Source organism: Bacteroides gallinaceum, from assembly GCF_030373775.1.
Lineage (GTDB): Bacteria > Bacteroidota > Bacteroidia > Bacteroidales > Bacteroidaceae > Phocaeicola > Phocaeicola excrementipullorum.
The window spans coordinates 1-56840 of the sequence record NZ_JAUDEN010000016.1; the positions used below are offsets into that span (position 1 = coordinate 1).

The following is a 56840-nucleotide window of genomic DNA, read 5'->3' on the forward strand; positions in this document are numbered from 1 at the left end:
GATCATTAATTTTGCACACTTACTTAAAACAAAGATGTTACATCTTTCATTTCTTATGCAGCACTACCAGCACCACTTCACTCGGAGTGAACAAACGGATATCCTTGCGTGATGTCCCCAGTCCGTTGCTGATGATTATCGGGATGCCCCGACTGTTGTGCTTCATCCCGGTGAGAAAGCGGTTGCCATATTTCGAAAAATGGGCAGGCGTCCATCGCTTGAACAGACTGATCTGACCTCCATGCGTATGCCCGGCCAAGGCTAAATCGGTGTTCGAAACATCTGTATCTTCTACGTAATCGGGTGTGTGGGTCAGCATCACGACAAAGTCCTCTGGCTTGAGCGACAACGTAGGAGAAACCCCGTTCCGCCCCAAATCAAACGGATTGCGGATGCCGCAAAGCAGAATAAATTCCTTCCCCTTCCACAAAGTATCCACTTTATGCTCCAGCAGACACACCCCGGCATGTGCCATCGCCCTGCGTACCAGCGTATCCGACTCTCCCCTTTCATGATTGCCCATTACGGCATACGTCCCGTAACGGGTATGCACACGTGCCAGCGCTGAAAACAGTTCTTCCATATTGCCGCCGTTTCTTCCGCGATAATCCCCTCCCAGCAGCAAGACATCGGCATCAGTTGCCTGCAATGCACGGATAGCTCCACCCAGCCGCCCGGAAGTAAAACGGCTTTCGTAATGAAAATCCGTTGCAAAAGCCATCCGGAATCCGTCGAACGAATCGGGCAGTTGCTCGCTATAAAAGTCATACCGCTGGATACGTCCCACACCTTTATATTTCGAAAGGGAGGCCGTGGCGCACGAAGAAAGGCAGGCAGCCACCAAAAGCAGGAAAAAGAAATTCTTAAACAATCGTTTCATCATCATTTGTCCGTTATCAGCCGAATGCCTGCCAAACTCCGGCCACGCTCCCGGAAGAGCAGTGCCACCTCGCTAAAAAAAATATGCCCTCCTGGAAAATCCGGCAGAGCCTTTCATAAAGTTTATCTTCAGCTTAGAGATGTGTATCTTTAAGCTAAAAATCTGTATCTTCAGACTGAAGATTTATATCTCTAGGCTGGGGATGCAGATTCCTGCAAAAAATCAGTCGTCTTTTCTCCTGGCCCGAGCCTTTTCTTCCCGCCTCTTGAGCGGCAAACAGCAACCATACGCAATTTGTTAAAATACAGGACTAAGGTAGTCCAATTATTTTGAATATGTCCGCAATTGACAAAATTTAGCTAACTTTGCTTCAACAATAAAAGCATACGAATGGAAACAGTTCAGACAAATTCTTTTAAGGCATGGGTGCTGGCCGCACGTCCCAAAACGCTGACGGCTGCAACCATCCCCGTCATGGCAGGATGTGCATTGGCATACATATACGGACATTTCCAAATTCTTCCGGCAACGCTTTGCCTTCTGTTCGCCTTCCTGATGCAGATAGATTCAAACCTTATCAATGACTTGTTCGATTTTTTGAAAGGGAGCGACCGTGAAGACCGTTTGGGACCGGAGCGTGCCTGTGCGCAAGGATGGATTACGATAAAGGCCATGAAAGTGGGAATCGCTGTTACAACCGGACTGGCTGCAATCACGGGCTTATGCCTCTTGTATTTCGGAGGATGGGAAATGATTCCTGTAGGCATCGCCTGCCTCCTGTTTGCATTCCTCTACACCACCGGACCCTATCCGCTCGCCTATCATGGATGGGGCGATGTTTTAGTCTTGGTGTTTTTCGGCTTCGTCCCCGTAGGATGCACATACTATGTAATGGCACACAACTGGAACATGAGCGTGACAATGGCTTCACTGGCCTGCGGACTGGTTATCGACACGCTGCTGATGGTGAACAACTTCCGCGACCGGAAACAGGACGCTGTCAGCGGGAAACGGACGCTTGTAGTACGCTTCGGCGCACGTGCGGGACTGATTCTGTACTTTCTTTTGGGCCTGCTTGCGTGCTGGTGCTGCTTCTATTTCATTCTGCTCGGAAAGCTGTTTGCCGTCGTTCTGCCGCAAATATACCTGCTGCTACATATCCTGACCACTGTAAAGATGGCGAAAATCAATCACGGAAAAGAGCTGAACCGCATTTTGGGAGAAACATCCAGAAACATGTTCATCTTCGGCCTCCTTCTGGCATTGGGATTAATCTTATGACTATGATACGGCAAGTCAGACTTCAGGATGCTGCCCAGATAGCAGCCATCTACAACGGATATGTGAACGAAACAACCGTAACCTTCGAGCTGGATCCGGTAAGCGACACAGACATGCGTGAACGGATCCGCAAGATTGCCGCGCACTACCCTTATCTGGTGTATGAACAAGAAAATCGGATAATCGGATACTGCTATGTCCATGGATGGAAAGAAAAAGCCGCATACAGCCACACGGCAGAAACTACCGTCTATCTGCACCCTTCATTCAAACGCCAGGGCATCGGAAGCGCCCTCATGAAAGCACTGATAGAAGCTTGCGCCAAGCAAGGATACCACACGTTGATTGCCTGCATCACAGAAGGTAACGGTGAAAGCATCGCCCTGCACGAAAAGCTGGGATTCAAACAGGCGTCGCACTTCCACGAAGTAGGATGCAAATTCGGACGCTGGCTTGGAGTTGTTGACTATGAACTGACGCTCTGAGTCCAAAGCAAAAGCCGGTCATTCGTCGATACGAATCAGCAGATTCGCAAGAATGGCTGTAAGTCCGCCCGTCGTAATGCCTGATGAAAAGATGTTACGCACCGTTTCGGGCAATTGTCCCAAGATTTCCGGAACAAGCTCCACGCTCAATCCGAATGCAAAGCTCAAAGCCATGACCAAAGTGGCTTTACGGTCGATCTTCTGTGAAGAAATAATGCGGATTCCGGCCGCAGCCACAGTTCCGAACATCAGCAGCGTAGCTCCTCCCAACACAGGTTCCGGCATTAAAGAGAAAACCAGCCCGACAGCCGGAAACAATCCCAGCAGAATGAGAAAGCCGGCAATAAAGTATCCGACATAGCGGCTTGCAACGCCGGTCAGCTGAATCATGCCGTTGTTTTGCGCAAAAATCGAATTCGGAAAAGAATTGAACATGCCTGCCAGCATCGAATTGAAGCCGTCGGCAAGAATGCCGCCGGACGCACGCTTGACAAACGTTTCTCCTTCGACAGGCTCTCCGGAAATAAGCGAATTGGCGGTTATATCACCGTATGCTTCAATCGCCGTAATCAAATAAACCAGCCCCAGCCCAATGACAGCAGAAAGGTCAAACGAAATGCCATAGCGGAAAGGCATCGGGACATTGAAACCTCCGTAACTCTGGACAGAAGAAAAATCCACCATTCCCAAAACCCATGCAAGCACATATCCCACAACCAGACCGATAACGATTGAACTCATGCGGAGGTAACGGTTGGAACTTCTGTTGAAAAAGATGATGAGCACCAGCACCAGCGCAGCCAGCCCTACATGACGGAAAGAGCCGAAACTGCCGTCTGCCTGAGCCGCAGCACCTCCCCCGCATGCCGTAATCCCCACCCGAATCAGGCTCATCCCAATCAAAGTGACAACTATGCCTGACACCAGAGGAGTAATGACTCTACGCGTATAGCGCAAGACACGGCTGATAAGCATCTCTACAGTTGAAGCAGCTATGCAGGCACCGAAAACGGCACTCAACCCTCCGGTCAATCCCGCCGATATAATCGGTCCGATGAAAGAGAAGCTAGTCCCTTGAATGCATAAAAGCCCGCAGCCAATCGGCCCCAGACGACGGCACTGGATGAACGTGGAAACTCCTGAGGCAAATAATGCCATCGAAACGAGAAATCCGGTCGTTTCCAAATCGAGTTTCAGAGCACCGGCAATGATCAGCGGCGGTGTGATGATTGCCACAAATATAGCCAGCAAATGCTGGAAAGCTGCAAAAAGCGTATCCTTCAAAGGCGGGCGGTCGTTTAACCCATAAATCAGTCCCGCACGCTGCACACCCGACTGCTCTTTTTCCATAAAATCAATCTCTCAAACTGATTTGACAATTGTCCAGACTTTCGATCACGGCCAGCGACTCCACATGAACACCTTGCTCACGCAAGCTGTCGCCTCCGTGCTGGAAAGCCTTCTCAATAAGAAAGCCCATGCCAACAAGTTCTGCTCCCGCCTGACGCACAAGATCGATAACTCCTTTAGCCGCATTTCCGTTAGCCAGAAAGTCATCGATAAACAAAACCTTGTCACCGGGACAAAGATAGTCTTTGCTGACACATACTGTATACGTTGTACCCTTCGTGAAAGAATAGACACTGGTCGTCAGCATATTTTCCATCGTGCTCGGCTTCTTCTTCTTTGCGAAGACTACAGGAAGCTCCAAAAGATATCCCACCATGATAGCAGGCGCAATGCCGCTTGCTTCAATCGTCATCACTTTATTGAAATCGGCACCAGCAAAACGACGTACAAACTCAACTGCCATCGATTTCATCAGTATCGGATCCATCTGATGATTTATAAAGTTATCAACCTTAAGGATACCGCCTTCAAAACACTTCCCGTCCCGCAAAATTCGTTCTTTCAATGCTTTCATATCTCAAACCGAGAAAAAATATAATTTAAGAAAGGGGCAAAGTTACAAGTTTTTTCGCGAAAAGGACAAGCGAAGCAAACAAAAAAAAACGACGGTTGCCGGAAAAGGAAACAAGAATCATCGCGCTCCATACAAAAGAGCGATTCCTGTCCCGGCATACCGCCGCATATGGCTTTAACCGCCGATATCACTTCTTGAGCTTAGCCCGCACCACTTCAAAAATAGCCGGAAGCAAAGAGATGAAGATGATTGCTACAAGCAACAGCTTAAGATTTTTCTGAACAAAAGGCAGATCACCGAAGAAATAGCCTGCATACGTAAAAAGACATACCCAAGCCAAAGCACCAACCACATTATAGATCATGAAATAATAGTAGTGCATTTTCCCCATGCCTGCAACAAAAGGAGCAAAAGTACGGACAATAGGCACGAAGCGGGCCAATATAATGGTTTTCCCTCCATACTTCTTAAAAAACTCATGAGTCTTGTCTAGATGGCTCTTCTTGAAAATCTTTGATTTAGGATTGCTGAACAGCTTCTGACCAAAATAGTGACCGATCATATAGTTGCATGAATCGCCTAAGAATGCAGCGGCAAAAACGATGAGAGTCAATATATGGACATCAAGAGGCATATCGGGCTGGGCACAGATTGCACCACAGACAAAGAGCAAAGAATCACCGGGAAGAAACGGGGTGACAACCAAACCAGTTTCACAAAAGATTATCAGAAAAAGTATCGCATACGTCCAAAGATGATAGTCTTGAACAACAGCAATCATATGCTGGTCTATATGCAGAATAAAATCTATAATTACATCCATGAGAAATAAACGGTTTAGAAAAAAGAGGACGAGAAAAACTCATTTTTCATCGCCCTCATTTTTCAAATAACAGCTTTTGCCGTGTTAAAATTATGAATATGAAATAGAAAAATAAAATTTCTTATTGCAAGGTTTTAATCCAGTCAAGAGCTTGTTTTGCCGTAGCATTTTCCGGATCAATAGCCAAATTCTTGTTCCAGTAAATCTTCGACTGTTCAAAATCCTTTATCTGAATATAATAGTAAGCCAAGTAGCTCTGACATTCAATCAGCAAAGATTTTGAAGCATTCGGATTTGCTTCCAGAATAGACAGAGCCTTTTCGTAGTACGGCTTGGCCAGTCCTTGAGTCGTTTCCGGGTCAAGCATCGCATTGGTACGTGCACGCCAGAAGTAACCCAGGTAATTGTCGGGAACACGCTCGGACACCTGAGCAAATATCGTATCCGCCTCAAACAGATAAGCCTTCTTCTGGATCGTATCTACAGCAGCAATTACCTGATCAGTCTTTGAAGAATCAACCGATGCAACCATAGAACCGGCAGCCATATAGTTCAAACGTCCCAGCAAGAACAAATCCGTAACTTCTTCTTTTCCTTTCAATCCGTCCAGATAAACCATGAACCAACGGATAGCTTCAGGATAATTCTGTACCTTTTCATTTGCTTCAGAAGCTTCTTTTGCTATTTCCGGATGTTCTTTATCCTTGTCTGCCTTCATGGCCTTGTCAAATTCAGCCATAGCAAGGTCATTGTCGCCATGAGCCACATACAGGCGGGCACGATACAAGAAGTCGAGATATACGTAGTCAGGATTGTTCGGATCCTCAAAGAATTTGTCGGCTGCGGCCAATCCTTCATCATACGATTTAAGTTCACTCAAATTATACATTCTAAGACGCTTCAGCAAATGGCTGTTCGGGTCAACTTCTATACCCTTGTTGGCCATGTCAAGCGACTGATCGTAATTCTTGTTCAAATAAAGCAGCATGGCATAGCGTCCATAGTCAGACTTTTCGGGTTGTCCCTTCTGCATGAACTCATCGTAAGCCTGCTTAGCCTGGCTGTAATTCCCCATCTGGTAGTATGCGACAGCCAGTTCGCGATCTACGTTAATTTCTTCAGGATGCTTAGCTTTCAGCTCCAGCAATTTGTCCACCGACAACTGCGGATTAACGCCTATATATGCACGCGCATATTTGTAATAAGCTTCAAAACAGTCAGCATCAAACAGGATTGCCTGCTCATAATAACCGCAAGCTGTTCCTACATTCTTTTCAGCCAAGGCAACATCACCTGCAAACATGCAAGTAGTAGCAGACTTTGAGTCTACTTTCATTGCACGATCGGCATACTCTTTAGCCTCGGCATTTTTTCCTTCCTTCAAATAAGCATTTCCGATTGCAACGAGCAATGAAATATTTTTCTTGTTTTTTCCTTTTGCCAATTCATCAAAGCTTTCAGCAGCCGCATCAGGATTATTCTTGATGGTTGCAGCAATCTGCTCAACTTGTTTTGACAATTCAGGAGAAAGCGGTTCCTGCGCATACATGGAAACAGAGAACAGGAAACTGCAGCAAAGCACTCCAAAAACTTTATTTTTCATAATCATATTCTACGTAATTAATTAAAATTCATCTTTAACATTTACCAAACGGACCGGTTGGGTTGCCGGAACAAGCCCCGATTTCAGAATGATACGCTGGCCTCTGTCCTTAGTCAGAAAAGTCATCAATCCGGTAGGCAAACCATTTCTCGGGTCATTTACCAGAATAAAGACATCATGCGTCAGCGGATATTGCCTCAAAGCCAAATAAGCCTGATAAGGCTTGAAGCTGTTCGCCACCGTAGCATGTCCAGAATAACTTACAGCCATAACTCTTACAGATTCGTTGAAAGAAAGTCGAGTTGAATCGCTGACATTCCCGATCCAATTGGCACCGATAACTCCCATCGCACCCGGTGTTTTCGACACATAGTCTATCACCTCCTCATTGGATTTCAAAGCAGTCAGCGTAGAAGCCAGTTTCTGACCCTCGCAGATAGAATCGATAGCATAATGGATAAGTCCGGAGTTTGGATTGTCAAATACGACTTGCAGCTTCCCCAACTTAGACTGGGGATACAGTTCTTTCCACTCAGTAATTTTCCCCGTCAGGATATTACGGAATTGTCCCACTGTAAGCAAGGAGTCCGTATTTGCCGGATTTGTTATCAAAGCAATACCGCTGACGGCCATACGGATTGACTCCGGAAAAAATTTGCGTGCATGAAAAGAAGCGAGTTCGTTTTCTGTCAATCTACGGTTGGCGATAACAAGCCGCACACTGTCTTTAAGCAACAGATTGATGGCTTCAACTTCGCTGCAATAGATTGGAGTAACATTAGCTTCGGGGGTCAACGCCCGATAAACCTGAAGTTCCTCTTCCATGATAGGCTTGAACGATTCATCGACAGCTATCTTGATATCTCCCGAATACATTGTTTCTCCGTCTGTCTTTTTCTGTCCTCCGCAAGAAGCGAGCAGCAGAGAAAGAGCACAACACAAAAAGAACACTCTTTTCATACACGCAAACTGAATGATAAATTATTGCAATTTAAACTGAATCGGCAAAGTATAGTAAACCGGCACGTTACGTCCGTTCTGCTTTCCAGGAATCCACTTCGGCAATGTGCTTACCACGCGGATAGCTTCCTTGTCGCAATACGGGTCGAGTGAACGGAGCACGGTGATGTCTTTAACTTCACCTGTAGCTGATACGACGAAGCGCAAGATTACACGTCCCTGAATACCGTTTTCCTGAGCGATTGTCGGATAGCGCAAGTTCTTTGCGATATACTTCAACAGTTCGGCAGGACCACCAGGATACTGGGGCATCTGTTCTACCATCGTATACGGCTTTTCTTCTTCAACCGGTGCCTGAGTAATGACTTCCTGCAAGTCGGCAATATCCTTACCGTTCAATTCATCGTTACCTTTCACATCGGCGATAGAGATCTGAACCTTAGACTCAGTCAATTCATCCTGACTTTTCAGCTCATCATCTTCATTTACTTCCTCATCCTTCTTGATGACAGGAGCAGTAAACTTGATGGTACTCTTCAAAGCAGGAGGAGGAGCAATCTGCTCAACAGGCTTTACCAGCTCTTCCTGTTTTACCTCAGGTTCTTCCAACTGAGAGAGCTGAGTTACTTCAACATTCACTTCCTTCTGTTCCGGAATAGCCATCCGGATCAGGCGCGGAAGATAAAAGCCCACAAGTGCCACAACAAGCACGATAATAACGGCAGCCAACTGACGGCGGCCCAAATCGCGGCGCATCTTGTACGCTCCATAAGCTTTGTTCTTATCTTTGAAAATGAGTTCACACCATTCCAAAGAAGTTAAATCTATTTTTGACATATCTGTTCTTTATTAGGTGTTACACATTTCAACTTACAGCGTTTGCACTCAGCTGTCCCTTAGAAGTATAGTTGTCGATCAAGAACTGGTCACCTTCTGTAATGTCTACAATCACATACTTACCGATACTGCATATTTGCATTTCGTCAAGTGCATCAATCAGGTTTCTGTAAGTAGACTTGTCGGTAGCCTTAATGATGACAGTCGGCGTATTCTTGCCGGCTTTCACATCGGCAACCTGTTCCTTATACTGCTCTTCCGTAATTTCCAGATTAGCCTTCTTCTGCTTCAACTCTTCCACTTTCTTTACAGCGTCATAGTTCTTGCGCAGCAAGATTGCACGCAGTCCGTCAGCAGTATAAGTCGTTTCTTTCAGAGAAGTGTAATCCTTATAGTTCGGCTCGCCTTCGTAATAATAAAGTTTGTTGTCCGCATCAAGCAGCAGCGTAAGAGCCTGTGAAGCCTTCACCTTATTCTGCTGTTCTTCGGTGATGTCCTTATCATTGGAAGGCATACTGATTTCCATTGTTTGAGGCTTGCTCAAAGAGGTACACAACATGAAGAAAGTAATCAGAAGCATGTTCATGTCCACCATCGGCGTAAAGTCCACGCGGACAGCCATTTTCTTCTGCTTAGAACCTTTTCCTTTCTTGCTCCCTCCATTATCTTGTATTTCTGCCATATCTAATCCCTTTCTTTAATTGTCAGACACTTGTTTCAACGAAGTAATCAGATTGTATCTGTTTTCCTTCAAATCCTGGAGGGAATTCATAACAGTCTTGATAACTGAATAAGGAGTATTCTGGTCTGCCTTGATGGCAATACGCAAGTCACGGTTCGTTGCGCGAGCATTGCGGATCCAAACCTTAAACTGATTATCAACACTATCACAAGGAATTCCATAATTCTTCAGCACTTTATCCTGTTCTTCACCGGGAAGCGCGAGGAACTGCTTCATATTCTTCATCGGAACGCCGAATGTCTGGAAGACGGAGAATTTCTTCACCTCTTCCGGAGTAAAGGTCAGGCCATATTCCTTTCCTACGGCTTCCAATGTATTTGCCATATCCTGCTGTTTGTCAAGACTCATGAAAATCTTGCCTTCAGGATCGACAAGAATCGACAAGATGTTCGTTTCCGGAATTTTAATTTCGGAAACTGAGGCCGGAGTTACCACCTGTACTGGCTCTTTCTTGATGAAGTTACCTGTCAACATGAAGAAAGTAAGCAGCAGCACCGTGACGTCACTCATGGCCGTCATGTCGATAAACATCGATTTTTTCTTAATTTGCGCTCTACTCATAATTGACTGATTTAAAAATTAGTTGTTTGTCACCACTGGTCCGTGAGGGAAACCATCCTCCGGAACAATTATTTATGAGTAGCGTTAAATGTCTGTACGATAGAGAAGCCTACTTCGTCAAGGCTGTAAGTCAGTTTATCAATCTTGTTAGTAAAATAGTTGTAAGAGATAACGGCCAAAGCACCAGTCAAGATACCGAATGCAGTGTTGATCAAGGCCTCAGAAATACCTGTTGACAATGCAACTGAGTCAGTACCACCACCAGCAGACAGAGCGGCAAATGAACGGATCATACCGATAACGGTACCGAGCAATCCCATCAAAGTACCCAATGTTGTAATGGTACCGATGATCGGCAAGTTCTGCTGCAACATCGGCAATTCCAATGCAGTAGCTTCTTCCAATGATTTCTGGATAGCCAGCACCTTCTGATCCTTGTCAAGTTCTGAGTTCTGTTCCATTTCACGATAAGTCTGCAGAGTAGCACCTACAACGTTTGCTACAGAACCGCGCTGCTTGTCGCACAATGCCTGAGCGGCTTCCATATCACCTTTAGCCAAAGCGTCCTTGATCTGAGCAACGAATTTAACCAATTTGCCGCGGCCAAAAGCTGCACGGATTGTGAAATAACGTTCAACGCTCAAAGCCAATACAGTCAGCAACAGAGTCTGGATTACCGGAACGACTACACCACCTTTATAGATAGTACCCAGCATGTTGCCCGGCAGCGGATGGTTGTTCGGGTCGTTGTTCATGAAGTTTGAAGGATCGCCCAACACGAACTTGTAAATACACAATGCCACGATAAAGCATGCGATAATCACCAAACCTGCAGCTTCAATACCTTTGAAACCTTGTTTTTGCTTGTTGTTAGTTTTTTTAGTTTCCATAAGATTAATTGTTTATTGTTTAAAAAATTAGTGAATTTCCAACTCTCTCCGGAAAAAGAAAAGGCACAGCAGCCCACAACAAAGATTTTTTAACAAAGGCAAGCACGCCCGACAAGTGAACGACGATGTTTTTCATAGCATTTCTATTCATCTGCACGGTTCTCGCCACACGTTCCCCTTCCTTTCTGCTCGTGTTCCAGCTACCTGCGGGTTGTCCTTTCACCTCTGCCAAGGGAACGACCGCCTTTGAAACAGGCAAAAATAGTATTAGGGTCATCAAAAACTTCATTGTTAAAGCTGTTATTTTTCTATTTCCGCACAAAGAAAAGGCAATTTTACGACATATCAAAATGAAAAGATGTTATTTTGGCTTATCAAACTTGAATATTATTCCAATCGCACAAAAAACGACGTTTTTTCCATTCTTTACGGCATAAAATTACATTTTTACATGCAAAACGCCCAAGCTTTCCACAAAACTAAGAAAACTTGGGCGATAAACAAAACAGAACGACCAAAAATTATCAGAATATTTTCAGCCGCCTTAACAGAAGCCTGTTTAATTTTTCAAATAAGGTAATATCCTATCAGATTAAAAAAAGGAGAATGAACGATAAAATCATTCGGCCGGAGTTTCGGTCAACGGGATATCCGGAATCACTTCCTCATCCCAGCCGGCAATCTCTTGCCCCACCAGTTCAAGGCCTTCTTTTGTCAGCTTAAGTGTATATTTGTTAAAAGTGCCTGACAAAAACTCTTTCCCCAGCTTGTCGGTTGTAGCTGTATAGGATATTCCGTCACGGACATATGCAATCGAAAAGCGAGGGCTTTCGGACAACACCGTGGGGTTGCAGATGATGAACAGCGAATATCCTGTTTCATCAGGAATCTCTACCGGCTCTTCATAATCGAAAGACAACTCGTCAACCGAAGGAGAACTTGCCGGCTGAACGCCGTCATCAACCGAAGAAGAGGCGAACTTATACCGCATGCGGCTAAAGAGCCCGGTCCCTCTCAATGTTGCCCCGCTGATACGGACATCCTCTCCGGACAAATCCTTTTTGATCGTCACCGACAACAGGGTGCAAACATGCCTGAAAGCATGATTGCCCACAAAAGAAACCGCGCCGGAATTGGAGGAATAACTGCTCGTGCAGCGAGCCGCCAGAAAATCATAAGCGCCGATACCTGCCGCATCCCCTTTCTGCGCACTCAAATCCGGCATAGGCACAGACTCGCGGCTCTCAGTGTCTTCCGCATAAGGATAATAAGCGCAGAATTCAAATTCATCCACCTTATTTTCCCACATCAAAGGAACCTCAGAGTTCCAGCCATCACCAGACAAAGTCCATTTCACCTGGTTTTCGTCTTCCGGCATGAAGAATCCGATGGCATCCCCTTCCGAGAAAGACGTTGAAGCATCCTCCGCATCAAATACGGTACGCGACAGGCCGGGAACAGAAACCGATGCCCGAAGCTTGATGGCCGCTTCCACATTATTCACTTCCTGCGCAAGTTCATTCTGGCGGCATCCGGCCACCAGGGGCAACAAGCACACCCCCATTAACAAGATTTTATTCATAGTAATATTGCTTTAAGCGGGAAACATTTCCCTTACAATATCAAAAATGAAAAAATCCGTTTATGTCCACCGTTACACCCGAAATTAATCGAAAGAAAAATAAGGACTTAAGCGAGAAATGTCAGCCTCTTCAAACTCCCGGAACATGGATATCTGGGAAATCCCGTCCAGCCGACCTCGCTTGCGGCGATATTCCAGGATGGCCTTGGCTTTATAAAAATCCATATAAGGATGATTGCGCAGACGGTCAATGCCGTCACGGTTAACCCGCAATTTGCGATAAGGACCGCCGTCAAGACGAAACCATCGGTTCAGTTCCCGGCCCACATGGGGAATCTCCTGCAACTGCCCGATGTTGCTGAATCCGCCCAGCCGTTCACGATAGGACACGATCATCCTTGCCAGCCCGGAGCCTATCCCGGGAATCCGCACCAATTGGGAAGTATCAGCCTCATTCAGCGAAACCAAAGTGCCTTCCGGATATTTTGCAGGATACATGGGGCGGACATCGGCCGTATCTTTCCCTCCATACCGCGAAAGGACAGAATCCGAATCCGAATGCGGCACATAGGCCGGGCCGATAACGACATAAGGCTTGAGTTTCTGAAACAGCGTATCTTCCATCCCATAAATCCGCGACAAAGATTCCGCGGTGCGGAAAACACCCCCGCTTGCACGGTAACGCAGAATATTCCGCGCAACAAAAGCAGACAGGCCCAAGCTGCGCAAAGAGGCCGAATCTGCGGTATTCGGATCAAACGGCCTCAACACAACAGGGGTACGCACCTCTTCGGGCTTGCTATACGAACGTTTACCCACGCCCTTCTTCACCTGTTTACGCTCCTGCAAAGAGGACATAAAAGAATCCAGTTCCGCATCACCGGAAGAAAAAGATTCTGAAGAAGGAGTGCCTGCCCAGCGGAAAGCAAACAGAAAAGAAAAGACAACCGCAAGTATCAGAAGCAGAACAACAATAGCCCTGCGCTCCGACTTCGTGTAATAGAAAAAGTCCTTCCACATCAGCCCAGCCAGCCCAGTTCGTTAACAAAAATCAGCAGGATTCCAACCGGAGCCACAAACCGCAGGATGAACCGATAAACCGGATAATAAGGAGCGCGCAAAGTTCCGTAGTTGGTGACTTCTCCCTTGACAATGTCCTTACGGATAATCCAGCCCACAAAGAGAGCCGCAAACATACCCCCTACCGGAAGCATTATCTTGGCGGTCAGAAAGTCAAGAGCGTCAAACATGTTCAGCCCGCAAATTCTGAAAGCGCTCCACTCGCCCAAAGCAAGCGATGACACGACGCCTACAAGCATCGCCCCCGAAGTAACCAGCACCGCGGCACGGCTGCGGGTAAAACGAAACTTCTCATGCAGAAAAGCCGTAGAAACCTCATGCAACGAGATTGTAGACGTAATTGCCGCGAGAGCCAGCAGCACATAAAAGGCAGCCGAACATACCGCAGCAAGCAAAGGAACTCCTGCAAACGCCTGCTGGAAAACGTTTGGCAGGGTAATGAATATCAGCGAAGGGCCCGCATCCGGCTGGATACCTACCGAAAAGGCCGCCGGAAAAATAATCAGACCGGAAAGCACGGCTACAAACGTATCGATCAGACCGACACTCATGGCCGTCTGCCCGAGATTGGTCTTTTTCCCGAAATAAGAAGCATAAGTCGACAAGCATCCCATGCCAAGGCTCAAAGAGAAGAACGCCTGCCCCATGGCTCCAAGGAACACATCCGGAGTCACTTTACTGAAATCAGGCTTCAACAGAAATTCAAGCCCCTTTTCCGATCCGGGCAAGGAAATGGAACAGGCGGCCAACAAGACAATAAGAATAAAAAGCAGAGGCATCATGATTTTCGAAGACTTTTCGATGCCGTCCTTCACCCCCTTCACCACAACCCAATGGGTTATGAACAGGATAACGAACAGCCAAAGCAACGGACGGAAAGGATGCTGGGAGAAGTCTTGGAACATGACCACATAATCTTCGGAACTTTTACCGGCAAATCCTCCGGCCAAAGCTTGCCAGATATATTCGAGCGTCCAGCCTGCAACCACAGAATAATAGCCAAGAATCAGGAAACCAGTCAGCACGCCCAGATAGCCTACCCATTTCCAGAGTGTTCCGGGGGCAAGGGCATCGTAAGCCCCTCCTGTGCACGCCTTCGACCGGCGTCCGATGGTAAATTCCGCTATCATGATGGGGAGGCCGAAAATAAAGACACAGCCCAGATAGACGAGGATAAAGGCTGCACCTCCATGATTGCCAGTTTCATACGGGAAACGCCATACATTTCCCAACCCCACAGCTGAACCTGCCGCGGCCAAAATCGCACCGATACGGCTTCCAAAATTTACTCGTTCGCTCATAAGAATGCCCTTTTAATTACAATTAGAATAAAAAACGAGGGCAAATGTACAAAAAATATCGTATTTTTGCCACATAAACAAAAATTTTGATTCAAATGTATTACCTTCGGTCTTATCCTCTTTCTCTGCTTACGGCAGCAGCTATCTGCTACCTGTCGTTTTTCACACCTCCACAGACAGACATGGACGGAATCCCCAACATCGACAAGATTGTCCATATCTGCATGTACGGGGGACTGTCCACCTTGCTATGGATCGAATACCTGTTCCGGCACCCCTCCATCCGCCGGGGGCGCGCAACCGCCGGATGCATTGTTCTCCCTGTCCTTATGAGCGGAACAATTGAAATACTTCAGGCCACCTGTACGGAAAACAGAAGCGGCGACTGGCTGGACTTTGCCGCCAACTGCACGGGAGTCGCCCTGGCTTCCCTGCTGGCATACTATCTGTGGAGGCCGCTCTCCCGGAAACACTTCAGCAAGAAAGGGAAAGCATAAGGCAAAACGCTGCGGAGGCGCACAGAGAAAAGAATCAAACTCTGCACGCCTCCGCCACACGGACAAACTGAAAGTCACTTGAAGTCCTTCAGTTCTTCCCTAAGCTTTCTTCTCGTAAAATGAATGCGGCTTTTCACCGTCCCCAAAGGAAGAGCCAGCTTATCGGCGATTTCACGATACTTGAATCCTGCGACATACATGGCAAAAGGCACGCGGAATTCTTTCGGAAGCGCATTCACTACCTTACGTATCTCTTTCGAATCATAAGACGTTTCCATCGAATCATCCGCCAGGTCTACGCTCAGATTCAGAAAATGCAGATTGTCGGTATAGTCCACATAAGTCTGGTCGCGCAAAGCCTTGCGGTAGTTGTTGATGAATATATTGCGCATTATCGTATAAATCCAACCCTTGAAGTTCGTTTCAGCCACATATTTTTCCTGGTTGTCCAATGCCTTGAGCGATGTTTCCTGAAGAAGGTCGTCGGCATCATCCCTGTCTGCCGTAAGTTTATAGGCAAAGTGACGTAGTTCTGTCTGCATGCTCAGCAAATTCTGAGCGAAAGTAGCTGTTTTCATAAATCTGTCCTTTTAGAATTAATATCCCATCTCGTTTTGTCCATGCAATGTTAACCTAAAAGAACAAATACGGACACCTGAAATCTGGCAATCCATGGGGTAAAAACTATCAATTGTACGTTTTTACCCCTTTAATTGACAGGAAACAGGGTATTGTCACCAGTTTTTATAAGGATTGGCCATCAGCGAAGAATTGTAATATTTCCTCTCTCCAGTCACTTCTTTCCCCAAAAAGGAAGGCTTTCCGAAGGCTTCATCCTCCGAGCGCAGCTCGACCTCCGCAACTACAAGCCCCTCATTGTCCCCGTGAAATTCGTCCACCTCGAAAACATGTGTCCCGCACTCTACAAGATAGCGCACCTTGTCGATCACGCCGGGAAGGCACAGCATCATCAGCTCTTCCGCTTCCGGAAGCGGGAGTTCCCTCTCCCATTCGTAGCGGCTGGTTCCCGACGGGTTTGAAGGGCCCTTGACGGTAAGGAAGCCCTTGCCGTCACGGATGCGCACACGCACCGTACGCCCGCGCTCAGCGCAAATATATCCCTGACGGATAACATAGCTTCTAAAGGCTGAGTGCCGGTACGACTTGTCTTTCACCAAAAATTTGCGTTCTATTTCCTGAGCCATACCTGTACGGAATCACGAAGCGAGGGCAAACCCTACAATCATCAGCAGCGCAAGCAACAGCAGTGCAAAACATATCAGTTTGAACAAACGGTTTGCACGCTCTTCTTCACGCTTTTCAAAATTCTGCCTTTTGGCTATCCGGTCTGCATTATTCTTTCCCATAGTTTCTGTTTTTTAGATTTTATCGTTACCAAAAATACGACATATATTGGAAAAGCGCAAAAAACGGGGAACGTTTTTTCATGCGCACAAAAAGAAAGGAGGTTTTCACACCTCCTTGTCTGCAAATTCCATCAGATACGCCTTGATGAATCCGTCGATTTTTCCGTCCATCACTCCGTTCACATCCGAAGTCTGGTAGTTTGTGCGGTGGTCCTTAACCCGGCGGTCATCAAACACGTAGCTCCTTATCTGGGAACCCCATTCAATCTTTTTCTTTCCGGCCTCGACTTTCGCCTGCTCCTCCATTCTGTGCTTCAGTTCCTTGTCATACAGGATAGAGCGCAACTGGCGCATGGCGTTCTCCTTGTTCTTCGGCTGGTCGCGCGTTTCGGTATTCTCAATCAGAATCTCCTCTTCTTCGCCGGTATAGGGGTCTTTGTACTGGTAGCGCAGGCGCACGCCCGACTCTACCTTGTTTACATTCTGACCTCCGGCACCTCCGCTCCGGAAAGTATCCCACGACAAGCGCGCAGGTTCTATCGTGACTTCAATCGAATCGTCCACCAGCGGAGTGACAAACACGGAAGCGAACGAAGTCATGCGCTTTCCCTGCGCATTATAAGGCGACACACGCACCAGGCGGTGCACCCCGTTCTCTCCTTTCAGGTATCCGTAGGCATAGGCTCCTTCGATATTCATGGTCACCGACTTGATTCCGGCCTCATCGCCTTCCTGAAGGTTAGCCACCGAAAGCTTGTAACCGTTCGCCTCGGCCCAGCGCATATACATGCGCATCAGCATCGAAGCCCAGTCCTGGCTTTCCGTTCCTCCGGCTCCCGAGTTGATTTTCAGCACACAGTCCATCTGGTCGGCTTCAGAGCGCAGCATGTTCTTCAGCTCAAGCTCTTCGATGGCGCTGACCGCCTTCGCATAGGCGTCGTCCACCTCCGCTTCGCTCACCAGTTCGTCTTTATAAAAATCGTATGCAAGCTGGAGCTCGTCGGCAAGAGTTTTCACATCCTGATACCCTGCAATCCACTGCTGCAAGCCTTTCACCTTCTTCATCTGAGCCTCGGCCGCTTTCTGGTCGTCCCAGAATCCGGGAGCCTGCGTGCGAAGCTGTTCCTCTTCTACCTGAATCTTTTTCTCTTCAATGCCCAAGTAGCGGTATAAAGCATCCGTACGCTCTTTTACATCTTTCAGCTGATCTATGGTAATCATATCTTTCTAAACGTTATTGTTGTCCGGGCGCAAAGTTACGAAAAAAAACTCATACCATCTGTTCATTCGGGCACATCCTCATACATTTTGTCGATGAGTTCCTTATAATTCTGCGCTACAACCGACCGCTTCAGCTTCAGCGTATTGGTAAGCTCGCCTCTCTCCATGCTGAACGGTTCGGGGAGCAGGGTGAAACGCTTCACCTGCTCATAATGGGCGAACTCCTGCTGGAGCGTATCGATCCGCATCCGGAAGAGAGCGGTTATCTCGGGTCTGGCGAGCAGGTCCTTGCGGCCGGCATAAGGAATGCGGTGGTCGCGCGCATACTTCTCCACCTGAGCGTAATCGGGCACGATGAGTGCCGACACAAACTTGCGCTCGTCGGCGATAATCGTTATCTGGTCGATATACCTGTCCACCACCAGCTTGGTTTCAATCGCCTGAGGAGCTATGTATTTCCCGTTCGACGTTTTGAACAGGTCCTTGATCCGTTCGGTAAGATACAGGAATCCGTCTTTGACGTATCCCGCATCTCCGGTCTTGAACCATCCGTCTTCGGTAAAAGCCTCGCGCGTTTTCGCTTCTTTCTTGTAGTATCCCTGGGTGATGGTCCCTCCCCTCAGCTGGATTTCGCTGTTCTCGCCTATACGCAGCTCCACGCCCGGAATGACTCGCCCCACGCTGCCCAGGCGGAAATCACCCTTCCAGTCGCACGAAACGGTGGCCGTGCTTTCCGTCAGCCCGTATCCGGTTATCATGTTGATTCCTACAGAATGGACAAACTCCTCCACCTCATAGGGTATCGCGGCTCCCGCCACAGGAAAGAAGTTTCCGTTTTCGATGCCGACCGTCTTTTTCAGCAGGCTGAAAACCGTCTTCTCATACAGCTGGTATTTCCAGTGAAGCATGGAGGGAGGCGTTTTTCCGTTCATCAGATAATCTATGTTGTGCTCCTTTCCCACACGGATAGCGTCGAGCATCATCCATTTGGCAGGGCCGTGCGTTTCGTTTATCTTCTCCTGCACTCCCGCATAGACCTTCTCCCAAAAGCGGGGCACGCTGCACATGGCCGTGGGGCGGATTTCGCGCATCGTCTTCTGCACGTCCTGCGGACGGAGGTTGATGCAGAGCGTACACCCGCAATCGAGGCTGAAGTACGACCAGGCACGCTCGAAAATATGGGTGAACGGCAGGAAATTCAGCACCACGTCGTCCTCTCCGAGGTCAGTCAGCCGGGCATGGTTTGCCTTGAAAGCGGCTTCATAGTTTGAATGCCGCAGAATCACTCCCTTCGAATCGCCCGTCGTGCCCGAAGTATAGAGGATGCTTGCCAGATCCTCGGGAGAGGAACTGTCCGAACGGCGGTCCACCTCCATGCGGTAAGGCTTGTAGAGGCCGTTCTTCATAAACTCAGAGAAATAGACGGAATTCGTGTCGCCGGGAGATTTTTTCACGTCCGGATCGAATATGACGATCTGCTTCAGCGACTTGCACAGCGCCTGCACCCGGCAGGCCACGTCGTACTGATACTGTTCTCCCACAAACAGATACCGTATGCCGGCATCCTCCACGATGTAGTGCACCTGCGCTTCCGAACTCGTGGCATAAAGCGGGACTGTAACCACACGGTCACGGAAAGCTCCGAAATCAACGTAAAGGCATTCCGGCATGTTCTGCGAAAATACGCCTACGTTCTCCTGCTCCTCCACGCCGAGCCCCACCAGCGCGTTTGCCACAACCTCCACCAGGTCTGAAAAATAGTTCCACGTAACCGGCTTCCAGGTTTCCGTCTTGTAGTCGCGGTACCTCAAAGCCACCTTGTCGCCGTATTTTTGCGCCTGTTTTCTGATCAATCGTGACAGATAAGTGTTTGCCATAGCCGTATGCCTTTCTTTACTTCCGTTAATGATGCAAATATAATATTTATTCCTGAAACCTGCAATCGCCCGAAACGTTTTTGCTGAACCGCACTCCGCCGGGCAACGGGATCCGAAGCCCACGGCATGGCCTGAAAGGACGCCAGCTTTCGCGCAAAACAGACCAGCGGCCGGTCTCCAAAACGGAAGGCGGTATTTTGAAGAACCGATTTTTTTGATTACCTTTGCCTTTGGCAAACAAAAAGCAAACATACACACATGACAGACATAGCATACTACACCTCGGAGGCCCTCACGCTGCTTCACGCGCTCATCGGCATACCCTCCATCAGCCGCGAAGAAGATGCTGCGGCCGACTTCCTGCAAAACTATATCGAAGAAAGCGGAATCATGACCGGACGTTCGGGGAACAACATCTGGTGCATAAGCCCGAATTTCGACACAGGCAAGCCAACCGTCCTGCTGAACTCGCACATCGACACGGTAAAGCCCGTGAGCGGATGGCGCAAGCAGCCTTTCACCCCCAAGACGGAGAACGGGAAGCTCTACGGACTGGGAAGCAACGACGCGGGAGGAAGCCTGGCCGCGCTGTTCCAGGCATACCGCTATCTGACAACCACGGAACAGAGCTACAACCTGATATTCCTCGCCTCGTGCGAAGAAGAGGTGTCGGGCAAGAACGGAATCGAGAGCGTGCTTCCCCAGCTCCCGCCGATTGCGCTGGGAGTGGTGGGCGAACCCACCGAGATGAATCCCGCCATTGCGGAAAAGGGACTGATGGTGCTTGACATCACCGCACACGGACGCTCGGGACATGCCGCCCGCGAAGAGGGCGAAAACGCCATCTACAAGATTCTTCCGGACATCGAATGGCTGCGCTCCTACCAGTTTCCGGAGGTTTCGCCCCTGCTGGGACCGGTAAAGATGAGCGTCACCCAAATCAATGCCGGAACGCAGCACAACGTGATTCCCGACGTATGCAGCGCCGTGGTCGACATCCGCACCAACGAATGCTATTCAAACCAGGAGGTGTTTGAGGAGGTATGCCGGCACATTTCCTGCGAGGCGAAAGCGCGCTCGTTCCGCCTCAACTCGTCGAGCATCCCTGCCGGCCATCCCTTCGTGAAACGCGCCGCAGAACTGGGGAAGACCCCGTTCGGCTCTCCTACCCTGTCCGACCAGGCGCTCATGCCCTTCCCTTCGGTCAAGATAGGCCCGGGCAAGTCATCCCGCTCGCACACCGCCGACGAATACATCATGGTGGGCGAAGTGGAAGAGGCCGTAGACCTCTACATCCGCCTGCTCGACGGACTGAGAATCTGAAAAAGATGTCGGCACAAGTCCGGAGGCCTGACGGCACAAGTCCGGAAACCTGACGGGCAAGAATCCTGCCCGGAAAGCTTCGGGCCTGAATCCCGGATGCAGCCGGACAAACGGAAGAGCATCAGCGCGCAATCCAAAGTTCGGGATTCAGCTTGGCGGTTTCCTTGCGAAGCTGGAAATGAAGCACGGTATTGCCGTCGGCATCGGTGTTCACCTCGCCCAGGATGTCTTTCGTCTTTACGAGGCTTCCCTTCTTCACGCGGACGGACGAAAGGTTGCAATAGACCGAGATGTAGCTTCCGTGGCGCACGAGCACGTTGGTGAGCCCGTTGTACTGGAACACCGCCGACACTTCTCCGTCGAATATGGCACGCGCGCTTGCTCCCGGCTTGCCCTTGATGTCTATGCCCTTGTTGTCGAGGCGCACGTTGCGCAAGCCTTTCACCTCGTATTTCCCGTAGTGTCCTACCACCGCATAAGGTCCCGTTATCGGCACCGGAAGAATGCCTTTGTTGCGCTCAAACACGCCCGAGAGGCGCCGGTCTTCCGAGTCCGTCCTGTAGGCCTCCATTTTGCCCGCCTTTCCGGGCGCGGCCTCCTCTTTGGGTGCATCCGCCTTCTTTCCGGCTTCCGCCGCCTTTCTCCGCGCTTCTTCCCGGGCGCGCGCCCTTGCCTTCTCCACCTCAATCTCGATCAGGCGGTCGATTTCCGCATTCAGCCTGTCGGCCGAGCGGCGCTTCTTCGAGAGTTCCGCCTGGATGCTCCTTTGCTTCTTCTGCAAGGCCTGGAGCAGTTCTTTGCGTTCTTTTTCCTGCTCTTCCAGCCTGAGCTTTTCCGCCTCTCCCTGCTTTGCCAGCTCTTCCTTGGCCTTCCGGCTCGCCACAAGCGTGTTCCGCTTGTCGGCCACCTGCTTCTGCTTGCGCTGCACCTGCATTCCCTGCAGGCGCTGGTAGTCGGCATACTCGCGCACATAGCGCAGCCTGCGGTACATCTGACTCAGGTTGTCGGCCGAGAAAACAAACATCAGCTTTTCCTGAACCGACTTGTTCTTATACATGTAGCGCACAGACTGCTCGTACTTAAGGCGCTTTTCGGCCAGTTCCTTCTGCAAGCGGGCCAGCTCCGCCCTCAGACGGCCTATCTCCAGCTGGATCGCCCTGATGTCTGCCTCGATAGCCTGCACGTATCTTTTCCGCTCTTCAATCTGCCCGGAGAGCAAGGCCAGATTGTCGAGCTGGCTCTTCACGTCTTTTCTGGCCGACTTCAGCAAGGTTTCCGACTCGGAGATCTGCCGGCGCAGTTCATTGCGCTGCTCTTCAAGCTGACGGATTTTCCTCGTAGTCTGCGCTCCGGCACCCGACACACAGAAGCAAACCAGCAATATGAGCCAAAGACGTTTCATATCCGCACGTTATTTGACCAGCATATCCAACAATTCGCGCAGCTCCATCCTGCGGTATTTCGAAGACAAGGCGGACGAAGATTCCCAGTCGGCACTTACAGACATGCGCGAGAGCTTCATGTCGAGCGAAAAGTTCTTTGCCGGCACGCGGGCAACGATGTGCCTCGGGAAAAGCTTCCCGTCGAGCCCGGAGAAGTCGCTATAGTCCCACTCCAGCGCATAGCCGTCCATTCCGTCCAGCCCCACGCATGTTTTTTCAAGCAGGCCGCTTTCGGTTCCCGTGAAGAACTGATACGACAGGGCGCGCGAAGACTTCGGCACGATCATCGCCCTGCTCCCCGCCGGGAACACACGGAATCGCCTCACGTCGCCCGCCTCAAGCTGGGGCTTTCCGGGGAGGAACACCTCGTTCATGAAAAGCGACTGCAAGGCATTGAAGTCGATTTCCGTCCGCAGCATCCCGCTCAACGACTCGAACGAAATCTCCACATAGCGCTTGTGCAGGCGGTCGACGGCAAGGATGCGCTCGGGAGTGATTTCCATCCGCGCCACTTCGATGCCCAGCAAGGGAGCCACAGACAGCTGGATCACCTCGCCCTTCTTCATGCGGAGCGTGGCGTTCAGGCTGGCCGACTTGCCGTCCATATCCAGGCTGAAGGCCACCTTTCCCGTCAGCGCCTGCCAGCGCGGGGCATATTCGATGACCTTTTCCAGATACTCTTCGCCCTTCAGGTTTCCGATCATCTGCGACTTTCCGGCGTGGCGCGAAGAAGAGCAGGCCGCCGCCAGAACGACAAGCGCCATGATTCCGAGATAACGTAAAAAAGATGTTTTCATTCGGCTATGTATTTTTTCAAAGCTATTTTCCGTTTCAGACGCTTCAGTTCGGCTTCGGTGCGCGGAGTGGAGCCGTCGTCCGGACTGGGGTCCATGCCTTCGGCCTTCTTCCAGTATTCCAAAGCCTTGTCTTTCTCGTCCAGCATATAATAAATATCTCCGCAATGCTCCACGATCACCTGGCTCGTGTCGCCTCCGTTCCTCATCGCCTGCTCGATGTAGATGCGCGCCTCGGTGTAGCGTTCCTTCTCGAACAGAATCCAGGCGTAGGTGTCAAGATACGTGGCGTTTTCAGGCTCCGCCTTTACCGTGCGGTAGCTCATCTCCTCCGCCTTGTCGAGGTCTTTCCGCTCTACCGAGAGGTAATAGGCATAATTGTTCAGCGTGGCGATGTTGTTCGGATTGTACACCAGCGCCGAATCATAAGCCGCATACGCTTCGGCCTTCATCTGCTTCGTGCTGTAGATGTCGCCCAGGATAGCGTAGAAGTCCGAAACGATGCCCTTGTCGCTCTTTTCGTTGACCTGCCTGATTCCCTTGCGGAACACCTCCAGCGCCTTGCCGGTATCCTTTTTCTGATAGTATGCCAGCCCCAGGTAGTAGTAGAACTCCATGGCGTCGGGATTGTATTCGAGCGCCGGAGCGGCCACTCTGACCACCTCGTCCAGATTGTTCTCGCGGATGGCATACGCCAGGAGCTGAAGGCGTGCGGGCTTGTTCTCGGGGTCGATCGAAAGAATCTGGTTGAGCACCGGAACCGACTCCTTCTCCATCTTCTTGGTAATCATGTACTGCGCGCAGAGCATGGCCAGGTCAGCGTTCGGCTGGGGACGCTCCAGAATCCGCCTGAAGAGGCCGACGATTTCCGTGCTGTCCCCGGCGGTCTGCTCCGACACCAGGATCAGCTGGCGCATAAGCTCCATCTTCGTGTCCGACGGCACGTTGTCGTTCACCAGGATCGTGTCGATCTGCGCCCGGTAGAGGCTGTCGTTGCCCGTCTTCTTGTAGTACTGGGCAAGCGAGATGACGGTGGGTGCATACCCCGGCACCTCGTTCAGGATGCGCCGGTAGGTGTCGTAAGCCTCCTGCGCCTTGCCGTTGTCAAGATACACGTCGCCCAGCATATTCTGGTAGCGCATGTCATAAGGATACTCCTTCGACAGGCTTTCTATTTCGCTGAACGCCTTCTCCTTGTCGCCCGTCTGCAGATAGCAGCGGAACTTCTCCATGCTGATCTGCTCCGACTTTCCGTCGAGCTCCTCCAGGCGGTCGAGCACCTTTATCTCTTCGGGATAGCTTTTGGTCTGCCCGTAAAGGTCGACGAGCGAGATCAGAGGCTCCAGGCGCGAGGGGAACTGATGGGCCATGTCTTCATACACGGCTATGGCCTTCGGGATGTCACGCTTCTGCTGGTAATAGGCGGCCAGCGTCTGCTTGTACCAGAAGTTCGACTCGTCCGAGCGCACGGCCTGCTTCATGGCCTCCTCTCCCTTCTTCTCCTGTCCCAAGGCCATGTAGAACTGGGAAATCTCATACAATGCGGCGGCCGAGCGCGGATTGATGTCCAGGCAATGGCCGTAGAGTTCGAACGCCGCGTCGAGGTCGCCCTTTTCCTTCATCCGCAGAGCCTCCAGAAAGAAATAGTCGAACTTCCGGCGCTGCTCAAAGGTCAGCGGGTCTTTTTCGTGCGCGGGTCTTGCCGCGCGCTGGTGCCCCGTAGTGCCGCAAGCCGCAAGCAGGGCCACGATGCCCGCCAGATAGAAAATCTTCCTCACCATAATCCGTAAGCTTATTTATACCGTACCCGTATGTCCGAATCCTCCGGCTCCCCGCTCCGTATCGTCAAGCGCCTCCACTTCCTGCCATTCGGCCTGCTCGTGGCGTGCGATGACCATCTGCGCGATGCGCTCGCCATCCTCGACCACGAAGTCTTCTGCCGAGAGGTTGACGAGGACAACGCATATCTCTCCCCGGTAATCCGCATCAACCGTGCCCGGAGAGTTGAGCACCGTAACGCCCTTCTTCACGGCCAGCCCGCTGCGCGGGCGCACCTGGGCCTCATAGCCCGCCGGGATGGCCGCATACAGGCCCGTAGGCACCAGACACCGCTCCAAAGGCTTCAGCACGATGGGCGCATCAATGTTCGCACGGAGATCCATGCCCGCCGACAAGCTTGTGGCATACTGAGGCAACGGATGTTTCGACTTGTTTATAATCTGTATCTTCATCTTTTCCGCCATATACGTCTTGTTTAAGAATGCGAATTTACACATTCCGCGGAATTAATGGCGCCATTTACCATTTTTTTATATTTTTGCAATCAAGTTTTGGATTTACCCTTTCAAACAAAAGCACTGACAATGAACTGGAAACAACTTCTATCGAACAAACGCTTCGGGCTTGAGAACCTGCACGAGAAACGGAAAGAGGACCGCACCGAATTCCAGCGCGACTACGACCGGCTGATCTTCTCGGCCCCGTTCCGCCGCCTGCAGAACAAGACCCAGGTGTTTCCGCTTCCCGGAAGCATCTTCGTGCACAACCGCCTGACCCATAGCCTGGAAGTTTCGTGCGTGGGACGCTCGCTGGGAAACGAAGTCGCCGCCGAGCTTCTGAAGAAGCACCCCGCGCTTTCAGACACGCACATCACAGAGATAGGCTCCATCGTGTCGGCCGCATGCCTTGCCCACGACCTGGGGAACCCCCCCTTCGGGCACTCGGGCGAGAAGGCCATCGGCACCTACTTCTCCGAGGGGAAGGGCATGGCGCTCCGCCCGCTCCTGACGGACGCGGAATGGAAAGACCTGATTCATTTTGAGGGCAACGCCAACGCCTTCCGCCTGCTCACCCACCAGTTCCAGGGCCGGCGCCCCGGAGGGTTCGTCATGACCTACTCCACGCTGGCGTCCATCGTGAAGTATCCGTTCTCTTCGCGCCTTGCCGGAGCGAAACAGAAGTTCGGCTTCTTCCTGAGCGAGGAGGACGACTTCAGGCGGATAGCCGACGAGCTGGGCATCAAGCGGCTCAGCAAAGAGGGAGAGCCCCTGCGCTACGCCCGCCACCCGCTGGTGTATCTGGTGGAAGCCGCCGACGACATCTGCTACCAGATGATGGACATAGAGGATGCGCACAAGCTGAAAATCCTCACCACCGAGCAGACCAGGGACCTGTATTGCCGGTTCTTCACGCCGCACCGCATGGAAAGGGTGGAAAAGATATGCAGCATGGTTGACGACACGAACGAGCAGATAGCCTACCTGCGCTCGTCGGCCATCGGGGTGCTGATAAGCGAATGCGTGCGGACGTTTGCAGACAACGAGGAAAGCATCCTGGAAGGAGAGTTCGAGGGCACCCTCATCGCCCACCTCTCCGACCACGTAAGGGAGGCATACAGGCACTGCTCGCAGACGGCCTTCGACAAGATCTACTTCTCGAAGGATGTGGTAGACATCGAGCTGGCCGGCTTCCAGGTCATCACCACCCTCATCGACCTGATGATCGACGCGGTGCGCTATCCCGAAAAGGCCTACTCGCAGCTGCTGATCAACCGCGTGTCGAGGCAGTACGAAATCCAGGCTCCGACGCTCTACGCCAGAATCCAGGCCGTGCTCGACTACATTTCGGGGATGACCGACGTGTACGCGCTCGACCTGTACCGGAAAATCAACGGGAACAGCCTGCCGGCGGTGTGATTCCGCCCCGGGGGGGGGGACTTCAGCGCTCCCGCACCTCCCACTTCTCGATTCCCCGGAGCGCATTGCTGAAGTTCACCCCCACCTTGAAAAGCTTCCGCGGGTCGGAGGCGAAAGGAAGGGCATAATTTCGCTCCTCTATCTGGCGGAGGGCGCCTTCTGCCGTGCCTTCGAGCTTGAACTCCATCACGTAGATGTACTTCTCGGTCTGAAGGACAAGATCGATCCGCCCCCGGGAAGTATGGTATTCCACCTGCGTGAAGAAGCCCATCAGCTTGAACACGATGAAAAGCACGTTCTGATAATGGAGTTCCAGATCGCGGGCGAGCTCGTAGGGGGTGTCTGCAAAGAAGCTCTGGAGGCGGCGCATGAACGAACCGACGTTTCCGCTTTCCACATCGCGCACAAACTGGCTTATCCGGAAAATGCTCTCGGACTTGCGTATCGGAGCATAATAAGGAAGCAGGAAACTCATAAAGCCCTTCTCCACCTCTTCGTTCGGGAAGCCCAGGCGGTACAGGCCGAAACGCGCGTCGTAGCCCTTTATCGTCAGATAACCGCTCTGATAGAGTATGGGAACCGGATTGTCTTTCATCGTATCGACACTGCCCAGCACATCCGAGGTGGTCTGCTCGTCCGACAAGGCATACAAGTCATAGCGGCATTCCTTCAGCATCTCTGCCAGAAACGTAGGCGTGCCCGTTTCAAACCAGTAGCTTCCGAACCTGCGCCTGAAGAATGTATTGAGCAGGCTGAACGGATTGTAGATGTCCTCGCATTCAGGAGTGAAATGATAGCCGTCATACCATTCCTTCAGCTTTCTGAAAGCATCCTCATCCGCCATTCCGTTGGCGTCGGCCAGCAGATGAATGTCGTCCGCAAAATTATGCGCAAGTTCCTTTTCCGTGATGCCGCATACAGAAGCATACTGCCCGTCCATCGAGATGTCAATCAGATTGTTCAGATCGCTGAACACGCTCACCTTGCTGAACTTCGTCACTCCCGTAAGCAAGGCAAAGCGGATATAGGGGTCGCAGCTTTTCAGCACGCCGTAAAAGGCCTTGAGCGTGTTCCGGTAATCAGTCTGCAGGGAATCGTTGCCTATGGACTGGAGAAGAGGCTTGTCGTATTCGTCAACCAGTATCACCGCGTTGTGCCCCGTCTTCTCGGCCGCGCGCTGCACCACCCCCTGAAAGCGCAGGGAAAGCGAGGTTTCAGCCTCTTCCCGGCCGTATTCCTTCTCCCATTTGGTCAGGGCAGCGTTCAGGATGTCGGCCAGACTTTGGGGCGTTTCGTATTTCTGCGAGTTCAGGTCGAGGTGAAACACCGGATATTCCGTCCATTCCCGTTCCAGACGCTCCATGGCAAGTCCGGCAAACAGCCCTTTCTTCCCCAGGAAGTAAGCCTCGAGCGTAGACACAAGCAGGCTCTTGCCGAACCGGCGCGGGCGGCTCAGGAAATAGTGCTTTCCGGTTGTCGCCAAACGGTACACCAGGGAAGTCTTGTCCACATAAACATATCCGTCCTCACGGATTCTTTCGAAACTCTGTATGCCTATCGGATAAAGTCTGCTCATAACGCTTGAACTTGAACGGTTGGGAGGGCAAAGATAAAAAATTATACGGCGCGTGCAAAGCCTCCGGGGGGGTCACCCGTTGTCCTTCTGGCGGATTTCCACGCGGCGTATCTTTCCGCTGATGGTCTTGGGCAGCTCGTCGACGAACTCGATGACGCGCGGATACTTGTAGGGAGCCGTGACGCGCTTCACGTGGTCCTGAAGCTCCTTTACCAGCTCGGGGCCCGCCTTCGGCCTGTATTCCTTCGACAGGACGATGGTGGCCTTCACCACCTGCCCCCGGATTTCGTCGGGCACGCCCGTAATGGCACACTCCACCACGGCGGGATGCGTCATCAGCGCGCTTTCCACCTCGAACGGCCCGATGCGGTAGCCCGAGCTTTTGATCACATCGTCGGCGCGCCCCACAAACCAGTAGTAGCCGTCCTCGTCGCGCCAGGCCACATCGCCGGTATAGTACACTCCGTCGTGCCACGTGGCCTTGGTCAGCTCCGGATCGCGGTAGTATTCCTTGAACAGGCCCAGCGGCTTTCCCTTGCCGGTGCGCACCACAATCTGCCCCTGCTCGCCGTCTTCGGCCGGACGCCCGTCGGGCTTGAGCAGGTCGATGTCGTACTGCGGGTTGGGCACGCCCATGCTTCCCGGCTTCGGCTCCATCCACGGGAAGGTGGCGAGCGTGAGCGCGGTTTCGGTCTGCCCGAACCCCTCCATCAGGCGGATGCCCGTAATCTTCTTGAACGTTTCATAAACGGAATAGTTCAGCGCCTCGCCCGCCGTAGTGCAGTACTCCAGCGAAGAGAGGTCGTACTTGCTCAGGTCTTCCCGGATCAGGAAGCGGTAGATGGTGGGAGGGGCGCAGAGCGAAGTGATGCGGTAGTCGTGGATTTTCTGGAGGATGTCGGCCGGAGTGAACTTCTCATGGTCGTACACGAAGATGTTCGCCCCCGCGATCATCTGCCCGTAGAGCTTCCCCCACACGGCCTTTCCCCATCCCGTGTCGGCGATGGTGAGATGGAGGCTGTTCTCGTTCAGGTTGTGCCAGTAGCACCCCGTGGCGATGTGCCCCAGGGGATAGGTGAAGTCGTGCGCCACCATCTTCGGCTCGCCGGTTGTTCCGGAGGTGAAGTACATGAGCGAGATGTCGCCGTTGGCGTTCGCGTGTGCCGGCCGCACGAACGGGGCTGCGCTTTCAATGCCCTTGTGGAAGTCTTCGAACCCTTCCGGACATTCGGGGCCCACGCTCACCAGCTTCTCCACGGTGGGCGATTCGGGCATGGCGTCGGCGATGTGCTTCGTGATGACCGGCTCTCCGGCGGCCACAATGGCCTTGATGCCTGCGGCCTGACACCGATAAACAATATCTTTCTTGGTGAGCAGATGGGTGGCGGGGATGGTGACCGCCCCGATTTTGTGAAGGGCGATGATGGAGAACCAGAACTCATAGCGGCGCTTCAGGATCAGCATCACGCGGTCGCCCTTTCCGATGCCGATGCGCTGGAAGTAGGACGCCGTCATGTCGGTATACCGCTTCAGGTCGGCGTATGTAAACTGGATATGCTCTCCCTTGTCGTTCGTCCAGAGCAGGGCCTTCTTTTCCGGACGCTCTTCGGCCCATGCGTCCACCACATCATACCCGAAATTGAAGTTTTCGGGCACCTTTATCTTGAAATTTTTGATGAAATCTTCCTGCGAAGTGAAGTGTGTCTGTTCAAGAAATCTCTCTAGCATAATATCCTTTTCCTTATTTTTAGTTACTGCATAATGACGGCCAAGAACTTCACCGTCTTTCCGTCGAGCGCCTTCATGCCGTGAGGCAGGGAAGAGTCGAAATAAAGGCTGTCGCCCTCGTTCAGCACCAGGTCTTTCCCGTTGATGCTCAGAAGCATGCGGCCTTCAATCACCAGATTGAACTCTTGCCCGCCATGCGTATTGTAATATATCGGTGTGTCATCGGGCTTGGGCTCCACCGTCACGATAAACGGGTCGGCGATACGCCCCCGGAAACCCGAGGCGAGCGACTGGTACTTGTAGGCTTTGGTCCGCTCCACGGAGATGCCCGTGCCTTTGCGGGTGAGGAAATAGGAGTTCATCTTCGGTTCTTCGCCGAACATCAGCACGTCGAGCGGAATCTCGAACCGGCGGGCGATCTGCTGCAAGGTGCTGACCGCGATGTCATGCTCGCCCGATTCTATCCGGCGGTACTCGTCGGCCGTCATCCGGCATCTGTCCGCCATCTCTTCTATTGTCAGGTCAAGCGCGTCGCGCAGGCCTCCGATGCGTTCGGCAATCTGTCTTATCTGTTCGTCCATAGTGTTATTCTGTTAGTTCCTGCCAAAAATACGAAAGATTCTGATACGGAAAAGCAAAAAAGCAGGAAAAAAGTTTCAGAAAGAACCATTTCGCTTGAAAGAATGAAAGCAATCGCGTAACTTTGCGCGAAAAAAGCAGGAATGATCAAACAAGACTATCTGATACGGATGATCCAGCAGGTGATTTCGGCCATCGTGGAATCGCTTCTGCGCCGCAAGCCCATGCGGAAGCAGGAATGGGAGGAATACGACGGCATGGCACGCCAGATTCTCGGATTCTCTGCCGAGGAGCTCAAGACGATGGACATCAGCGATGTGCTCGGCCGGTATGACGGCGACAAGGACCGCATGGACAAAATCGAACTGGCAGCCATGGTGCTCCTGAAGATAGCGGACGAAACGGAAAGCGACCCGGAGCTGAAGGCCAAGTTCCGCCGGGACGGAACGGAGCTGCTGGAATACGTGCAGCGCAACGGGCATACGTATTCGCTCCAGCGGGAGATGCTGGTCGCGATGCTGAAGGGGCGCTGACGTTTTTTCATGCGCATGCATTCAAAGCATTGCCGCAACCTTCCGTATATTCTCCAGACGCTGCATGAACGACTTGTCCTTTTTCGCGGCACGCATGTTGTACCTCATCTGGAGCCGCATCAACGGTTCGGCATCCACTCCTAAAGCCGCCTCAAACATCATGGCCGTTTTCTCCGTAACAGGCCGGCGTGCGTTGAGTATCTCGTTCAATACCGAATGGCTTATGCCCATCTGCTCCGCAAGTTTCCGCTGGGAAATCCCTCTGCATCCGATTTCCTCTTTCAATATTTCTCCCGGATGCGTGGGGAATGCGGGTTCGAGATTGTTGGCAATCATATTGGGGTCAATCCCTTGAATCGTAATCATAATCAATCATTTATAATGGTTCGACAAATCTGTTATGTTGCATATCGTGGCAACGGTTTCACCGTCCCTGACGTACTCCTCAAATTCGATGCGGTACTGGTCATTCACCCTGACGGAAGACAGCCCGGCCTTATCCCCTTCCAATCTCTCGTAATTCAGGGAGTTATAACGCATAAGTTCCAGAACGCTGGAAGTATCTCGCATCAAATCTATCACCCGGATATATTTCCGTATAATTTGAGGCTGAAAGCGGTGTTTCTTATCCGTTTTGCCCGTACTATAACATTACCTGAAGATATTCCTCGTTAAAGATTATTTCCATACTTCCGTTTTATTGTCTGCAATGATACGGACTTTTCCTGATATTCGCAAAAAAAGTGAACGCTTTTACAGAATAAAAACATTTCGGGCACGGCACAGGTATCTGCCTTGGCGGCAGAAACGAGTTCCTTTTCATTCGCCCTCCCTGAACAAGTCCGCAAAGTCAGTATGCCCAGGAGGCCGGCGCACAGACAGAGGGCTGCAATCAGCCCGGTGCGGAAGCGGTTCTTCATGTTCTCACATCAGATTAAGCCTTACAAATATAGCGGAATTACCGGACAATCCAAAGCAAGTGTCGGGAAAACAAGGGTTCAGGAAAACAGCCCGCCAAGAAAATCCCCTGCTCCGGAAGCCACGCTTATGCCCAGCCTCACCAGCCAGCAGATAACCGCGCAGCAGGCCGCGATGAGAAGTGCCATCCGGAACGCGTTCCGGTTCACCCTCCCGATGATTTCCCTGTCACCCTCCACGAAACCGACAATCAGTCTGAAGTTCTGCAGGTAGCCGCGGTTGAACACATCGATGACGTTGCCTATCCAGAACGGAACCAGCCCCAACGCCACATCGCGCAGGGTGTTGAATATCACCGCAAGCGTCAACGGGAGGGAGCGCACCTGGAATATGCTTACATAAAGGAACGGAACGGCAAGCACGGACGAGAGGAAATCGCCCGCTCCAGGCAGAAGACCGATTATCGGGTCGAGGAAATACCTGTCCATCCACCGGGCTATAATCCTGATTGAGCGGTAGGCAAGCGACCGCTCGATGCGGAGGCGACGCTCCGGCCGGATTCTGCAGTTCTGTGGCTTTTCCATGAGCCTCCCCGCCCCTTACTCCAGATACAGATAATCGTAGTGCACCAGCGGCTTCTGGCCGTGCTTTCCCAGCATCCGGCGCGCCTCGTCCGAGTCCACGCCCACGCGCCCCACGCCGATCAGCCCGCCGTCTTCGCCGGTTATCCGCACGATGTCGTCTTTCTCGAACTCGCCCTTCACCTCGGCCACGCCCACGGGGAGGATGCTCACGGCCCTGTCGCCCCTCACGGCGTCTGCCGCCTTCCGGTTCAGCCTCAGCTCGCCCTTGGCGAACCCCTCGCTGTGTGCAATCCACTTCTTCACGCTCGACACTCCCCCGTCTGAAGGCACGAAGCGCGTGCACACCGTGGTTTCGGGCCGCAGCATCAGGTCGGTCAGGATGTTGTCCCGCCTTCCGTTGGCGATGATTACGGTGATTCCCTCGTCCGCCACTTTCCGCGCGATGGTCGTCTTGGTGAGCATCCCTCCCCGTCCGAAGCCCGACTTCTCGGTGCGGATGTAGTCGGACAGGTCTTTTCCGTGCTCCACCGTGCGTATCACCTCCGTGCCGGGGTCGGAGGGGGAGCCGTTGTAGATGCCGTCGATGTTACTCAGGATGATGAGCGCCTGCACGCCGAGCATCGAGGCCACCAGTCCCGAAAGCTCGTCGTTGTCGGTAAACATCAGCTCGGTCACGGACACGGTGTCGTTTTCGTTGACGATCGGGATGACCCCGTTCTCCAGCATCACGCGCATACAGCTGCGCTGGTTCAGGTAGTGGCGGCGCGTGGCGAAGCTCTCCTTCGCGGTCAGCACCTGCCCCACGGCGATGCCGTGCTCGCGGAACAGCTCGTAGTAGCGGTTTATCAGCTTGGCCTGCCCCACGGCCGAGAAGAGCTGGCGCTGCTCCACGCTGTCCAGCTTGCGCGCCGGCTTCAGTTCGCTCCGTCCCGAGGCCACGGCTCCCGAAGACACCAGCACGACTTCCACTCCGTTTTTGTGAAGCTCGGCCACCTGGTCGACCAGGGCCGACATGCGCGTCACGTCCAGCGTGCCGTCCTTGCGCGTCAGCACGTTGCTTCCTATCTTCACGGCTATGCGGTTGAATTGATACTCCATCGTTTGTCAGTTTTTCGGTTATATGCCTGCAAATATACGGTTTATGGGGGAGATATGCAAAAAACACACTCAACTCCTCACCCTCGGAGAAGCTTATATGAAGAAGAGGATTTTCTGAAGGAGGCGGTGTCAAGATGAAGCTCTGTTTTCATTTTTCATTTGTCATCCTGAACGCCTGCATCCACGTGGATGTGAGATTGGCTTAACGCCAGACGTTGTTTCTTCTCCCTTACGGTCGTCAGAATAACAGGAGAGATAAGGATAATCCGTCATTGGTAACGCTGTTTCTTCGCTATGCTACCAATGATATTTACTTTTGACAGTCATATCCTAATACTGCCCCGGCCTCCCTCCTCACTTCTCCTGCCCTTTCGGAAGCTCCGAACGGATATTTTCAGTAAATTTGCACGCAAAACAAGAAAAACGACAATCCGATATGGTCAAGGCAATCTTCTTCGACATTGACGGCACGCTGGTTTCATTCCGCACGCATGCCGTCCCCCAGTCTGCCCGCGACGCCCTGAAAGAGCTGCGCGCCCGGGGAGTGAAAACGTTCATCGCCACCGGACGCCCGAAGCAGCTGATGATGGAAGCGGCAGGCGACCTGGAGTTCGACGGCTACATCACGCTCAACGGGGTGCACTGCTTCACCGCCGGCAACCGCGACATCTACAGGAGCCGGATTCCGGAAGACGACGTGGAGCGTCTGATAGCCTACTCGCACAGCCATCCCGAAACTCCCTTCGTGTTTGTACACGACGACACATGGTTCATCACCCGTGTGGACGAAACGGTAAGGGAGGTGGCAGCGCTCATCGAAATCGACATCCCGCCCGTGCGCCCGGCCGAATACGCCAGGGGCAAGGAAATCATGCAGATCATGGGATACTTCCCCGAAAAAGACGACGGGGAAATGTTCTCGCGCACGCTGAAGCACTGCACGCCCATGCGCTGGTATCCGCTCTTTGCCGACATCATCGCCGCCGGAAACAGCAAGAGCCACGGCATAGACAAGGTGCTGGAATACTACGGAATCAGCCTGGAAGACACGATGGCCTTCGGCGACGGGGGAAACGACATACCCATGCTCTCGCACGTGAACATAGGCGTGGCCATGGGCAATGCCTCCGAGAAGGTGCAGGCCGCGGCCGACTATGTAACCTCGTCCGTTGACGAGGACGGCATCGCCAATGCCCTGCGCCGCTTCGGCCTCATCGGAGGCTGAGGCCTGCCGCCCTTCAGCGGAGCGTCAGGCGGGCAAGATAGTCGTAGTGCTCTCCGCTCTGAACCTTTTCGGCTCTGAAGCCGTATTGCGAGGCGTAGAGCGAAAGCGTGCCGAAATCGATGTAAAGCCAGTCGAAAGGATCTCCCTTCACGTTCTTGTACTGCATCCGGAAGTCCACCTGCCCGTAATAGTCCGCGGCGAGGTCGACCGCAAAGCTCCCGTCCCCGTCCTCAAAAAGATAGCGGAGGTCGCTCGAGTCCATCAGCACGCATCCTCCGGGAGCCAGGAGCTGCTTCATGCGCCTGAAGAACGCCCCGATGTTTTCAAGCCTCCCGATGATGCCCGAACCGTTCATCAGCATCAGCACCGTGTCGAACTGTCCGGCAAGGCGGGGGTCGAACAGGTTCACGAGCCGCGCGTCCAGTCCGCGCGCGCGCATCACCTCCACCGCCAGGGGGGAGATGTCTGCCGGCAGGGCGTCTTTTCCCATCTCCTTCAGGGCGAGCGTATGGCATCCGCTTCCGGCTCCCACATCAAGGATAAGGCCGCCGGCAAGCTGGAGAGCCTTCTGTTCGAGCGCAGGCATTTCCGGATAGGTGCGGAAAAGCCCGGCCACGGGAATTTCGTCTTCGTCGAACTGCGACGAGAACACCCTGAGCCTCCCGGCTTTCCCCGTGCTGTAATAGTCGCGGATGGCGGCTCCCATCGGGTCTTTTTCGGGAGCCAGGCAAGTTGTATCTGTCGTCATCGTCTGCGGGTTATTTCAGGTGAAGTTTTATCGGCTTGAGCGGGTTCCCTTCCTTGTCCACGGGATAGAGGGCCTGTTCCGCCTCCAGTTCGGCGGCCATGGCATCCACCATCTCCGCCAGGCGCTCCACATCGGCGGTGGCAAGGTTATGCACCTCAAACGGGTCTTTCTTCAGGTTATACAGCTCGCACACGGGGCGGTCGGGCATCAGGGGATTGTAGTAGTAGATCAGCTTCCAGTCCCCGTCGCGGTAGGTGGTGAAATAGCTTCCCCGGTGCTCGTGGGGGAAGTGCATCAGGAACTTCTCCTGACGGCTCCCGTTCTTCTTTCCCTCCAGCTGCACAGACAGGTCTGTCCCGTCGAGCACATAGCCTTCGGGGGCTTTCACTCCCGCAAGGGCAAGCAGGGTGGGATAAATGTCCATCACGGTTCCCATCTGCGTCTGTATGCTTCCGGCAGGTATCGGAAGCTCTTTCTGGAAGCGGTTTCTCCCGTCGGGCTTCGCCCAGCAGGCGATGAAGGGGACGCGCACGCCTCCTTCGTATTCGCTTCCCTTCTTCCCTCGCAGGGGAGCCGACGAGGTGTATCCCTTCTCGTCGCCCAGGGGAGCGTCCGAACCGTTGTCGCCGAGGAAGATGACCAGCGTATTCTCCGCCTCTCCTATTTCTTCCAGGTGGTCCATCATGTCGCCCAGCGACTTGTCCATTCCCTCGATCAGGGCGGCAAAAGCTCTTGCCGCGGGCGATTTGCCGGGGTCCGTATAGTTTCCGATAAACCGCTTGTCGACTTCAAAGGGCGCATGGACGGCATAGTGGCCCATATAGAGGAAGAAGGGCTTTCCCGCTCCGACCGCCTTGTCGATCTGCTCGTTCGCCTCGAAGGTCAGGGCGTCGCTCAGGAAGGTGGCGGTTCCGTGATACTTCTCCAGTCCGGGCACGGCACGCGCCTTGTTTCCGCTGATGTTTCCGTATCCCGCCTCGCCGTAATAGCTTCCGGGCTGGCCGATGGAGGACCCTGCGATGCTCACGTCAAAGCCGAGATTCCCGGGGTTCTCTCCCTCGCTCCCGATAGGCCCGAAGTGTGCCTTCCCCACCTGTATCGTCCGGTATCCGGCCTTCCGGAGCATCTTGGGCAGGGTGGGCACCTGGCTTGATATTCCCTGCCAGTTCCACTCGGGAGGCCCGAAGGGGGTGCGGTTGTTGTCTTCCGAGTTTATCCAGTTGGTGGTGCGGTGCCGGGCCGCGTTCTGCCCCGTCATGATGGACGCGCGCGAGGGCGAGCTTACGCTCTGCGCATAGAAGGTGGAGAAACGGATGCCCTGCCTTGCCATCCGCTCCATATTGGGAGTCCGGTACCAGTCGTTCAGGGGATAGCGCCTGGCGTTCCCGTCCCCGTCGGTCAGAAAGGGGAGCGATGTGTCCATCAGCCCCATGTCGTCCACCAGAAACAAAACGATGTTCGGGCGTTCCTGCGCAAAAGCGAACTGTCCCGCACACAACGAAAGGAATAAACACGCATTTCTTTTCATATCATACAGACTTTTTTCATGAATGGTCGTTACTGCTTTTAACTTTCCACAAATATACTGTTTTTTTGCACAAGCTTCCCTCACTCATCAAAAACAAATGCTTATTTTTGCGGCCGGGGAACCTCCATTCAATTAAAATCAATTTTGAAAGACATGAAAATCTCAAAGCAACCAATCATTATCTGCTGGCTCGTGATGCTATGGGCGATGCCGGCATCAGGCATCTCAGGAAACGTTTATCCTTTCGAGGGACTGGACACGCTCGGCAACCGCCTCCAGAAGGTCTATTCGCCCGGAGTGCGGGCCAGCTGGCTGGGCGAGTCGTCTTATTTCTGGTACGAAAACCGCGAACGCAAGGGAACCGCATTCTATCTCGTAGACGCCGCAAGCGGAAAGAAGCGGCAGGCAGACACGCGCGAAGGGCTGGCCGCATACCTGGAAGACCGCCCCGAACTGGCCGCGCTCCTCAAGGGGCAGGCGCCCCAAGCCCGGCAGCAGGGCGCGCCCGCGGAAGAAGGCGTTTCGCCCGACGGGAAATGGAAGGCGTTCATCCGGAACAGCAACGTATACCTGGCTTCGCTCACCGACAAGGATGCGGCTCCGGTGATCCTAAGCAACGACGGAGCGCCGGGATTTGCCTACGGCCAGCTCCGCTGGTCGCCCGACTCGAAGAAGCTGGCCGCAATGAAGGTGCGCGAGGTGAAGGAAAGGCAGATACCGCTGCTCGAGTCGGCGCCCGAATCGCAGCTCCAGCCCAAGCTCCGGTGGATCAACTATGCAAAGCCGGGCGACGTGCTTCCCGTGAGCCTCCCCGCCCTCTTCGACGTGGAGAACATGAAGCAGATTCCGCTGGACACAAGGCCCTACGAACACCAGTTCGCCCTCTTCTTCACCGGCTGGAGAGCCGACAGCAGGAGCTACACCTTCGAGTTCAACCAGCGCGGGCACCAGCGCTACATCGTGGGCGAGGTGCGCGCCGACAACGGGGAGATACGCAGGCTGGTAGACGAAAAGTCGGAAACCTTCATCGACTATACCCGCAACTTCCGCCATGACATAGCCGACGGAAAGGAAATCATCTGGCTCTCGGAGCGCGACGGGTGGAAGCACCTGTATCTCATCGACGGAACGGACGGAAGCGTGAAGGCGTGCATGACCCCGGGCGAATGGGTGGTGCGCAGGGTGGTGCACGTAGACGAGGACGCACGCCAGGTGTTCTTCATGGCATCGGGCATGAACAGGAAAGAAGACCCCTACAACATGCACCTCTGCAGGGTGGGCTTTGACGGGACGGGGCTGGCCGACCTGACGCCCGAAAACGCCAACCACACGGTTTCGTTCTCGGCCGACAGAAGCCGGTTTGTCGACGTGTATTCCCGTCCCGACATGCCTCCCGTCAGCGTCCTGCGCGACGGGCAGACCGGAAAGGTAGTCGCCGAACTCGAAAGATGCGACGTTTCCGAACTCCTGGCCGGGGGATGGGTGATGCCCGAAGTGTTCCACGCAAAGGGAAGGGACGGAAAGACCGACATCTGGGGAACCATCTTCCGCCCCGCCAACTTCGACCCGAACAAGAAATACCCGGTTGTGGAGGACATCTATGCAGGCCCGCACGACTCGTTCGTCAACAAGAACTTCTCGGCCTTCGAATATTACATCACCCCGCTCGTGGAGCTGGGATTCATCGTTGTGAAGATTGACGGGATGGGAACCAACAACCGCTCGAAGGCGTTCCACGACGTGTGCTGGAAGAACCTGAGGGACAGCGGATATCCCGACCGCATCCGCTGGATCAAGGCCGCCGCAAGAAAATACCCCTACATGGACACCTCGCGCGTGGGAGTGTACGGATGGTCGGCCGGAGGGCAGAGCGCGCTGGGAGCCCTCCTGTTCTTCAACGATTTCTACAAGGCCGCCGTGTCCTTCTGCGGATGCCACGACAACCGGATGGACAAGATCTGGTGGAACGAGCAATGGATGGGATATCCGGTGGACGAATCATACAGCCGCTCTTCAAATGTCGACAACGCCCATCTCCTGAAGGGCGACCTGCTCATCATCAACGGAGAGCTGGACGACAACGTAGACCCGGCATCCTCCCTGCAGGTGGTCAAGGCGCTGATGAAGGCCGGCAAGATGTTCGAGCAGCTCTACCTCCCGGGAAGAACCCACAGCCTGGGGCAGAAGTTCGAGGTGTACCGGATGTATGACTTCTTCGTAAGGAAGCTGAGAGACTGACCGCCCAAGTGCGCAGGCTTCGCCCGTGAAACCGGACGGAGCCTGCGCCCGTTTCACGGGATGCAGAGGCGCGCGCATCTCCGCCCGGACAAGCCTCCGCAAAAAAATCCATAAAAAAGAACGCGAAACTGCATATTATTTCAATATAATCCGTATATTTGCGGCGTTTAAAGAATAATTATGCAATGAAGAACAAGAACAGCAGACTTGATTCAATCAAAATGATCATCTCAAGCAAGGAAGTGGGCAGCCAGGAAGAGCTTCTGAACGAACTTGCAAAGGAAGGTTTCCAGCTCACGCAGGCTACCCTCTCGCGCGACCTGAAACAGCTGAAAGTGGCCAAGGCCGCCAGCATGAACGGGAACTACGTGTATGTCTTGCCCAACAACACGATGTACAAACGCATGACCGACCCCCAGCGCGCAAGCGAGATGCTCCGCCACAACGGTTTTGTTTCGATCGAGTTCTCCTGCAACATCGCCGTGATAAAGACACGCCCCGGATATGCAAGCAGCCTGGCCTACGACATAGACATGCACAATTTCTATGAAATAATCGGGACCATCGCAGGCGATGACACCATCATGCTGGTTATCCGCGAAAACATCTCGCGCACGGACGTGCTGGACGCCCTGTCAACCATCATACCGAATATAAACCATATATAATAATCATAGAAGAACAAGAATGGAACCGAATAAACAAATTGATGTAATGGTAGCCGACGCCTCGCACGAGGCATACGTTGACACGATTCTGGAAACAATCAGAGAAGCAGCCAAGGTGCGCGGCACGGGTATCGCCGAACGCACGCACGAATACGTGGCTACCAAGATGAAGGAAGGAAAAGCGATCATCGCCCTCTGCGGGGATGATTTTGCCGGATTCACTTACATCGAATCATGGGGAAACAAGCAGTATGTGGCCACATCGGGACTGATCGTGCACCCGAAGTACCGCGGGCTCGGACTGGCCAAGCGCATCAAGCACGCTTCGTTCACGCTGGCGCGGCTCCGGTGGCCGAAAGCCAAAATCTTCAGCCTCACCTCGGGCGCGGCCGTCATGAAAATGAACACCGAACTGGGCTATGTGCCGGTGACCTTCAACGAGCTGACCGACGACGACGCATTCTGGAAAGGATGCGAGGGCTGCATCAACCATGACATCCTCATGGCTAAAAAGCGCAAGTTCTGCATCTGCACGGCCATGCTCTACGACCCGGCCCTGCACACGGACGACAAGCACAACAATTTTTAAGACTAAACCCGAAAAACATATCAATCATGGAAGAAAAGAAGAAAGTGGTCGTTGCTTTCAGCGGCGGACTGGATACATCGTTCACCGTCATGTATCTGGCAAAAGAAAAAGGATATGAAGTGTATGCCGCCTGTGCCAACACCGGCGGATTCAGCGCCGAACAGCTCAAGAAGAACGAAGAAAACGCCTACAAACTGGGGGCCGTGAAATATGTAACGCTCGACGTGACTCAGGAATACTACGAGAAGAGCCTGAAATACATGATCTTCGGAAATGTGCTGCGCAACGGAACCTATCCCATATCGGTCAGCTCCGAACGCATCTTCCAGGCTCTGGCCATCGCACGCTATGCCAACGAAATCGGCGCACACGCCATCGCCCACGGCTCGACGGGAGCCGGAAACGACCAGGTGCGCTTCGACATGACTTTCCTTGTCATGGCGCCGGGAGTGGAAATCATCACGCTCACACGCGACATGGCGCTCAGCCGCGACTATGAAATCAACTACCTGAAGGAACACGGCTTTGAGGCGGACTTCACCAAACTGAAATATTCATACAACGTGGGCATCTGGGGAACATCCATCTGCGGAGGCGAAATCCTCGACTCGGCACAAGGCCTCCCGGAAAGCGCCTACCTGAAGCAGGTCACCAAGGACGGAAGCGAACAGGTGAAGCTGGAATTCAAGAAAGGCGAGCTGTATGCCGTAAACGGAGAGGTGTTCGACGACAAGATCAAGGCCATCCAGAAGGTGGAAGAAATCGCAGCACCCTATGGAATCGGACGTGACATGCACGTGGGCGACACCATCATCGGCATCAAGGGACGTGTGGGCTTTGAAGCCGCCGCTCCGATGCTGATTATCGGCGCACACCGCTTCCTCGAGAAGTACACGCTGAGCAAATGGCAGCAGTACTGGAAGGACCAGGTGGCGAACTGGTACGGAATGTTCCTCCACGAAAGCCAGTACCTGGAGCCGGTGATGCGTGACATCGAAGCCATGCTGACCGAATCGCAACGCAACGTGAACGGAACGGCCATCCTTGAACTCCGCCCGTATTGCTTCTCTACCGTGGGTGTGGAATCGGAAGATGATTTGGTAAAGAACAAGTTCGGCGAATACGGCGAAATGCAGAAAGGCTGGACGGCCGAGGATGCGAAAGGCTTCATCAAGGTGCTCTCCACCCCGCTCCGCGCTTATTATGCCAACCATAAGGACGAACTTATCTAAGACACGGTCGGACTATGATAAAAGCGGGCATTATAGGAGGCGCAGGATATACGGCAGGCGAACTTATCCGCCTGCTGCTGAACCATCCTGACGCAGAAATCAAATTCATAAACAGCTCGAGCAACGCGGGAAACAAGATTACGGACGTGCATGAAGGGCTGTACGGCGAAACGGATCTGGTGTTCACGGACGAGCTTCCGCTGGACGAAGTGGATGTGGTGTTCTTCTGCACGGCGCATGGCGACACGAAGAAGTTCATGGATTGCCACAACGTGCCGGAAAATCTTAAAATCATCGACCTTTCGATGGATTACCGTATCGCAAGTCCCGAACACGACTTCGTGTACGGACTTCCGGAGCTGAACCGCCGGACCATCTGCCAGAGCAGGCACGTGGCCAATCCGGGTTGCTTTGCCACCTGCATCCAGCTGGGCCTGCTCCCATTGGCAAAGCACCTGCTGCTGAACGGTGACATCATGGTAAACGCCATCACGGGAAGTACGGGAGCGGGAGTAAAGCCGGGACCGACCAGCCATTTCAGCTGGCGCAACAACAATATCAGCATCTACAAGCCGTTCGCGCACCAGCATGTGCCCGAAATCAGGCAATCGCTCAAACAGCTTCAGAACAGCTTCGACTCTGAAATCGACTTCATCCCCTACCGGGGCGACTTTGCCCGGGGCATCTTCGCCACCATCGTGGTCCGGACCAAGGTGGAGCTGGAAGAGATCGTGAAGATGTACGAAGCGTATTATGCCGAAGATTCTTTCACGCACATCGTAGAAAAGAACATCGACCTGAAACAGGTGGTGAACACCAACAAGTGCCTCATCCATCTGGAAAAGCACGGCGACAAGCTGCTGATAGTGTCCTGCATCGACAACCTGCTGAAAGGAGCAAGCGGACAGGCTGTCCACAACATGAATCTGATGTTTAACCTGGAAGAAACGACCGGGCTCATGCTCAAGCCTTCGGCCTTTTAAATATAAAAAGAGATGAAACTTTTTGACGTATATCCCCTTTTCGACATCAACATTGTCAGGGGAAAGGGCTGCCACGTATGGGACGACAAAGGACAGGAATATCTGGACCTTTACGGAGGACATGCGGTTATTTCAATCGGACACACGCATCCGCATTACGTGGAAGCCATCAGCAAGCAGGTGGCCGCACTGGGATTTTATTCAAACTCGGTAATCAACAAGCTCCAGCAGGAGGTGGCCGACCGTCTGGGAGCAATGTGCGGATATGACGATTACCAGCTGTTTCTCATCAACTCGGGCGCGGAAGCCAACGAAAACGCGCTGAAGCTGGCATCGTTCCATAACGGAAGGACACGCGTGGTTTCATTCGCCAAAGCGTTCCACGGACGGACCTCGCTGGCGGTGGAGGTGACGAACAACCCGAAAATCATCGCCCCGGTCAACGACAACGGGCATGTGGTCTATCTCCCGCTGAACGATACGGAGGCCATGAAGGCGGAACTCGCCAAAGGTGATGTCTGTGCGGTCATCATCGAAGGGATTCAGGGCGTGGGAGGAATCCAAATGCCGACAACCGAATTCATGCAAGCCATCCGCACCGAATGCGACAAATACGGTACGGTGTTCATCGTCGACGAAATCCAGTCGGGCTACGGGCGGAGCGGAAAATTCTTCGCCCACCAGTACCACGGCATACGCCCGGACATGATTACCATGGCAAAGGGCATCGGCAACGGATTCCCCATGGGAGGCGTGCTGATAAGCCCGAAATTCAAGCCCGTCTACGGACAGCTGGGCACGACATTCGGAGGAAACCATCTTGCATGTGCGGCCGCAATAGCCGTGCTCGACGTGATGAAAGAAGAACACCTCGTGGAGAATGCGGCAAAAGTGGGAGCGCACTTGCTCGAAGAGCTTAAAAACTTCAAGGGCATCAAGGAGGTCCGCGGCAAAGGACTTATGATCGGGCTGGAATTTGAAGAGCCCGTGAAGGAACTCCGCAGCAAACTGCTGTTCGAGCAGAAGGTGTTTACGGGCGTAAGCGGAACAAGCGTCATCCGCCTGCTTCCTCCTCTCTGCCTCAGCATGGACGAAGCCGATGACTTCTTGAACAGACTGCACTGCATTCTGAAATAAATCAGCCGCTTCCTCACGGAAGCAGAACAGCCATACTTTACGTGAGGCCCACTCACAGAAGAGGCCACAGAACGGCGCGGAGATTCATGCATTTTCCGTGCGTTTTGTGGCCTTTCCATTTACTTTGCGGTTCATATCCCTTTATAATATCACCTATGGAAAACGCTGGCAACATGTTGAATACAAGACAAATAGCCTTTAAAAGGATTTATATTTTCATTTTATCAGAAAGTGTGTGCCGAACAAACTCTTAAATTTGTGAAAAACCTCAAACACACACTATATCATGAAACCATTAGCTATCATCATGACTCTATTCGGTCTTTTAGGCTTCAAGGCTACGGCTCATGCCCTGACGGTCAAGCAAGTGGCTCCCCAATTCTGGTGGGCCGGAATGAAAAACCCCGAACTCCAGATTCTGCTCTACGGAAACGGTATCGCATCATCCGATGTAACCTTGTCGGGCAAGGACATCAGCATCAAAGAAATCGTCCGGCAGGACAACCCCAACTATCTTCTGCTCTACCTCGACTTGTCGGAAGCCGGACCCCAGCATTTCGACATAACCCTCAGGCAGGGCAAGAAATCAACCGTCATCCCCTACGAACTGAAAGAGCGCACCCGCAAGGGGAGCGACATCCAGGGATTCACATCGAGCGATGTGCTTTATCTGATTATGCCCGACCGCTTTGCCAACGGAAATCCGGAAAACGACGTGGTGGAGGGCATGCGGGAAAACAAGATAAACCGCGAAGACCTGTTTGCACGCCACGGAGGTGACCTGAAAGGCGTAGAAGACCATCTGGACTATATCAGCGACCTGGGAGCGACCGCCATCTGGCTGAACCCCATACAGGAGAACGACATGGAAAGCGGCTCATACCACGGATACGCAATAACCGACTACTATCAGATTGACCGGCGCTTCGGAACGAATGCCGATTTCAGGCAGCTGGTGGACAAGGCGCACCAGAAGGACCTGAAGGTTGTGATGGACATGATATTCAACCATTGCGGAAGCGAGAACTATCTCTTCAAGGACAAGCCCTCGAAAGACTGGTTCAACTTCAAGTCGGAATACGTGCAGACTTCCTTCAAAACGGCCAGCGTGATGGACATCCATGCAAGCAGCTACGAAAAGAAGATAGCCACCGACGGATGGTTCACTCAGGTGATGCCCGACTTCAACCAGCGCAACCGGCATGTGGCGCGCTATCTCATCCAGTCGAGCATCTGGTGGATAGAGTATGCCGGAATCAACGGCATACGCCAGGACACGCACCCGTATGCCGACTACGACTTCATGTCGGAATGGTGCAAGGAAGTGCTTGAAGAATATCCTAACTTCAACATTGTGGGAGAAACATGGCTCAACAGCAATGTGCTCGTGTCCTACTGGCAAAAGGACAGCAGGCTGGCCGCTCCCAAAAACTCCAACCTGCCTACGGTGATGGACTTCCCCCTGACAGACCTGATGGCCAAGGCTTTCGACGAAGAAACCACCGACTGGGCGAACGGCCTGTACCGCCTCTACGATTATCACACGCAGGACCTCGTATATGCCAATCCGATGAACCTGCTGATTTTCCTGGACAACCACGACACATCACGCTTCGGACGGACGGAAGAGCTCGCCCAAAACCTGACACGCTACAAGCAGGCCATGACATTCCTGCTCACTACCCGAGGCATCCCGCAAATCTATTACGGAACAGAAATCCTGATGGACGGCGACAAGGCAAACGGTGACGGATGCCTGAGAAAAGACTTCCCCGGAGGATGGCAGGGCGACAAGACCGACTGCTTCAAGGCCGAGGGCCGCACTTCCTTGCAGAACGAGGCTTATGACTTCACCAGAAAGCTCCTGCAATGGAGAAAGAACAACGAAGCGATAGGAAAGGGAAGCATGAAGCACTTCTCCATCGCCCACGGAACGTATGTCTACCAGAGGGAATACAAAGGCAAGTCGGTGGTAGTCATCATGAACGGAACAGACGAAAGACAGGTACTCGACTTAACGCCATATAAAGAGATACTCCCCCAGACCAGCGCTACGGATTTCCTGAGCGGACAAACCATCAAGCTGGAAGAAAAACTGGAACTCGACAAACGGGCAACGCTTCTCTTGTGCTTCTGAACACGGGAAGAAGGAAAAAACACCCCGACACGCAAACCTCTTCACTGGAGTGATACGACCGTATCACCCCAGTGAAGACATCGTATCATTGCAGTGAAGCGATCTCCTCACTCAAGTGAAGAGATAAACATAACGGGACATCACCGTGCCCCAGCCTCATTTCCCCCAACCGGCTTCAAACAGCTCCCAAAGCCGGCGACAAATTATCACCCGAACGCCTGCTATTTCTCGATAAAAATCTTATCTTTGCAATATACAAACAAACGGAACATGAAAATAGCAATTATCGGAGCCGGTAACATGGGCGGAGCCATTGCACGCGGACTGGCCAAAGGGCATTATATCAAAGCAGACGAAATCGCCGTATCGAATCCGAGCAACGGCAAGCTGGAGATGCTGAAAGCGGATTTTCCCGGCATCAACACAACCAACAGCAACAAAGAGGCGGCATCTGATGCCGACATCGTTATAGCGGCGGTAAAGCCGTGGAAAATGGAAGAGGTGCTGAAACCGCTCCGTCTGCGCCAGCCTCAGATTCTGGTGTCCGTAGCGGCCGGACTTACGTTCGAGAATCTGGCGCACTACGTGGATCCCGAGATGCCCCTATTCCGGGTCATCCCCAACACTGCCATATCCCTGGGCGAAAGCATGACGCTCGTTGCAGCGCGAAACGCCTCGGAAGAGCAGAAAGACCTGCTGATGAAACTCTTCAACGAAATGGGCATGGCCATGCTCATCGAAGAAAAACAGTTTGCCGCAGCCACCTCGCTCACCTCATGCGGCATCGCCTACGTGCTGAAATACATACAGGCGGCCATGCAGGCGGGCGTGGAAATGGGAATAAAGCCGCAAGACGCCATGAAGATGGTGGCTCAGACCGTGGAAGGCGCGGCCCAGCTGCTTCTGCAGAACGAAAGCACACATCCGGCACTGGAAATAGAAAAGGTGACCACTCCGGGAGGCATCACCATCAAGGGAATCAACGAACTGGAACATTCCGGATTCACTTCATCCGTCATCAAAGCATTGAAAACCAGCATATAACCTAAAAAAACGAAAGCCATGAAACGCAACATTCTCATCACGATGGGAATCCTGATTCTGACAGGTTTCGCCGTGCAGGGTTTCGTAGGAGCCATCGGAGGCCTCTTCCTCACCACGCTCGTGGGCATCGTATACGGAACGGCTAAGAAAGACAAGAAGCTGGTGAAATGGTCTGCATCGGCACTTCTGATCACCATCTTCTGCACCATGATCTGCTACTTCTGTATCATGGCGCTCAATGGAGGACACCCGGCCAAGGGCATGTGAAGCATCTACTTCACGAAGCCCTTTTTAGCCCATTTCAAACTGTTCCAGCGCTTGACGAAGATAAATGCCCGGATGTTTTCGTCAAGCAGGAATGCGCACCACATGCCTACCAGTCCCCAGCCGAGACAGATGCCGAAGAAATAGCTGAGCCCGACCGATACGGTCCATTGCACAACCAGCCCTACGTAGAACGGATAATTCACATCTCCTGCAGAACGGAGGGCATTGGTGGCGTAAATGTTCACGGCACGGCCGATTTCAACGATCACGTCAACCACAAGAACAGTCACGCCCAGACGGATAATCTCTTCATTGTCAGTCAGCCAGTCGAAGATGGCATGGCCGGAGATTGCCCAGACGCACGACAATGCCAACGACACGAGAATTGAAAGCCGCATCACGTACTTGCCGAGAAGATAGGCCGCATGAATCTTCTTCCGCCCCACCAGGTGCCCGATACAGATCGCTCCGCCTTGCGCCATGGCTATGGCGAACAAATAAACGAACATCGTCGTATTCACGGTATAGGTGCGTGTAGCCAGGGCATCGTTTCCCAGTATGTTGATAAGGTAAGTGATGACAACCTGCGAAAAGCTATAAGACATATTCTCTCCGGCAGAAGGCAGACCGACTTTCAGCAGGTTCTTCAGCTCAACCCAGGGGAAAGGACGGAAATAGGCCCGCGGAAAACGTGGGATGTGCTTGCGGAACAGGATAACGAACAGCACAACCATGCTCACGCCGCGGGAAAATGCCGTTGAAATGGCCGCGCCTTCAGCACCCAGCTCGGGCATGCCGAACTTTCCAAATATCAGCATGTAGTTGCCGATGATGTTCATCACGTTCACCAGCACCGTCACAAGCATCGGATAAACGGCCTTGTTCGCGCTCCGCAACGAAGCCGAAACGGTCAGCGAAAGGGCCTGAAAGAAAGCAAACGCTCCTACAATCTCCATGTATCCGACTCCGTATTTCAGCAATTCCGGACGCAAGCCCATCCATCCCAAAAGCGTTGGAGCGCCAAAATACAGAATCGCACTGATAACAAGCCCTACAGCCAGGTTCAGCAGCAGGGAAACTCCCACCACCTGAACCATCTTGTTGCGCAATCCGGCACCCAGATACTGGGAACACAGCACGGAAGTACCGATATTGATGACCTCGAACACCAGAAAGGCAAACATGACGATCTGATTGACCACACCCACGGCAGCCACACTCTCGTCAGAATACTGGCTCAGCATGATGGTATCCATCGCACCGAGCATCATGATCAGCAATGTTTCGATAAATATCGGGACGACCAGCTTGCGCAGCTCCGAACGGACCCGAACCGAATGTTGTTGAATAACCTGTTCCATTATCTTTGTACCAGCAATGAATTGAGCTTTTTCTCACGCCTCACATAAACCGACACACTGATGAAGCCTACCATCACAATAAACACGCCGGCCAGTGCCGGATAACGGTATCCGAGCCCCATCTCAATAGGCAGGCCGCCCACATACGCGCCCAATGCGTTGCCCAAATTGAAGGCAATCTGAACGCACGCGGCTCCCATCAGTTCACTGCCCCGCGAGTTCTGCAGAAGCAGCAATTGCTGGGGAGGGGACACGGCAAACAGGGCAGCCGTACATACTCCCATCAATGCTACGGCAAGCCAGGGCACGCCTGCAAAGAAAAAGGTTCCCAGCAGAGCAAACATCATGCACACTTGCGTAAACCTGATCACTGGAGCCAGGCCGTAGAGGTCGCCGCACTTTCCTCCTACCAGATTGCCTACGGTCATTCCCAGCCCTGCCAGCATCATGATGAGCGTCATGTTTCCGGGAGTGAACCCTCCCACATTGATCATCTGGGGAGTAACATAGCTGAACCAGCAGAACACTCCCCCATTTCCGAACATCGTGGTAAAGATAATCAGCCAGGGAGCCAGGTTCTTCAGAAAGCGGAACTGCCCCTTGAAGCCGGTGTCAGGCAATGCAGGAATCGCCGGAATCCATTTCCATATAAGAAAGAACACCAGCAGCCCCCATGCCCCATTGAACATGAAGGGGAAGCGCCACGTCACCATGTTGCTCAGCATCGTGCCGAAAGGAACTCCAAACAGGTTGGCAACGGTCATTCCTGCGGTCATCAGAGCCACCGCCTGCGAAGCCTTTCCCTTGTCAGCCACCTTTTCAGCCACAATGGAACCTGCCCCGAAGAAAGCGCCGTGCGGAAGACCCGAAACGAAACGCATGAACAGCAGCATCCAATAGTTGGGAGCAAACGCCGCACAGACATTGCCCAGAATATAAATGGCCGTCAAGCCCAAAAGTATTTGCTTCAACGGACGAGTACGGGCCACCGCTACCATCAACGGCGCGCCGACACACACGCCGACAGCGTATGCGGAAATGAAATGACCTGCTTCAGGAATGCTTATATTCAAATCGTGGGCCACATTTGGCAATATCCCCATCATGACAAATTCTGCTATCCCCAGCCCCAACGTACCGGAGGCAAGCGCCAACAAACTTTTCTTCATCGATTATTCCTTCTGATTTTTCAGCGTGCAAAATTACGCCAAATTTTGTCCCGATAAACCGGGAAGGCGATTTCTTGACATAAATCAAAAAGAAGTGTGAAAGCCGCGAAGTTCATTCCTCAACTGGTGCGCATGGCCAGCCGTCATCGCATCAAGAAGCTCCCAGAAGCGGGGACCGTGATTCATTTCTTTCGTATGTGCCAGCTCGTGAAGAATCACATAGTCCATCAGATGCGACGGCACCAGCATCAGATAACACGACAGGCTGATAGTCTTTGCCGCCGTACAGCTCCCCCATCTGGAACGCGCTCCCGTAATCCTCACCTTACGGTAAGCAAGCCCGTAACGTCCAGCCCACTCGCTTACCAGCGGAGGAAGGATTTCGGCCGCCGATTTCTTCAGTGCACGAAGAATGGCACCGCGCACAAGTTTCTGCACTTCTTTCAAAGAAAAGTCGGTATCGTGCGGACAATAGATTTTCATTTCGCCGGAATCCGTCTGACGGACCGTGAAACATTTGAGCCTGCTCGGCTCAAGAGAAAGCCGGAAGCATTCAGCCTCAATTCTGAAATCGAAATCAACCGGCTTTGCCGCCACCCTGCTGTATTGCTCCAACAAGTCTTCACGGTGCTGGGAGATGACCTGCAGCACCCGCTCGATTTTTGTGTAGGGCGGCACAGTCACCTGCAATCCTTCAGGCTTCACACGCACCGTGATGTTGCGCATTCTGCGGCGCAGGGCCAACGTGATGCGCCCGAAATCCTTATCCTCAATATAACGTTTTGCTGACATAACGCGGCAAAGTTAGAAAAATACGCCATAACCGATAACAAGATAAGCGGAAAAACGATAACTTTGCGCGGAAAAAACAACAAGTCAAGATTATGGAACTGCCCAAAGATCCGATGATGCTTTACAGCTTCATCAATATGAAACTCAGAGATTTCTATCCTTCACTGGATGCGCTTTGCTCAGACCTGAATGTCAGCAAGGACGAAATAGTCAAGAGCCTGAAAGAGGCGGGCTTCGAATACGATGCCAAGCAAAACAAGTTCTGGTAATTTCCAGCCGGAATAAAATCGGGAGAAATCTGACACATTAAAAAAGGCTGCCCATCCGGACAGCCTTTTATCTTTGTTATAAGGTGTATAGACTTAATTCTATCAGCACTGAGCCAACTTGCCGTCAGAACCCAGAACGTTAAGAATTTTATGTTTGTACATCTTTTCCATTTCGTCACGAGCCGGACCCAGGTATTTGCGAGGATCGAATTCAGCCGGTTTTTCAGCGAATACTCTGCGGACAGCTGCAGTCATAGCCAAACGAGAGTCTGAGTCGATGTTGATCTTGCAAACAGCAGACTTGGCAGCCTTACGCAGCTCTTCTTCCGGAATACCGATAGCAGCTTCCAGCTTGCCGCCATACTGGTTGATCATATCTACATATTCCTGAGGAACTGAAGAAGATCCGTGAAGAACGATAGGGAAGCCCGGCAGTTTTTCCATTACAGCGTCCAATACATCGAATGCCAATGGAGGAGGAACCAGACGTCCGGTCTTCGGATCCAGGTGGCACTGTTCGGGTTTGAACTTGTAAGCACCGTGAGAAGTACCGATTGAGATTGCCAGAGAGTCGCAGCCTGTGCGTGTAGCAAAATCAATAACTTCTTCAGGGTTAGTATATGTATGGTGTTCTGCAGAAACTTCATCTTCTACACCGGCCAATACGCCCAGCTCGCCTTCAACCGTTACATCAAACTGATGAGCATATTCAACGACTTTCTTAGTCAAAGCAACGTTTTCTTCGTAAGGCAGATGAGAACCGTCAATCATTACAGAAGAGAAGCCGAGGTCTACACAAGATTTGCAGAGTTCGAAAGAATCTCCATGGTCAAGGTGAAGAACGATTTCAGGATGTTCGCAACCCATTTCCTTAGCGTATGCTACAGCACCTTCAGCCATGTAACGCAGCAAAGTCTGGTTTGCATAGTTACGTGCGCCTTTAGATACCTGAAGAATAACCGGAGATTTAGTTTCAACAGAAGCCTTGATGATAGCCTGCAACTGTTCCATATTGTTGAAGTTGAAAGCCGGAATAGCATAGCCACCCTTAATTGCTCTAGCAAACATATCTCTAGTGTTTACCAGACCTAAATCTTTGTAATTAACCATTGTTGTAAATATTATAGTTGTTAATAAATGATTTCCGTATGCAAATGTAGCAATAAAAGTGGAACAAGCGCGTTCCGCGAAAAAGAAAATATGTCTGACAACACATATTGTTGACATAAATCATTACATTTTTACAACTGAGAAACACAGATGCAAAGTGTATATTGCAATTGACAAACCACAAATGCATTAGGATATGGACTCTATATAAGGACGGATTCTTTTAAAAGAAAAAGAGGAAACATGCGCCCACATTTCCTCTGAAAGCTCTTCAGGTTGGACTTGAACCAACGACCCTCTGATTAACAGTCAGATGCTCTAACCGACTGAGCTACTGAAGAAGATAAAGTATTCGAAAAAAGCTCTTCAGGTTGGACTTGAACCAACGACCCTCTGATTAACAGTCAGATGCTCTAACCGACTGAGCTACTGAAGAAGATAAAGCATTCAGAAAAAAGCTCTTCAGGTTGGACTTGAACCAACGACCCTCTGATTAACAGTCAGATGCTCTAACCGACTGAGCTACTGAAGAAGGTTTTTCTCAATTGCGTGGCAAAGGTAGCAGGTTATTTTGAATTATGCAATATCTTCGCAAAAAAAATGTCGTTTAATACTGAAAAATATGGCATTTCGCCCCGCTTTCTCCATCACGACACTACAATTGAATGAGATTTTATGCCCGAAAAGCCATGATGAAAACAAATTAAGTTAAATATTGGCACAGTTCTACAACGGTGATTAGAATTATGTGTTTATTTGCGGTCTGTAAATTCAGAAAAAGACGGATATTATGAATACAAGAAAAACTTTGGCCGGGATTTTTACAGTTTTACTGGGATTCGGCCTGGCCAGTTTCCAGGGAAAAGAAGACGACAGGAACTTTCAGATAGCAAAGAACCTTGACTTGTTCAATGCGATTTTCAAGGAGCTGGACATGTTTTACGTAGACACCATCAAGCCGGAAGAGATGATCCAGAACGGAGTGGAAGGCATGCTTGCCCTCACAGATCCTTATACGGAATACTATCCGGAAGAAGAAGTAAGCAGCCTGAAAGAAATGACCACCGGAAAGTACGGGGGCATCGGAGCAGCCATACGCTATTATGAGGCAAAAGACCGCATCGCCGTTGTGGAGCCGACAGAAGGAATGCCTGCAGCAGAGGCCGGAGTCAAGGCGGGTGACATCATCCTCTCCGTAGGCGGAAAAGAGATGGTTCGAGGCAACATGAAACCCCAGGAGTTTTCATCCAAGGTCAGCGAGGCACTGCGCGGCGAGCCTGGAACATCATTCATACTGAAAGTCCTGCGGCCTCTGAAGAACGACAGCACTGTCCTCGAATTCCAGATTACCCGGAAAAATATCCGCACAAACCCTATCCCCTACTACGGCATGGTACGCGACAGCATCGGATACCTGTCGCTATCCAGCTTCACTGAAAATTCAGCGAAGGACTTCAAGAAAGCATTCATCGAACTGAAGCAGAAAGGAGCAAAATCATTGATCATCGACCTGCGCGACAATGGCGGAGGTTCACTGGCCGAAGCGGTAGACATTGTGAATCTTTTCGTTCCGAAAGGAAAGGAAATTGTTATAACAAAAGGAAAGTTGAAACAAGGACAAGGATCTTTCAAGACGCAAAGCGAGCCGGTCGACACACAGATTCCTATAGCCGTACTGGTGAATGGCGCCACAGCATCGGCGTCCGAAATCGTCAGCGGCTCGATGCAAGATCTGGACCGTGCCGTCATCATCGGCACCCGCACCTTCGGTAAAGGGCTGGTGCAGACCATCCGTCCGCTGCCGTACAACGGAACGCTGAAAGTTACTACATCCAAATACTATATTCCCAGCGGACGCTGCATACAGGCCATCGACTATGCAAAAAAGAATGCGGACGGCTCCGTTGCCCGTATTCCGGACAGCCTTACCCATGTTTTCCATACAGCCGCAGGACGTGAGGTGCGCGACGGCGGAGGAATACGTCCGGACATTGAAGTAAAAGGCGACCGCATCCCGAACATAGTGTTTTATCTGATGAACGACGATCTGATTTTTGATTACGCCACCCAGTATTGCTGGGACCACCCGGCACTGGCATCTGTAGATGCGTTCAAACTGACAGACCAGGATTACGAAGACTTCAAAAAGCTGGTGAAATCACGCAAGTTCACTTACGACAGACAAAGCGAAAAAGTGCTGAAAAACCTGAAAGAGGTCGCCGAGTTCGAAGGATACATGGATGAAGCAGCCGAAGAGTTCAAAGCGCTTGAAAAGAAACTGAACCATAATCTCGACAGAGATCTGGATGTTTTCGCAAAACCGATCAAAGAATATATATCACAGGAAATCGTCACACGCTATTTCTACCAGCGAGGAGCTGTAATGGAACGCCTGAAAGACGACGACGACCTGAACAAAGCGATCGAAGTCCTTACAGACACCAAACAATACGACCAGATCCTGTCAGCACCATCCGGAAAAGACAAATGACCGGAACGCCTCAAAGCAGCACCGGCGGCATTCTCCCAAGCTGACAATTGCACGGAAGAATGCCGCCGATGTTTATATACCCAGTCCTATTTCAGACCTGCATATCCGGTTCGTTAGCCTTGATCAGAGCTATCAGCTTTTCCACAGCCTGCTCTTCCGGAATGTTCTTTTCCACGCATTCCTTCTTCTTGTACAGGCTGATCTTTCCGCGGCCCGCACCGACATAGCCATAATCGGCGTCAGCCATCTCTCCCGGCCCGTTCACAATGCATCCCATAATGCCGATCTTCAGCCCGCGCATATGAGAAGTCGCCGCTTTGATACGCGCAATGGTCGACTCCAAATCATACATGGTGCGTCCGCATCCGGGACACGAGATATATTCTGTTTTTGACGTGCGCACACGTCCAGCCTGCAGAATCCCGAAAGCAATTTCATCAACCTTCATGTCGGCAATGTCATTGCCATGATTATACAAAAGGATGCCATCGCAGAAACCGTCGAAGATCAACGCGCCCATATCCGCTGCTGCCTTTATTTCCAGATCCTCAATTTCCTTTTCCTGGTAGAACTGGAAGAAGACAAGCGGATTATGCAGCCCTTCATTCATCAGCTGATGAGCTATGCCGCGAAATTCTCCCAAACGGTTCGGATGATTGCTTTGAGCCACCAGCACCACTTCCGGATGGCACTTCAGACAAGCTATAGCTTCTTCATTAAGTCCCAGATAGGATACAAACAGAAACTTCATGGCTGCACCGCAATGATGCAGGCCAACCAGCTGCTCTGTATTAAAGGCCGGCCAAACATTCTCGCTTCCGTCCCATACAGCCCCATCCACAATATAGCCGATATCTTCCCGGCGATTTCCCGGCATCGACAGCCCACAATAGATATAGTCGGGCTTGAACTGCCCGCTCACCTCCATATTGCCATTCAACCGGGCAGATATAACTACAGGCAAATGCTCGCCGCCAATATTGCGGACAGCCTGCGTATGCCGGCGCGACGGATTCGTATAGCAGAATTCCGGAGCCTCTGCCCCCGGAATATACGGATGATTCTCGCGTCCGGCGATATAGTTGACCAACTTGCGTGCCACCGGAACCTCCGCTTCTGGAGCTTCGCTCAATGACACACGGATGGTATCTCCCAATCCGTCGGCAAGCAATGCGCCGATTCCCAAAGCCGACTTGATGCGCCCATCCTCTCCGTCACCGGCTTCAGTCACTCCCAGATGCAGAGGAAAAGCCATTCCTTCCTTCTCCATCTGCTCCACAAGCAGACGCACGGTCTTCACCATCACCACCGTATTCGATGCCTTGATAGAAATGACCACATTCATGAAATCCTCCTCCACACAAATACGCAGAAACTCCATGCATGACTCTACCATGCCTTCGGGAGTGTCACCGTAACGCGACATGATACGGTCGGACAACGAGCCATGATTCACACCGATGCGGATGGCTGTATGATTTTCCTTGCAGATGTTCAGAAACGGCACGAAACGCTCACGAATCTTTTCTATCTCTTTCGCATATTCCTCGTCCGTATATTCCATTTTCTTGAACGTGCGGGGCGAATCAACATAATTTCCCGGATTGATGCGCACCTTTTCTGCATACAATGCGGCAACGTCTGCCACATTCGGATTAAAATGCACATCGG

55 protein-coding genes and 3 tRNA genes (1 of these 58 running past the window's edge) are annotated in these 56840 nt (G+C 52.1%); 18 read left to right on the forward strand and 40 right to left on the reverse strand.

Annotation, left to right across the window (positions count from 1 at the left end):
• Positions 1-46 precede the first annotated feature (46 nt).
• Positions 47-871, reverse strand: coding sequence for a metallophosphoesterase (locus QUW60_RS09740; protein ID WP_434736865.1), 825 nt, complete (start codon positions 869-871; stop codon positions 47-49).
• A 399-nt stretch (positions 872-1270) separates the two neighbouring features.
• Here QUW60_RS09740 and QUW60_RS09745 point away from each other — a divergent pair, with 399 nt between their 5' ends.
• A complete protein-coding gene (locus QUW60_RS09745) occupies positions 1271-2161 on the forward strand; it encodes a 1,4-dihydroxy-2-naphthoate polyprenyltransferase (protein WP_258337102.1) in 891 nt (296 codons plus the stop codon).
• Between the two features lie 2 nt (positions 2162-2163).
• Positions 2164-2646: a GNAT family N-acetyltransferase gene (locus QUW60_RS09750; protein ID WP_289560154.1), complete on the forward strand. Its 483-nt coding sequence runs from the start codon at positions 2164-2166 to the stop codon at positions 2644-2646.
• A gap of 18 nt (positions 2647-2664) precedes the next feature.
• Here QUW60_RS09750 and QUW60_RS09755 read toward each other — a convergent pair whose 3' ends face one another.
• The 13 genes from QUW60_RS09755 to QUW60_RS09815 all read right to left on the reverse strand — a co-directional run bounded on the left by QUW60_RS09755 (position 2665) and on the right by QUW60_RS09815 (position 14955).
• Positions 2665-3996: a nucleobase:cation symporter-2 family protein gene (locus QUW60_RS09755; protein WP_258337104.1), complete on the reverse strand. Its 1332-nt coding sequence runs from the start codon at positions 3994-3996 to the stop codon at positions 2665-2667.
• 4 nt (positions 3997-4000) lie between these two features.
• On the reverse strand, positions 4001-4570 hold the full coding sequence (gene xpt, locus QUW60_RS09760; protein ID WP_289560156.1) for a xanthine phosphoribosyltransferase: 570 nt from the start codon (positions 4568-4570) through the stop codon (positions 4001-4003).
• A 187-nt stretch (positions 4571-4757) separates the two neighbouring features.
• The gene (locus QUW60_RS09765; RefSeq protein ID WP_258337106.1) at positions 4758-5393 is read right to left on the reverse strand and encodes a DedA family protein; all 636 of its coding nucleotides are present in this window, start codon (positions 5391-5393) and stop codon (positions 4758-4760) included.
• A gap of 121 nt (positions 5394-5514) precedes the next feature.
• Positions 5515-6996, reverse strand: coding sequence for a tetratricopeptide repeat protein (locus tag QUW60_RS09770; RefSeq protein WP_289560158.1), 1482 nt, complete (start codon positions 6994-6996; stop codon positions 5515-5517).
• A gap of 21 nt (positions 6997-7017) precedes the next feature.
• On the reverse strand, positions 7018-7956 hold the full coding sequence (locus tag QUW60_RS09775; protein ID WP_289560160.1) for a PstS family phosphate ABC transporter substrate-binding protein: 939 nt from the start codon (positions 7954-7956) through the stop codon (positions 7018-7020).
• 21 nt (positions 7957-7977) lie between these two features.
• Positions 7978-8793 carry an energy transducer TonB gene (locus QUW60_RS09780; RefSeq protein ID WP_258337109.1) on the reverse strand — a complete coding sequence of 272 codons (816 nt, stop codon included), beginning with the start codon at positions 8791-8793 and terminating at the stop codon, positions 7978-7980.
• A gap of 28 nt (positions 8794-8821) precedes the next feature.
• The gene (locus QUW60_RS09785) at positions 8822-9475 is read right to left on the reverse strand and encodes an ExbD/TolR family protein (protein ID WP_258337110.1); all 654 of its coding nucleotides are present in this window, start codon (positions 9473-9475) and stop codon (positions 8822-8824) included.
• Between the two features lie 15 nt (positions 9476-9490).
• Positions 9491-10096: an ExbD/TolR family protein gene (locus tag QUW60_RS09790; protein ID WP_258337111.1), complete on the reverse strand. Its 606-nt coding sequence runs from the start codon at positions 10094-10096 to the stop codon at positions 9491-9493.
• Positions 10097-10164: 68 nt separating this feature from the next.
• Positions 10165-10986, reverse strand: coding sequence for a MotA/TolQ/ExbB proton channel family protein (locus QUW60_RS09795; protein ID WP_258337112.1), 822 nt, complete (start codon positions 10984-10986; stop codon positions 10165-10167).
• A gap of 19 nt (positions 10987-11005) precedes the next feature.
• Positions 11006-11275, reverse strand: a complete 270-nt coding sequence (locus tag QUW60_RS09800; protein ID WP_258337113.1) for a hypothetical protein — start codon at positions 11273-11275, stop codon at positions 11006-11008.
• A 330-nt stretch (positions 11276-11605) separates the two neighbouring features.
• Positions 11606-12568, reverse strand: a complete 963-nt coding sequence (locus QUW60_RS09805; protein WP_289560164.1) for a fimbrillin family protein — start codon at positions 12566-12568, stop codon at positions 11606-11608.
• Positions 12569-12652: 84 nt separating this feature from the next.
• Positions 12653-13588: a ComEA family DNA-binding protein gene (locus QUW60_RS09810; RefSeq protein ID WP_258337115.1), complete on the reverse strand. Its 936-nt coding sequence runs from the start codon at positions 13586-13588 to the stop codon at positions 12653-12655.
• Complete coding sequence (locus tag QUW60_RS09815; protein ID WP_258337237.1) at positions 13588-14955, reverse strand: sodium-dependent transporter; 1368 nt, start codon at positions 14953-14955, stop codon at positions 13588-13590. The genes QUW60_RS09810 and QUW60_RS09815 overlap by 1 nt, the downstream gene beginning before the upstream one ends.
• Positions 14956-15044: 89 nt before the next feature.
• Here QUW60_RS09815 and QUW60_RS09820 point away from each other — a divergent pair, with 89 nt between their 5' ends.
• Complete coding sequence (locus QUW60_RS09820) at positions 15045-15446, forward strand: VanZ family protein (protein ID WP_289560166.1); 402 nt, start codon at positions 15045-15047, stop codon at positions 15444-15446.
• Positions 15447-15520: 74 nt separating this feature from the next.
• Here QUW60_RS09820 and QUW60_RS09825 read toward each other — a convergent pair whose 3' ends face one another.
• The 5 genes from QUW60_RS09825 to QUW60_RS09845 all read right to left on the reverse strand — a co-directional run bounded on the left by QUW60_RS09825 (position 15521) and on the right by QUW60_RS09845 (position 19911).
• Positions 15521-16024: an RNA polymerase sigma factor gene (locus tag QUW60_RS09825; RefSeq protein WP_258337117.1), complete on the reverse strand. Its 504-nt coding sequence runs from the start codon at positions 16022-16024 to the stop codon at positions 15521-15523.
• Positions 16025-16180: 156 nt separating this feature from the next.
• Positions 16181-16651, reverse strand: a complete 471-nt coding sequence (locus QUW60_RS09830; protein ID WP_258337118.1) for a CYTH domain-containing protein — start codon at positions 16649-16651, stop codon at positions 16181-16183.
• A 12-nt stretch (positions 16652-16663) separates the two neighbouring features.
• Positions 16664-16813 (reverse strand): hypothetical protein, encoded by a 150-nt coding sequence (locus QUW60_RS09835; RefSeq protein WP_258337119.1) that lies wholly within the window; start codon positions 16811-16813, stop codon positions 16664-16666.
• 105 nt (positions 16814-16918) lie between these two features.
• The gene (prfB, locus tag QUW60_RS09840; protein ID WP_258337120.1) at positions 16919-18034 is read right to left on the reverse strand and encodes a peptide chain release factor 2; all 1116 of its coding nucleotides are present in this window, start codon (positions 18032-18034) and stop codon (positions 16919-16921) included.
• Positions 18035-18096: 62 nt separating this feature from the next.
• Positions 18097-19911 carry an AMP-dependent synthetase/ligase gene (locus QUW60_RS09845; protein ID WP_258337121.1) on the reverse strand — a complete coding sequence of 605 codons (1815 nt, stop codon included), beginning with the start codon at positions 19909-19911 and terminating at the stop codon, positions 18097-18099.
• 258 nt (positions 19912-20169) lie between these two features.
• Between QUW60_RS09845 and QUW60_RS09850 the strand changes: the two genes are divergently transcribed.
• Positions 20170-21234 (forward strand): M20 family metallo-hydrolase, encoded by a 1065-nt coding sequence (locus QUW60_RS09850; protein ID WP_258337122.1) that lies wholly within the window; start codon positions 20170-20172, stop codon positions 21232-21234.
• A 121-nt stretch (positions 21235-21355) separates the two neighbouring features.
• Here QUW60_RS09850 and QUW60_RS09855 read toward each other — a convergent pair whose 3' ends face one another.
• The 4 genes from QUW60_RS09855 to dut are packed head-to-tail and all read right to left on the reverse strand — an operon-like array spanning position 21356 to position 25701.
• Entirely contained in the window at positions 21356-22636 is a 1281-nt protein-coding gene (locus QUW60_RS09855; protein ID WP_258337123.1) for a murein hydrolase activator EnvC family protein, read from the reverse strand.
• A 9-nt stretch (positions 22637-22645) separates the two neighbouring features.
• Positions 22646-23473, reverse strand: a complete 828-nt coding sequence (gene lolB1 / locus QUW60_RS09860; RefSeq protein WP_289560172.1) for a lipoprotein insertase outer membrane protein LolB1 — start codon at positions 23471-23473, stop codon at positions 22646-22648.
• Positions 23470-25251, reverse strand: coding sequence for a tetratricopeptide repeat protein (locus QUW60_RS09865; RefSeq protein WP_258337125.1), 1782 nt, complete (start codon positions 25249-25251; stop codon positions 23470-23472). Before QUW60_RS09865 ends, lolB1 begins: the two co-directional genes overlap by 4 nt.
• A 15-nt stretch (positions 25252-25266) precedes the next feature.
• Complete coding sequence (gene dut, locus QUW60_RS09870; protein ID WP_258337238.1) at positions 25267-25701, reverse strand: dUTP diphosphatase; 435 nt, start codon at positions 25699-25701, stop codon at positions 25267-25269.
• Between the two features lie 132 nt (positions 25702-25833).
• Between dut and QUW60_RS09875 the strand changes: the two genes are divergently transcribed.
• The gene (locus tag QUW60_RS09875) at positions 25834-27165 is read left to right on the forward strand and encodes a deoxyguanosinetriphosphate triphosphohydrolase (protein ID WP_289560174.1); all 1332 of its coding nucleotides are present in this window, start codon (positions 25834-25836) and stop codon (positions 27163-27165) included.
• Between the two features lie 22 nt (positions 27166-27187).
• On the opposite strand, the gene QUW60_RS09880 is transcribed toward QUW60_RS09875, so the two are convergent.
• From QUW60_RS09880 to QUW60_RS09890, 3 genes are all read right to left on the reverse strand, one after another.
• The gene (locus QUW60_RS09880) at positions 27188-28741 is read right to left on the reverse strand and encodes an ATP-binding protein (protein ID WP_258337127.1); all 1554 of its coding nucleotides are present in this window, start codon (positions 28739-28741) and stop codon (positions 27188-27190) included.
• A 72-nt stretch (positions 28742-28813) separates the two neighbouring features.
• Positions 28814-30469: an AMP-binding protein gene (locus QUW60_RS09885; protein WP_258337128.1), complete on the reverse strand. Its 1656-nt coding sequence runs from the start codon at positions 30467-30469 to the stop codon at positions 28814-28816.
• 23 nt (positions 30470-30492) lie between these two features.
• Complete coding sequence (locus QUW60_RS09890; protein ID WP_258337129.1) at positions 30493-31050, reverse strand: helix-turn-helix domain-containing protein; 558 nt, start codon at positions 31048-31050, stop codon at positions 30493-30495.
• Positions 31051-31191: 141 nt separating this feature from the next.
• Here QUW60_RS09890 and QUW60_RS09895 point away from each other — a divergent pair, with 141 nt between their 5' ends.
• Positions 31192-31581 carry a hypothetical protein gene (locus QUW60_RS09895; RefSeq protein WP_289560177.1) on the forward strand — a complete coding sequence of 130 codons (390 nt, stop codon included), beginning with the start codon at positions 31192-31194 and terminating at the stop codon, positions 31579-31581.
• Between the two features lie 21 nt (positions 31582-31602).
• On the opposite strand, the gene QUW60_RS09900 is transcribed toward QUW60_RS09895, so the two are convergent.
• From QUW60_RS09900 to proB, 4 genes are all read right to left on the reverse strand, one after another.
• Positions 31603-31947: a HigA family addiction module antitoxin gene (locus QUW60_RS09900; protein ID WP_289560179.1), complete on the reverse strand. Its 345-nt coding sequence runs from the start codon at positions 31945-31947 to the stop codon at positions 31603-31605.
• A gap of 6 nt (positions 31948-31953) precedes the next feature.
• On the reverse strand, positions 31954-32154 hold the full coding sequence (locus QUW60_RS15115) for a hypothetical protein (protein ID WP_434736861.1): 201 nt from the start codon (positions 32152-32154) through the stop codon (positions 31954-31956).
• Positions 32155-32579: 425 nt separating this feature from the next.
• Entirely contained in the window at positions 32580-33083 is a 504-nt protein-coding gene (locus QUW60_RS09910; protein ID WP_258337133.1) for a DUF4112 domain-containing protein, read from the reverse strand.
• A 15-nt stretch (positions 33084-33098) separates the two neighbouring features.
• The gene (proB, locus tag QUW60_RS09915) at positions 33099-34181 is read right to left on the reverse strand and encodes a glutamate 5-kinase (protein ID WP_289560181.1); all 1083 of its coding nucleotides are present in this window, start codon (positions 34179-34181) and stop codon (positions 33099-33101) included.
• A 436-nt stretch (positions 34182-34617) separates the two neighbouring features.
• On the opposite strand from proB, the gene QUW60_RS09920 reads away from it, so the two are divergent.
• Complete coding sequence (locus QUW60_RS09920; RefSeq protein WP_258337135.1) at positions 34618-35406, forward strand: Cof-type HAD-IIB family hydrolase; 789 nt, start codon at positions 34618-34620, stop codon at positions 35404-35406.
• Positions 35407-35419: 13 nt separating this feature from the next.
• Here QUW60_RS09920 and QUW60_RS09925 read toward each other — a convergent pair whose 3' ends face one another.
• Together QUW60_RS09925 and QUW60_RS09930 are read right to left on the reverse strand one after the other, a co-directional pair.
• Entirely contained in the window at positions 35420-36154 is a 735-nt protein-coding gene (locus QUW60_RS09925; RefSeq protein WP_258337136.1) for a class I SAM-dependent methyltransferase, read from the reverse strand.
• Positions 36155-36164: 10 nt separating this feature from the next.
• On the reverse strand, positions 36165-37682 hold the full coding sequence (locus QUW60_RS09930) for a sulfatase (protein WP_289560185.1): 1518 nt from the start codon (positions 37680-37682) through the stop codon (positions 36165-36167).
• 153 nt (positions 37683-37835) lie between these two features.
• On the opposite strand from QUW60_RS09930, the gene QUW60_RS09935 reads away from it, so the two are divergent.
• The 9 genes from QUW60_RS09935 to QUW60_RS09975 all read left to right on the forward strand — a co-directional run bounded on the left by QUW60_RS09935 (position 37836) and on the right by QUW60_RS09975 (position 47977).
• Complete coding sequence (locus QUW60_RS09935; protein WP_258337138.1) at positions 37836-39920, forward strand: S9 family peptidase; 2085 nt, start codon at positions 37836-37838, stop codon at positions 39918-39920.
• 185 nt (positions 39921-40105) lie between these two features.
• Positions 40106-40588: an arginine repressor gene (locus QUW60_RS09940; RefSeq protein WP_289560187.1), complete on the forward strand. Its 483-nt coding sequence runs from the start codon at positions 40106-40108 to the stop codon at positions 40586-40588.
• Between the two features lie 19 nt (positions 40589-40607).
• A complete protein-coding gene (locus QUW60_RS09945) occupies positions 40608-41177 on the forward strand; it encodes a GNAT family N-acetyltransferase (RefSeq protein ID WP_258337140.1) in 570 nt (189 codons plus the stop codon).
• Positions 41178-41203: 26 nt separating this feature from the next.
• Positions 41204-42409: an argininosuccinate synthase gene (locus QUW60_RS09950; RefSeq protein WP_258337141.1), complete on the forward strand. Its 1206-nt coding sequence runs from the start codon at positions 41204-41206 to the stop codon at positions 42407-42409.
• Positions 42410-42423: 14 nt separating this feature from the next.
• Positions 42424-43392 carry an N-acetyl-gamma-glutamyl-phosphate reductase gene (gene argC, locus QUW60_RS09955; protein WP_289560190.1) on the forward strand — a complete coding sequence of 323 codons (969 nt, stop codon included), beginning with the start codon at positions 42424-42426 and terminating at the stop codon, positions 43390-43392.
• A 12-nt stretch (positions 43393-43404) separates the two neighbouring features.
• A complete protein-coding gene (locus QUW60_RS09960) occupies positions 43405-44529 on the forward strand; it encodes an aspartate aminotransferase family protein (RefSeq protein ID WP_289560193.1) in 1125 nt (374 codons plus the stop codon).
• Positions 44530-44815: 286 nt separating this feature from the next.
• Positions 44816-46666: a glycoside hydrolase family 13 protein gene (locus tag QUW60_RS09965; protein WP_434736863.1), complete on the forward strand. Its 1851-nt coding sequence runs from the start codon at positions 44816-44818 to the stop codon at positions 46664-46666.
• 270 nt (positions 46667-46936) lie between these two features.
• Positions 46937-47710 carry a pyrroline-5-carboxylate reductase gene (proC, locus tag QUW60_RS09970; RefSeq protein ID WP_289560195.1) on the forward strand — a complete coding sequence of 258 codons (774 nt, stop codon included), beginning with the start codon at positions 46937-46939 and terminating at the stop codon, positions 47708-47710.
• Positions 47711-47728: 18 nt separating this feature from the next.
• Positions 47729-47977, forward strand: coding sequence for a hypothetical protein (locus tag QUW60_RS09975; RefSeq protein ID WP_258337146.1), 249 nt, complete (start codon positions 47729-47731; stop codon positions 47975-47977).
• Positions 47978-47982: 5 nt separating this feature from the next.
• Here QUW60_RS09975 and QUW60_RS09980 read toward each other — a convergent pair whose 3' ends face one another.
• The 3 genes from QUW60_RS09980 to QUW60_RS09990 form a co-directional block, all read right to left on the reverse strand.
• The gene (locus QUW60_RS09980) at positions 47983-49338 is read right to left on the reverse strand and encodes an MATE family efflux transporter (RefSeq protein ID WP_258337147.1); all 1356 of its coding nucleotides are present in this window, start codon (positions 49336-49338) and stop codon (positions 47983-47985) included.
• Positions 49338-50507, reverse strand: coding sequence for an MFS transporter AraJ (araJ, locus tag QUW60_RS09985; protein WP_258337148.1), 1170 nt, complete (start codon positions 50505-50507; stop codon positions 49338-49340). The genes QUW60_RS09980 and araJ overlap by 1 nt, the downstream gene beginning before the upstream one ends.
• Positions 50508-50591: 84 nt before the next feature.
• Positions 50592-51299, reverse strand: coding sequence for a M48 family metallopeptidase (locus tag QUW60_RS09990; protein ID WP_289560198.1), 708 nt, complete (start codon positions 51297-51299; stop codon positions 50592-50594).
• A 92-nt stretch (positions 51300-51391) separates the two neighbouring features.
• Here QUW60_RS09990 and QUW60_RS09995 point away from each other — a divergent pair, with 92 nt between their 5' ends.
• A complete protein-coding gene (locus QUW60_RS09995; RefSeq protein ID WP_258337150.1) occupies positions 51392-51568 on the forward strand; it encodes a DUF4250 domain-containing protein in 177 nt (58 codons plus the stop codon).
• A 102-nt stretch (positions 51569-51670) separates the two neighbouring features.
• Here the strand turns inward: QUW60_RS09995 and QUW60_RS10000 are convergent, their stop codons facing one another.
• The 4 genes from QUW60_RS10000 to QUW60_RS10015 all read right to left on the reverse strand — a co-directional run bounded on the left by QUW60_RS10000 (position 51671) and on the right by QUW60_RS10015 (position 53210).
• A complete protein-coding gene (locus QUW60_RS10000) occupies positions 51671-52678 on the reverse strand; it encodes a class II fructose-bisphosphate aldolase (protein ID WP_258337151.1) in 1008 nt (335 codons plus the stop codon).
• A 267-nt stretch (positions 52679-52945) separates the two neighbouring features.
• Positions 52946-53019: transfer RNA gene (locus tag QUW60_RS10005), tRNA-Asn, on the reverse strand.
• Positions 53020-53040: 21 nt separating this feature from the next.
• A tRNA-Asn gene (locus QUW60_RS10010) sits at positions 53041-53114 on the reverse strand.
• 22 nt (positions 53115-53136) lie between these two features.
• Positions 53137-53210: transfer RNA gene (locus tag QUW60_RS10015), tRNA-Asn, on the reverse strand.
• 258 nt (positions 53211-53468) lie between these two features.
• Here QUW60_RS10015 and QUW60_RS10020 point away from each other — a divergent pair.
• Positions 53469-55169: a S41 family peptidase gene (locus tag QUW60_RS10020; RefSeq protein WP_258337152.1), complete on the forward strand. Its 1701-nt coding sequence runs from the start codon at positions 53469-53471 to the stop codon at positions 55167-55169.
• 91 nt (positions 55170-55260) lie between these two features.
• Here QUW60_RS10020 and QUW60_RS10025 read toward each other — a convergent pair whose 3' ends face one another.
• On the reverse strand, positions 55261-56840 hold the 3' portion of the coding sequence (locus tag QUW60_RS10025; protein ID WP_289560201.1) for a 4-hydroxy-3-methylbut-2-en-1-yl diphosphate synthase. It continues 265 nt past the right edge of the window; the window shows 1580 of its 1845 coding nt (coding positions 266-1845); its start codon lies beyond the right edge, outside the window; its stop codon occupies positions 55261-55263.

Bases quoted from the DNA above. Each gene is read 5' to 3' on its own strand.
- QUW60_RS09745 (WP_258337102.1), top strand. From the start codon at position 1,271: ATGGAAACAGTTCAGACAAATTCTTTTAAGGCATGGGTGCTGGCCGCA.
- QUW60_RS09750 (WP_289560154.1), top strand. From the start codon at position 2,164: ATGATACGGCAAGTCAGACTTCAGGATGCTGCCCAGATAGCAGCCATC.
- QUW60_RS09755 (WP_258337104.1), bottom strand. From the start codon at position 3,996: ATGGAAAAAGAGCAGTCGGGTGTGCAGCGTGCGGGACTGATTTATGGG.
- xpt (WP_289560156.1), bottom strand. From the start codon at position 4,570: ATGAAAGCATTGAAAGAACGAATTTTGCGGGACGGGAAGTGTTTTGAA.
- QUW60_RS09765 (WP_258337106.1), bottom strand. From the start codon at position 5,393: ATGGATGTAATTATAGATTTTATTCTGCATATAGACCAGCATATGATT.
- QUW60_RS09770 (WP_289560158.1), bottom strand. From the start codon at position 6,996: ATGAAAAATAAAGTTTTTGGAGTGCTTTGCTGCAGTTTCCTGTTCTCT.
- QUW60_RS09775 (WP_289560160.1), bottom strand. From the start codon at position 7,956: ATGAAAAGAGTGTTCTTTTTGTGTTGTGCTCTTTCTCTGCTGCTCGCT.
- QUW60_RS09780 (WP_258337109.1), bottom strand. From the start codon at position 8,793: ATGTCAAAAATAGATTTAACTTCTTTGGAATGGTGTGAACTCATTTTC.
- QUW60_RS09785 (WP_258337110.1), bottom strand. From the start codon at position 9,475: ATGGCAGAAATACAAGATAATGGAGGGAGCAAGAAAGGAAAAGGTTCT.
- QUW60_RS09790 (WP_258337111.1), bottom strand. From the start codon at position 10,096: ATGAGTAGAGCGCAAATTAAGAAAAAATCGATGTTTATCGACATGACG.
- QUW60_RS09795 (WP_258337112.1), bottom strand. From the start codon at position 10,986: ATGGAAACTAAAAAAACTAACAACAAGCAAAAACAAGGTTTCAAAGGT.
- QUW60_RS09800 (WP_258337113.1), bottom strand. From the start codon at position 11,275: ATGAAGTTTTTGATGACCCTAATACTATTTTTGCCTGTTTCAAAGGCG.
- QUW60_RS09805 (WP_289560164.1), bottom strand. From the start codon at position 12,568: ATGAATAAAATCTTGTTAATGGGGGTGTGCTTGTTGCCCCTGGTGGCC.
- QUW60_RS09810 (WP_258337115.1), bottom strand. From the start codon at position 13,588: ATGTGGAAGGACTTTTTCTATTACACGAAGTCGGAGCGCAGGGCTATT.
- QUW60_RS09820 (WP_289560166.1), top strand. From the start codon at position 15,045: ATGTATTACCTTCGGTCTTATCCTCTTTCTCTGCTTACGGCAGCAGCT.
- QUW60_RS09825 (WP_258337117.1), bottom strand. From the start codon at position 16,024: ATGAAAACAGCTACTTTCGCTCAGAATTTGCTGAGCATGCAGACAGAA.
- QUW60_RS09830 (WP_258337118.1), bottom strand. From the start codon at position 16,651: ATGGCTCAGGAAATAGAACGCAAATTTTTGGTGAAAGACAAGTCGTAC.
- QUW60_RS09835 (WP_258337119.1), bottom strand. From the start codon at position 16,813: ATGGGAAAGAATAATGCAGACCGGATAGCCAAAAGGCAGAATTTTGAA.
- prfB (WP_258337120.1), bottom strand. From the start codon at position 18,034: ATGATTACCATAGATCAGCTGAAAGATGTAAAAGAGCGTACGGATGCT.
- QUW60_RS09845 (WP_258337121.1), bottom strand. From the start codon at position 19,911: ATGGCAAACACTTATCTGTCACGATTGATCAGAAAACAGGCGCAAAAA.
- QUW60_RS09850 (WP_258337122.1), top strand. From the start codon at position 20,170: ATGACAGACATAGCATACTACACCTCGGAGGCCCTCACGCTGCTTCAC.
- QUW60_RS09855 (WP_258337123.1), bottom strand. From the start codon at position 22,636: ATGAAACGTCTTTGGCTCATATTGCTGGTTTGCTTCTGTGTGTCGGGT.
- lolB1 (WP_289560172.1), bottom strand. From the start codon at position 23,473: ATGAAAACATCTTTTTTACGTTATCTCGGAATCATGGCGCTTGTCGTT.
- QUW60_RS09865 (WP_258337125.1), bottom strand. From the start codon at position 25,251: ATGGTGAGGAAGATTTTCTATCTGGCGGGCATCGTGGCCCTGCTTGCG.
- dut (WP_258337238.1), bottom strand. From the start codon at position 25,701: ATGAAGATACAGATTATAAACAAGTCGAAACATCCGTTGCCTCAGTAT.
- QUW60_RS09875 (WP_289560174.1), top strand. From the start codon at position 25,834: ATGAACTGGAAACAACTTCTATCGAACAAACGCTTCGGGCTTGAGAAC.
- QUW60_RS09880 (WP_258337127.1), bottom strand. From the start codon at position 28,741: ATGAGCAGACTTTATCCGATAGGCATACAGAGTTTCGAAAGAATCCGT.
- QUW60_RS09885 (WP_258337128.1), bottom strand. From the start codon at position 30,469: ATGCTAGAGAGATTTCTTGAACAGACACACTTCACTTCGCAGGAAGAT.
- QUW60_RS09890 (WP_258337129.1), bottom strand. From the start codon at position 31,050: ATGGACGAACAGATAAGACAGATTGCCGAACGCATCGGAGGCCTGCGC.
- QUW60_RS09895 (WP_289560177.1), top strand. From the start codon at position 31,192: ATGATCAAACAAGACTATCTGATACGGATGATCCAGCAGGTGATTTCG.
- QUW60_RS09900 (WP_289560179.1), bottom strand. From the start codon at position 31,947: ATGATTACGATTCAAGGGATTGACCCCAATATGATTGCCAACAATCTC.
- QUW60_RS09910 (WP_258337133.1), bottom strand. From the start codon at position 33,083: ATGGAAAAGCCACAGAACTGCAGAATCCGGCCGGAGCGTCGCCTCCGC.
- proB (WP_289560181.1), bottom strand. From the start codon at position 34,181: ATGGAGTATCAATTCAACCGCATAGCCGTGAAGATAGGAAGCAACGTG.
- QUW60_RS09920 (WP_258337135.1), top strand. From the start codon at position 34,618: ATGGTCAAGGCAATCTTCTTCGACATTGACGGCACGCTGGTTTCATTC.
- QUW60_RS09925 (WP_258337136.1), bottom strand. From the start codon at position 36,154: ATGACGACAGATACAACTTGCCTGGCTCCCGAAAAAGACCCGATGGGA.
- QUW60_RS09930 (WP_289560185.1), bottom strand. From the start codon at position 37,682: ATGAAAAGAAATGCGTGTTTATTCCTTTCGTTGTGTGCGGGACAGTTC.
- QUW60_RS09935 (WP_258337138.1), top strand. From the start codon at position 37,836: ATGAAAATCTCAAAGCAACCAATCATTATCTGCTGGCTCGTGATGCTA.
- QUW60_RS09940 (WP_289560187.1), top strand. From the start codon at position 40,106: ATGAAGAACAAGAACAGCAGACTTGATTCAATCAAAATGATCATCTCA.
- QUW60_RS09945 (WP_258337140.1), top strand. From the start codon at position 40,608: ATGGAACCGAATAAACAAATTGATGTAATGGTAGCCGACGCCTCGCAC.
- QUW60_RS09950 (WP_258337141.1), top strand. From the start codon at position 41,204: ATGGAAGAAAAGAAGAAAGTGGTCGTTGCTTTCAGCGGCGGACTGGAT.
- argC (WP_289560190.1), top strand. From the start codon at position 42,424: ATGATAAAAGCGGGCATTATAGGAGGCGCAGGATATACGGCAGGCGAA.
- QUW60_RS09960 (WP_289560193.1), top strand. From the start codon at position 43,405: ATGAAACTTTTTGACGTATATCCCCTTTTCGACATCAACATTGTCAGG.
- QUW60_RS09965 (WP_434736863.1), top strand. From the start codon at position 44,816: ATGAAACCATTAGCTATCATCATGACTCTATTCGGTCTTTTAGGCTTC.
- proC (WP_289560195.1), top strand. From the start codon at position 46,937: ATGAAAATAGCAATTATCGGAGCCGGTAACATGGGCGGAGCCATTGCA.
- QUW60_RS09975 (WP_258337146.1), top strand. From the start codon at position 47,729: ATGAAACGCAACATTCTCATCACGATGGGAATCCTGATTCTGACAGGT.
- QUW60_RS09980 (WP_258337147.1), bottom strand. From the start codon at position 49,338: ATGGAACAGGTTATTCAACAACATTCGGTTCGGGTCCGTTCGGAGCTG.
- araJ (WP_258337148.1), bottom strand. From the start codon at position 50,507: ATGAAGAAAAGTTTGTTGGCGCTTGCCTCCGGTACGTTGGGGCTGGGG.
- QUW60_RS09990 (WP_289560198.1), bottom strand. From the start codon at position 51,299: ATGTCAGCAAAACGTTATATTGAGGATAAGGATTTCGGGCGCATCACG.
- QUW60_RS09995 (WP_258337150.1), top strand. From the start codon at position 51,392: ATGGAACTGCCCAAAGATCCGATGATGCTTTACAGCTTCATCAATATG.
- QUW60_RS10000 (WP_258337151.1), bottom strand. From the start codon at position 52,678: ATGGTTAATTACAAAGATTTAGGTCTGGTAAACACTAGAGATATGTTT.
- QUW60_RS10020 (WP_258337152.1), top strand. From the start codon at position 53,469: ATGAATACAAGAAAAACTTTGGCCGGGATTTTTACAGTTTTACTGGGA.